53 protein-coding genes, 1 tRNA gene and 2 pseudogenes (1 of these 56 running past the window's edge) are annotated in these 57,671 nt (G+C 39.8%); 48 read left to right on the top strand and 8 right to left on the bottom strand.

Annotated features, from left to right (window positions below; genetic code table 11):
* The 15 genes from ldcB to ADI74_RS03020 form a co-directional block, all read left to right on the top strand.
* Positions 1–154: the 3' portion of an LD-carboxypeptidase LdcB/DacB gene (gene ldcB, locus ADI74_RS03090; RefSeq protein WP_049536948.1), read on the top strand. 602 nt of this gene lie to the left of the window's left edge; only the last 154 of its 756 coding nucleotides appear in the window; the start codon falls outside the window, past its left edge; its stop codon occupies positions 152–154.
* Between the two features lie 122 nt (positions 155–276).
* On the top strand, positions 277–702 hold the full coding sequence (rplK, locus tag ADI74_RS03085; protein ID WP_001085804.1) for a 50S ribosomal protein L11: 426 nt from the start codon (positions 277–279) through the stop codon (positions 700–702).
* A 96-nt stretch (positions 703–798) separates the two neighbouring features.
* A complete protein-coding gene (gene rplA / locus ADI74_RS03080; protein WP_001085672.1) occupies positions 799–1,488 on the top strand; it encodes a 50S ribosomal protein L1 in 690 nt (229 codons plus the stop codon).
* Positions 1,489–1,971: 483 nt separating this feature from the next.
* A complete protein-coding gene (locus tag ADI74_RS03075) occupies positions 1,972–2,730 on the top strand; it encodes a class I SAM-dependent methyltransferase (protein ID WP_049536947.1) in 759 nt (252 codons plus the stop codon).
* An 86-nt stretch (positions 2,731–2,816) separates the two neighbouring features.
* Positions 2,817–3,329 carry an adenine phosphoribosyltransferase gene (locus tag ADI74_RS03070; RefSeq protein WP_001049316.1) on the top strand — a complete coding sequence of 171 codons (513 nt, stop codon included), beginning with the start codon at positions 2,817–2,819 and terminating at the stop codon, positions 3,327–3,329.
* A gap of 181 nt (positions 3,330–3,510) precedes the next feature.
* Positions 3,511–4,455, top strand: coding sequence for a homoserine O-acetyltransferase MetA (gene metA, locus ADI74_RS03065; RefSeq protein WP_001122695.1), 945 nt, complete (start codon positions 3,511–3,513; stop codon positions 4,453–4,455).
* Positions 4,456–4,463: 8 nt separating this feature from the next.
* Complete coding sequence (locus ADI74_RS03060) at positions 4,464–5,141, top strand: DnaD domain-containing protein (protein ID WP_049505240.1); 678 nt, start codon at positions 4,464–4,466, stop codon at positions 5,139–5,141.
* Positions 5,142–5,237: 96 nt separating this feature from the next.
* Complete coding sequence (gene tpiA, locus ADI74_RS03055) at positions 5,238–5,996, top strand: triose-phosphate isomerase (protein WP_049490291.1); 759 nt, start codon at positions 5,238–5,240, stop codon at positions 5,994–5,996.
* A 192-nt stretch (positions 5,997–6,188) separates the two neighbouring features.
* On the top strand, positions 6,189–6,707 hold the full coding sequence (locus ADI74_RS03050) for a Dps family protein (RefSeq protein ID WP_049536946.1): 519 nt from the start codon (positions 6,189–6,191) through the stop codon (positions 6,705–6,707).
* 211 nt (positions 6,708–6,918) lie between these two features.
* Positions 6,919–7,257: a zinc ribbon domain-containing protein YjdM gene (locus tag ADI74_RS03045; RefSeq protein ID WP_001061580.1), complete on the top strand. Its 339-nt coding sequence runs from the start codon at positions 6,919–6,921 to the stop codon at positions 7,255–7,257.
* A 2-nt stretch (positions 7,258–7,259) separates the two neighbouring features.
* Positions 7,260–7,883 carry a Pr6Pr family membrane protein gene (locus ADI74_RS03040; protein ID WP_049536944.1) on the top strand — a complete coding sequence of 208 codons (624 nt, stop codon included), beginning with the start codon at positions 7,260–7,262 and terminating at the stop codon, positions 7,881–7,883.
* Between the two features lie 112 nt (positions 7,884–7,995).
* The gene (locus ADI74_RS03035; RefSeq protein ID WP_049536943.1) at positions 7,996–9,147 is read left to right on the top strand and encodes an MFS transporter; all 1,152 of its coding nucleotides are present in this window, start codon (positions 7,996–7,998) and stop codon (positions 9,145–9,147) included.
* A 97-nt stretch (positions 9,148–9,244) separates the two neighbouring features.
* A complete protein-coding gene (gene truA / locus ADI74_RS03030; protein ID WP_049536942.1) occupies positions 9,245–9,994 on the top strand; it encodes a tRNA pseudouridine(38-40) synthase TruA in 750 nt (249 codons plus the stop codon).
* A complete protein-coding gene (locus ADI74_RS03025) occupies positions 9,984–10,757 on the top strand; it encodes a bifunctional hydroxymethylpyrimidine kinase/phosphomethylpyrimidine kinase (RefSeq protein ID WP_049536941.1) in 774 nt (257 codons plus the stop codon). The genes truA and ADI74_RS03025 overlap by 11 nt, the downstream gene beginning before the upstream one ends.
* The gene (locus ADI74_RS03020) at positions 10,735–11,196 is read left to right on the top strand and encodes an ECF transporter S component (protein ID WP_049536939.1); all 462 of its coding nucleotides are present in this window, start codon (positions 10,735–10,737) and stop codon (positions 11,194–11,196) included. Before ADI74_RS03025 ends, ADI74_RS03020 begins: the two co-directional genes overlap by 23 nt.
* A gap of 40 nt (positions 11,197–11,236) precedes the next feature.
* Here the strand turns inward: ADI74_RS03020 and ADI74_RS03015 are convergent, their stop codons facing one another.
* From ADI74_RS03015 to ADI74_RS03000, 4 genes are all read right to left on the bottom strand, one after another.
* Positions 11,237–12,319 (bottom strand): M24 family metallopeptidase, encoded by a 1,083-nt coding sequence (locus ADI74_RS03015; RefSeq protein WP_049536937.1) that lies wholly within the window; start codon positions 12,317–12,319, stop codon positions 11,237–11,239.
* A gap of 127 nt (positions 12,320–12,446) precedes the next feature.
* Positions 12,447–13,229, bottom strand: coding sequence for a lipid II isoglutaminyl synthase subunit GatD (gene gatD / locus ADI74_RS03010; protein ID WP_049536935.1), 783 nt, complete (start codon positions 13,227–13,229; stop codon positions 12,447–12,449).
* Positions 13,229–14,572, bottom strand: coding sequence for a lipid II isoglutaminyl synthase subunit MurT (gene murT, locus ADI74_RS03005; protein ID WP_049536934.1), 1,344 nt, complete (start codon positions 14,570–14,572; stop codon positions 13,229–13,231). Before murT ends, gatD begins: the two co-directional genes overlap by 1 nt.
* A 98-nt stretch (positions 14,573–14,670) precedes the next feature.
* On the bottom strand, positions 14,671–15,987 hold the full coding sequence (locus ADI74_RS03000) for an FAD-containing oxidoreductase (protein ID WP_049536933.1): 1,317 nt from the start codon (positions 15,985–15,987) through the stop codon (positions 14,671–14,673).
* A gap of 338 nt (positions 15,988–16,325) precedes the next feature.
* Here ADI74_RS03000 and ADI74_RS02995 point away from each other — a divergent pair, with 338 nt between their 5' ends.
* The 19 genes and pseudogenes from ADI74_RS02995 to ADI74_RS02905 all read left to right on the top strand — a co-directional run bounded on the left by ADI74_RS02995 (position 16,326) and on the right by ADI74_RS02905 (position 41,712).
* Positions 16,326–17,882, top strand: a complete 1,557-nt coding sequence (locus ADI74_RS02995) for a DEAD/DEAH box helicase (protein WP_049536932.1) — start codon at positions 16,326–16,328, stop codon at positions 17,880–17,882.
* Between the two features lie 282 nt (positions 17,883–18,164).
* Positions 18,165–18,953, top strand: coding sequence for a GTP-sensing pleiotropic transcriptional regulator CodY (gene codY / locus ADI74_RS02990; protein ID WP_049536930.1), 789 nt, complete (start codon positions 18,165–18,167; stop codon positions 18,951–18,953).
* Positions 18,953–19,528, top strand: coding sequence for a cysteine hydrolase family protein (locus tag ADI74_RS02985; protein WP_049536927.1), 576 nt, complete (start codon positions 18,953–18,955; stop codon positions 19,526–19,528). The genes codY and ADI74_RS02985 overlap by 1 nt, the downstream gene beginning before the upstream one ends.
* An 80-nt stretch (positions 19,529–19,608) precedes the next feature.
* Positions 19,609–19,694, top strand: a tRNA-Leu gene (locus tag ADI74_RS02980).
* A gap of 394 nt (positions 19,695–20,088) precedes the next feature.
* Positions 20,089–21,366 (top strand): ABC transporter permease, encoded by a 1,278-nt coding sequence (locus tag ADI74_RS02975; protein WP_049536925.1) that lies wholly within the window; start codon positions 20,089–20,091, stop codon positions 21,364–21,366.
* A 12-nt stretch (positions 21,367–21,378) separates the two neighbouring features.
* Entirely contained in the window at positions 21,379–22,026 is a 648-nt protein-coding gene (gene vex2, locus ADI74_RS02970; protein ID WP_000173736.1) for an ABC transporter ATP-binding subunit Vex2, read from the top strand.
* 50 nt (positions 22,027–22,076) lie between these two features.
* Positions 22,077–23,456: an ABC transporter permease subunit Vex3 gene (gene vex3, locus ADI74_RS02965; protein ID WP_000902989.1), complete on the top strand. Its 1,380-nt coding sequence runs from the start codon at positions 22,077–22,079 to the stop codon at positions 23,454–23,456.
* Positions 23,457–23,597: 141 nt separating this feature from the next.
* Positions 23,598–24,254 (top strand): response regulator transcription factor VncR, encoded by a 657-nt coding sequence (gene vncR, locus ADI74_RS02960; RefSeq protein WP_049536923.1) that lies wholly within the window; start codon positions 23,598–23,600, stop codon positions 24,252–24,254.
* Positions 24,251–25,579: a sensor histidine kinase VncS gene (gene vncS, locus ADI74_RS02955; RefSeq protein ID WP_049536922.1), complete on the top strand. Its 1,329-nt coding sequence runs from the start codon at positions 24,251–24,253 to the stop codon at positions 25,577–25,579. The genes vncR and vncS overlap by 4 nt, the downstream gene beginning before the upstream one ends.
* A 139-nt stretch (positions 25,580–25,718) precedes the next feature.
* Entirely contained in the window at positions 25,719–26,600 is an 882-nt protein-coding gene (locus tag ADI74_RS02950; RefSeq protein ID WP_001019005.1) for a class II fructose-bisphosphate aldolase, read from the top strand.
* 165 nt (positions 26,601–26,765) lie between these two features.
* Positions 26,766–27,158 (top strand): hypothetical protein, encoded by a 393-nt coding sequence (locus ADI74_RS02945; RefSeq protein WP_049536921.1) that lies wholly within the window; start codon positions 26,766–26,768, stop codon positions 27,156–27,158.
* 234 nt (positions 27,159–27,392) lie between these two features.
* A pseudogene (locus tag ADI74_RS02940) lies at positions 27,393–29,090 on the top strand (AAA family ATPase).
* Entirely contained in the window at positions 29,087–30,136 is a 1,050-nt protein-coding gene (mcrC, locus tag ADI74_RS02935) for a 5-methylcytosine-specific restriction endonuclease system specificity protein McrC (protein ID WP_049536920.1), read from the top strand. The pseudogene ADI74_RS02940 and the gene mcrC overlap by 4 nt, the downstream one beginning before the upstream one ends.
* 230 nt (positions 30,137–30,366) lie before the next feature.
* Positions 30,367–31,359 (top strand): ABC transporter ATP-binding protein, encoded by a 993-nt coding sequence (locus ADI74_RS02930; protein ID WP_049536919.1) that lies wholly within the window; start codon positions 30,367–30,369, stop codon positions 31,357–31,359.
* A gap of 1 nt (position 31,360) precedes the next feature.
* Positions 31,361–32,179, top strand: a complete 819-nt coding sequence (locus tag ADI74_RS02925) for an ABC transporter permease (protein ID WP_049536918.1) — start codon at positions 31,361–31,363, stop codon at positions 32,177–32,179.
* 1 nt (position 32,180) lies between these two features.
* Positions 32,181–32,966: an ABC transporter permease gene (locus ADI74_RS02920; protein ID WP_000760737.1), complete on the top strand. Its 786-nt coding sequence runs from the start codon at positions 32,181–32,183 to the stop codon at positions 32,964–32,966.
* Positions 32,967–33,395: 429 nt separating this feature from the next.
* Positions 33,396–39,884 carry a S8 family peptidase gene (locus ADI74_RS02915; protein ID WP_049536917.1) on the top strand — a complete coding sequence of 2,163 codons (6,489 nt, stop codon included), beginning with the start codon at positions 33,396–33,398 and terminating at the stop codon, positions 39,882–39,884.
* Between the two features lie 414 nt (positions 39,885–40,298).
* Complete coding sequence (locus ADI74_RS02910) at positions 40,299–41,168, top strand: DUF6287 domain-containing protein (RefSeq protein WP_049536916.1); 870 nt, start codon at positions 40,299–40,301, stop codon at positions 41,166–41,168.
* A gap of 226 nt (positions 41,169–41,394) precedes the next feature.
* On the top strand, positions 41,395–41,712 hold the full coding sequence (locus tag ADI74_RS02905) for a hypothetical protein (protein WP_049536914.1): 318 nt from the start codon (positions 41,395–41,397) through the stop codon (positions 41,710–41,712).
* Between the two features lie 29 nt (positions 41,713–41,741).
* Here ADI74_RS02905 and ADI74_RS02900 read toward each other — a convergent pair.
* Positions 41,742–43,540, bottom strand: a pseudogene (locus ADI74_RS02900) (N-acetylmuramoyl-L-alanine amidase).
* Between the two features lie 57 nt (positions 43,541–43,597).
* Positions 43,598–44,506 (bottom strand): LysR family transcriptional regulator, encoded by a 909-nt coding sequence (locus ADI74_RS02895; RefSeq protein WP_049536913.1) that lies wholly within the window; start codon positions 44,504–44,506, stop codon positions 43,598–43,600.
* Positions 44,507–44,547: 41 nt separating this feature from the next.
* On the opposite strand from ADI74_RS02895, the gene ADI74_RS02890 reads away from it, so the two are divergent.
* From ADI74_RS02890 to ADI74_RS02880, 3 genes are all read left to right on the top strand, one after another.
* Entirely contained in the window at positions 44,548–44,841 is a 294-nt protein-coding gene (locus ADI74_RS02890) for a YqgQ family protein (RefSeq protein ID WP_049536911.1), read from the top strand.
* The gene (locus ADI74_RS02885) at positions 44,838–45,218 is read left to right on the top strand and encodes a rhodanese-like domain-containing protein (protein ID WP_049536909.1); all 381 of its coding nucleotides are present in this window, start codon (positions 44,838–44,840) and stop codon (positions 45,216–45,218) included. The genes ADI74_RS02890 and ADI74_RS02885 overlap by 4 nt, the downstream gene beginning before the upstream one ends.
* 86 nt (positions 45,219–45,304) lie before the next feature.
* Complete coding sequence (locus ADI74_RS02880) at positions 45,305–45,544, top strand: hypothetical protein (RefSeq protein WP_049536908.1); 240 nt, start codon at positions 45,305–45,307, stop codon at positions 45,542–45,544.
* A 40-nt stretch (positions 45,545–45,584) separates the two neighbouring features.
* On the opposite strand, the gene ADI74_RS02875 is transcribed toward ADI74_RS02880, so the two are convergent.
* Positions 45,585–46,310 carry a pseudouridine synthase gene (locus ADI74_RS02875; protein WP_049536907.1) on the bottom strand — a complete coding sequence of 242 codons (726 nt, stop codon included), beginning with the start codon at positions 46,308–46,310 and terminating at the stop codon, positions 45,585–45,587.
* A 160-nt stretch (positions 46,311–46,470) separates the two neighbouring features.
* On the opposite strand from ADI74_RS02875, the gene typA reads away from it, so the two are divergent.
* The 7 genes from typA (at position 46,471) to pyrE (ending at position 53,876) form a co-directional block, all read left to right on the top strand.
* Positions 46,471–48,312, top strand: coding sequence for a translational GTPase TypA (gene typA, locus ADI74_RS02870; protein ID WP_049536906.1), 1,842 nt, complete (start codon positions 46,471–46,473; stop codon positions 48,310–48,312).
* 19 nt (positions 48,313–48,331) lie between these two features.
* Positions 48,332–48,586 (top strand): DUF3165 family protein, encoded by a 255-nt coding sequence (locus ADI74_RS02865; RefSeq protein ID WP_049536905.1) that lies wholly within the window; start codon positions 48,332–48,334, stop codon positions 48,584–48,586.
* 117 nt (positions 48,587–48,703) lie between these two features.
* On the top strand, positions 48,704–50,056 hold the full coding sequence (gene murD / locus ADI74_RS02860; RefSeq protein ID WP_049536904.1) for a UDP-N-acetylmuramoyl-L-alanine--D-glutamate ligase: 1,353 nt from the start codon (positions 48,704–48,706) through the stop codon (positions 50,054–50,056).
* Between the two features lies 1 nt (position 50,057).
* Positions 50,058–51,116: a UDP-N-acetylglucosamine--N-acetylmuramyl-(pentapeptide) pyrophosphoryl-undecaprenol N-acetylglucosamine transferase gene (locus tag ADI74_RS02855; RefSeq protein WP_049536903.1), complete on the top strand. Its 1,059-nt coding sequence runs from the start codon at positions 50,058–50,060 to the stop codon at positions 51,114–51,116.
* Between the two features lie 9 nt (positions 51,117–51,125).
* On the top strand, positions 51,126–52,280 hold the full coding sequence (locus ADI74_RS02850; RefSeq protein ID WP_049536902.1) for a cell division protein FtsQ/DivIB: 1,155 nt from the start codon (positions 51,126–51,128) through the stop codon (positions 52,278–52,280).
* A 228-nt stretch (positions 52,281–52,508) separates the two neighbouring features.
* Entirely contained in the window at positions 52,509–53,204 is a 696-nt protein-coding gene (pyrF, locus tag ADI74_RS02845) for an orotidine-5'-phosphate decarboxylase (protein ID WP_049536901.1), read from the top strand.
* Between the two features lie 39 nt (positions 53,205–53,243).
* A complete protein-coding gene (gene pyrE, locus ADI74_RS02840; RefSeq protein ID WP_004261667.1) occupies positions 53,244–53,876 on the top strand; it encodes an orotate phosphoribosyltransferase in 633 nt (210 codons plus the stop codon).
* Positions 53,877–53,926: 50 nt separating this feature from the next.
* Here pyrE and ADI74_RS02835 read toward each other — a convergent pair whose 3' ends face one another.
* Entirely contained in the window at positions 53,927–54,550 is a 624-nt protein-coding gene (locus ADI74_RS02835) for a cysteine hydrolase (protein ID WP_033605931.1), read from the bottom strand.
* A gap of 252 nt (positions 54,551–54,802) precedes the next feature.
* Here ADI74_RS02835 and ADI74_RS02830 point away from each other — a divergent pair, with 252 nt between their 5' ends.
* The 4 genes from ADI74_RS02830 (at position 54,803) to lctO (ending at position 57,474) form a co-directional block, all read left to right on the top strand.
* Positions 54,803–55,363, top strand: a complete 561-nt coding sequence (locus ADI74_RS02830; RefSeq protein ID WP_033605930.1) for a TetR/AcrR family transcriptional regulator — start codon at positions 54,803–54,805, stop codon at positions 55,361–55,363.
* A gap of 173 nt (positions 55,364–55,536) precedes the next feature.
* Complete coding sequence (locus tag ADI74_RS11410) at positions 55,537–55,851, top strand: hypothetical protein (protein WP_002880183.1); 315 nt, start codon at positions 55,537–55,539, stop codon at positions 55,849–55,851.
* 20 nt (positions 55,852–55,871) lie between these two features.
* Complete coding sequence (locus ADI74_RS11405; RefSeq protein ID WP_162838149.1) at positions 55,872–56,177, top strand: hypothetical protein; 306 nt, start codon at positions 55,872–55,874, stop codon at positions 56,175–56,177.
* A gap of 160 nt (positions 56,178–56,337) precedes the next feature.
* On the top strand, positions 56,338–57,474 hold the full coding sequence (gene lctO / locus ADI74_RS02815) for an L-lactate oxidase (RefSeq protein ID WP_000120723.1): 1,137 nt from the start codon (positions 56,338–56,340) through the stop codon (positions 57,472–57,474).
* The last annotated feature ends 197 nt before the right edge of the window (positions 57,475–57,671 follow it).

The following is a 57,671-nucleotide window of genomic DNA, read 5'->3' as shown; positions in this document are numbered from 1 at the left end:
TGTTCGCTATCTCAAAGGCAAGGAAAAAGAGACTGGCTACATGGCAGAAGAATGGCATCTCCGCTACGTTGGAAAAGAAGCCAAAGAAATTGCTGCAAGTGGCCTCAGCTTGGAAGAATACTATGGCTTTGAAGGCGGAGATTACGTCGATTAAAAATGAAAGTTTTCTCTTGCATTTTTGGATAAATAGTGTATAATGGAAAGGTATGTGTAAAGCATACTTGTGGGAGGTAAAAATCTCTAGTTACCGCCAAAACCACAAAGGAGGATTTAAAAATGGCTAAAAAAGTCGAAAAACTTGTAAAATTGCAAATCCCTGCTGGTAAAGCTACACCAGCTCCACCAGTTGGACCTGCTCTTGGTCAAGCTGGTATCAACATCATGGGATTCACAAAAGAGTTCAACGCTCGTACAGCTGATCAAGCTGGAATGATCATTCCAGTTGTTATCTCAGTATACGAAGACAAATCATTTACTTTCATCACTAAAACACCACCAGCTGCTGTTCTTTTGAAAAAAGCTGCAGGTGTTGAAAAAGGATCAGGTACACCTAACAAAACTAAAGTTGCTTCAGTTACTCGTGCGCAAGTACAAGAAATTGCAGAAACTAAAATGCCAGATTTGAACGCTGCAAACCTTGAGTCTGCAATGCGTATGATCGAAGGTACTGCTCGTTCTATGGGATTCAACGTTGTTGACTAATCAATAACATCCCAAGATAACCCGCAAGACTTCATCATTTCGAGAAGTGACGTGGGAGATGAAAATCGATTGAACCACTTACAAGGAGAATAGAAAATGGCTAAAAAAAGCAAACAACTTCGTGCTGCTCTTGAGAAAATCGACAGCACAAAAGCTTACAGCGTAGAAGAAGCTGTAGCTCTTGCAAAAGAAACTAACTTTGCAAAATTTGATGCAACTGTAGAAGTTGCTTACAACTTGAACATTGACGTTAAAAAAGCTGACCAACAAATCCGTGGAGCAATGGTATTGCCAAACGGTACTGGTAAAACAGCTCGCGTTCTTGTATTTGCACGTGGTGCAAAAGCTGAAGAAGCAAAAGCTGCTGGTGCAGACTTCGTTGGTGAAGACGACCTTGTTGCTAAAATCAATGACGGTTGGTTGGACTTCGACGTAGTTATCGCAACACCTGATATGATGGCTCTTGTTGGACGTCTTGGACGTGTCCTTGGACCACGTAACTTGATGCCAAACCCTAAAACTGGTACTGTAACAATGGATGTTGCTAAAGCAGTTGAAGAGTCTAAAGGTGGTAAAATCACTTACCGTGCAGACCGTGCAGGTATCGTACAAGCTATCATCGGTAAAGTTTCATTTGAAGCTGACAAGTTGGTTGAAAACTTCAAAGCATTCAACGAAACAATCCAAAAAGCGAAACCAGCTACTGCTAAAGGAACTTACGTAACAAGCTTGACAATCACAACTACTCAAGGTGTTGGTATCAAGGTTGACGTGAACTCACTTTAATCAATAAATATATAAAAAACGAGTGCGAAAGTGCTCGTTTTTTAGGTACGACGGGCATTCGTTCATCTGTGGTGTAAGTCCTCTGTGGCTACCATATACTAGTAAACCCAAAAGTGATTCCCAAGCCTGACTATTGTGAGTAGCTGATCGAACGGCATTAGGATAGACTGTTTAAGTCTGACGTTGGAAATAAGAATCGGCAGAGAAAGAGATAGAGAAATCTTGGCTATACGAATAGCCACGTGATAGTAAAGCGTACTTAGCGGATAAGGAGGCCAGCAACTCTAAAGTACAAATATGTAGTTGTAACCTATATGAGTAAACTACGTGAGCAATTGAATTCGAACTAGAGAGGTGATTAATAGATTTATGCTATAGTCATGGCAGTTTGTATGCTTTTGATTCTAGTTTATCAAATAATAGATTAGAATTGTCAGACAATATAATTTTATGTTATAATGAAGAAAAAATAGAGGTGTTCAAATGTCAGAAGCAGGTCATAAGTTTTTAGCAAAACTGGGGAAAAGACGCTTACGTCCAGGTGGAAAACGTGCTACAGATTGGTTAATTGCGGAAGGAGGATTTTCAAAAGAAAAGAGAATACTAGAAGTTGCGTGCAATAGGGGAACTACAGCAATTGAGTTGGCACAGCGTTTTGGTTGTAAGATAACTGCTGTTGATATGGATGGACAAGCCTTAGAAGTGGCTAAAAAATCTGCTGAAATGGCAGGTGTTGATCATTTGATCAGATTTGAAAGAGCAAATGCAATGAAACTTCCTTATGAAGATGCTAGTTTTGATATTGTTATAAATGAAGCTATGCTGACTATGCAAGCCGATCAAGCTAAGAAAAAATGTGTAATGGAGTATCTAAGGGTTTTAAAACCTGAAGGTCTTCTTTTGACACATGATGTGCTTCTTAAGGAAGCTAAAGAGTCTGTCAGACAGGAATTGTCACAAGCAATTCATGTAAATGTGGGTCCTTTAACTCAAGATGGTTGGGAACAGGTGATGATAGAATCAGGTTACCATGATGTGAAAATATTGACTGGTGAAATGACATTAATGAAATTATCAGGTATGATTTATGACGAAGGTTGGCTAGGAACTTTGAAAATTTGCGTAAATGCTTGTAAAAAGGAGAATAGAAAGCAGTTTTTAACTATGTATAAAATGTTTGCTAAGAATAAACAGAAATTGGGCTTTATTGCTATGGCTAGTTATAAATCGTCAAATCGTTAGATAATTATTGAAGTTAACTTTTCCTTTTTTCTTTCTTAAAAAATATGGTATAATAGAGAGTAAAAAACTTTGAAAGAAAGAAAAAGATGAATTTAAAAGATTATATCGCAACGATTGAAAATTATCCTAAGGAAGGCATCACCTTCCGTGATATCAGCCCATTGATGGCAGATGGCAATGCTTATAGCTATGCTGTTCGTGAAATCGTTCAGTATGCAACTGACAAGAAAATCGACATGATCGTGGGACCAGAAGCCCGAGGTTTTATCGTTGGCTGTCCCGTTGCCTTTGAGTTGGGGATTGGATTTGCTCCTGTACGTAAACCAGGAAAATTGCCACGTGAAGTCATTTCAGCTGACTATGAAAAAGAGTACGGTATTGATACCTTGACCATGCACGCTGATGCCATCAAACCAGGTCAACGCGTTCTCATCGTAGATGATCTCTTGGCAACAGGTGGAACTGTCAAGGCAACAATTGAGATGATCGAAAGACTTGGTGGAGTTGTGGCAGGTTGTGCTTTCTTGATTGAGTTGGATGAGCTTAAAGGCCGTGAAAAAATCGGAGATTACGATTACAAGGTACTTATGCATTATTAATGAAAAACAGTCCTTGGGGCTGTTTTGTCTTCATCTGCTATATAAATTAACTATAGCTAGTTAGAGAAAAACTATAATTGAAAACTATATCTTCTTGCAGTATAATAAAAGGACTAAGTGTTTGAGATTTGACTTCAAACACATTCAATTATTTCTAAAAGAGTACAGTTAGGAGAAGGTTATGCCGATTAGAATTGATAAAAAATTGCCAGCTGTTGAGATTTTACGGACAGAGAATATCTTTGTCATGGATGATCAACGTGCGGCCCACCAAGATATCCGTCCCTTGAAAATTTTGATTTTAAACCTAATGCCCAAAAAAGTGGTCACAGAGACCCAGTTGTTACGGCATTTAGCAAATACTCCTTTGCAATTGGACATAGACTTTCTCTATATGGAGAGCCACCGTTCCAAGACGACTCGTGCAGAGCATATGGAGACTTTTTATAAAACTTTTCCTGAAGTCAAGGACGAGTATTTTGATGGGATGATTATCACAGGGGCTCCGATTGAGCATTTACCATTTGAGGAAGTGGACTATTGGGAGGAATTCAGTCAGGTGCTTGAGTGGTCCAAGACCCATGTCTATTCGACCCTTCATATCTGCTGGGGTGCCCAAGCAGGTCTTTATGCTCGCTATGGAGTTGATAAACACCAGATGGAGCAGAAATTGTCAGGCATTTACCCGCAGGATACCTTGAAAGAGGGCCATCTTCTCTTTCGTGGTTTTGATGATAGCTATGTAGCTCCCCATTCTCGTTATACAGAAATCTATAAGGAAGAGATATTAGGAAAAACCAATCTGGAAATCCTCTCTGAGGGAGAACAAGTCGGCGTTTCTATTTTAGCCAGTCGGGATCTTCGTGAGATTTATAGTTTTGGTCATTTAGAATATGACCGTGATACTCTAGCAAAAGAGTATTTTCGTGATTGTGAGGCAGGACTTGATCCTCACATTCCGGAAAATTACTTCAAAAATGATGATGTGAATGAGACACCGTGTCTCTGTTGGTCTTCATCAGCTGCCCTCTTTTTCAGTAACTGGGTTAACTATGCCGTTTATCAGGAAACTCCTTTTGACTGGAAAAAGGTAGAGGACGATGCAGCTTCATTTGGATATTTATAAGAGGAATTATGACATATTTTGACGCTTTTAAATCAGGGAACTTGGTTTTGCCAAGTGCCCTGCTCTTGCATTTTAAGGAACTCTTTCCTTCCAGCGAAGATTTTCTCGTCTGGCAATTTTTCTATCTACAAAACACCACAGCCTTAGGAGATGTTTCGCCTAGCCAGATTGCTGAAATCATTGGGAAAGAAGTGGCAGATGTCAACCAATCCATTTCGAATTTGACTGAAAATGGTTTGCTACAATATCGGACCATTGAACTAAATGGGGAAATTGAGCTCATTTTTGATGCTAGTTTGGCTTTTGAACGCTTGGATAGCTTGTTGGATAGCCAAACTCCAGCTACAACTGCTCCAAACCCGCAGAATCAGTTGAAGGATCTGGTTGAAACTTTTCAGCAGGAATTGGGACGCTTATTAACACCATTTGAAATCGAAGATCTTTCTAAGACTGTCAAAGAAGACGGAGTTAAGGCGGATTTAATCAAGGAAGCTCTCCGAGAGGCCGTTCTCAATGGCAAGCCAAACTGGAAATATATTCAAGCCATCCTTCGGAATTGGCGGCATGAAGGCATTCAATCTGTTGCCCAAGTAGAGGCCAAACGAGCAGAGCGAGAAGCGAATAATCCCAAACAAGTTCAAGCTTCAGCTGATTTTCTCGATGCTATGAATTTGTGGCAAGATTAGTCGCTTGAAAAATCTTGAAAATTAGAGTAAGGTTTGCAAGCTCTTTATAAATATGATAAAATAATAGAAAATAAAATGAAAAAAGAGGTATGTGAAATGTCACGTAAACCATTTATCGCTGGTAACTGGAAAATGAACAAAAATCCAGAAGAAGCAAAAGCATTCGTTGAAGCCGTTGCCTCAAAACTTCCTTCATCAGACCTTGTTGAAGCTGGTATCGCAGTTCCTGCACTTGACTTGACAACTGTTCTTGCTGCTGCTAAAGGAACTAACCTTAAAGTTGCTGCTCAAAACTGCTACTTTGAAAATGCAGGTGCTTTCACTGGTGAAACAAGCCCACAAGTTTTGAAAGAAATCGGTACAGACTACGTTGTTATCGGTCACTCAGAACGTCGTGACTACTTCCATGAAACTGACGAAGATATCAACAAAAAAGCAAAAGCAATCTTTGCAAACGGTATGCTTCCAATCATCTGTTGTGGTGAGTCACTTGAAACTTACGAAGCTGGTAAAGCAGCTGAATTCGTAGGTGCTCAAGTATCTGCTGCTTTGGCTGGATTGACTGCTGAGCAAGTTGCTGCATCCGTTATCGCTTATGAGCCAATCTGGGCTATCGGTACTGGTAAATCAGCTTCACAAGACGATGCACAAAAAATGTGTAAAGTTGTTCGTGACGTTGTAGCTGCTGACTTTGGTCAAGAAGTTGCTGACAAAGTTCGTGTTCAATACGGTGGTTCAGTTAAACCTGAAAACGTTGCTTCATACATGGCTTGCCCAGACGTGGACGGAGCCCTTGTTGGTGGAGCATCACTTGAAGCTGAAAGCTTCTTGGCATTGCTTGACTTTGTAAAATAATCTAGGTTATTCCAGACAGTCTTTTAAGACTGTCTTTTTTTAAAAAAAATTCTGTATATTTTTCTTAAATTATCAGTCTATTGCAACTTTTCTCAGATAGTACATTTTCCTTGATATCATTTTCTGGTAGTAGTATACTTGTATTATAGCTACTGTGAAGTAGTTATAAAAAAATGAAAAGAGGTAAGAAATATGGTTGAATTGAAAAAAGAAGCAGTAAAAGACGTTACAACATTATCTAAAGTAGCGCCAGTGGCATTGGCAAAAACAAAGGAAGTATTGAACCAAGCAGTAGCGGATTTGTATGTGGCACACATTGCCCTTCACCAAGTTCACTGGTATATGCGTGGTCGGGGCTTCCTCGTGTGGCATCCAAAAATGGATGAATACATGGACAGTCTTGATGGCTATCTTGACGAAATCAGCGAACGTTTGATCACCCTTGGTGGCAAACCTTACTCAACTTTGACAGAATTCCTTCAACACAGTGAAATCGAAGAAGAAGAAGGAGAATTCCGTAATGTTGAAGAAAGCTTGGAACGTGTTCTAGCAATTTATCGCTACCTCATCACTCTTTTCCAAAAAGCTTTGGATGTAACTGACGAAGAAGGTGATGATGTTACCAACGATATCTTTGTTGGGGCTAAGGCCGAACTTGAGAAAACAGTTTGGATGATTGCAGCAGAACTTGGACAAGCTCCTGGTCTGTAAGATATAGTTGCTACCCCTTTTATCATGAGGTGCTTGATAAGTACCCATGAACAATCATCTTTTAAAAGTCATGTAACTGTAAAAAGGTGCATGACTTTTTTGTTTGCTAGCCCTTAGGAATCATTGTCAAATCTAGGATTTTACGGTATAATAGTTGCTGTTCGAGAAATTTTGATTTTCAAAGAATAGTGAAATGTTATAAGGAGAACCCATGAACAACTTACCAAATTGCCCAAAATGTCATTCAGAATATGTCTACGAAGACGGAAGCCTCTTGGTCTGCCCAGAGTGTGCCTATGAATGGAATCCTGCTGAAGTTGCAGAAGTAGAAGAAGGTGTTGTTGCTATCGATGCTAATGGAAATAAATTGGCTGACGGCGATACTGTAACCCTCATCAAGGATTTGAAAGTAAAAGGAGCACCTAAGGATTTGAAACAAGGGACTCGTGTCAAAAATATCCGTATCGTAGAAGGTGACCATAACATTGATTGTAAGATTGATGGTTTTGGTGCTATGAAACTCAAATCAGAATTTGTTAAGAAAATCTAGCCATGAAAATGAACCTGAAATTTATCTTTTATAGCCGTGTGCTCTTGTTCTTAGCGGCTTTCACAGGAGTTTACCTAGAGATTACCAAGCGAGGTGGTTTTGGTATGCTCCTCTACTACACAGTGCTATCCAATCTCTTAGTAACAGTTTTTACAGCTTACTTGCTTTATGTGATGAGCCGTTCAGGTGAAAATTGGCAAAGTCCGACCTTGCTTCGTCTCAAGGGTGGCGTTACCATGAGTATCATGATTACCTGTGTGATTTACCATTTTATGCTTGCTCCGATTGCGACAGACTTTTACCGTGTGGAAAATTTCCTTTGCCACTATATCGTTCCACTCTGGTTTTTAGCCGACACCCTCTTCTTTGATAAACAGGGGCAATACAAGATCTGGGATCCAGTCTTGTGGACCATCTTGCCCTTGGTTTATATGATTTTTGCCTTGTTTAACGGCCTGGTCTTAAAACTCAATATTCCGAATTCCAAGGACAATCCCTTCCCTTATTTCTTTTTAAATGTGAACAAGGGTTGGGACGTGGTTATCAAATGGTGTTTGATCATTTTTGCGGCGTATATGGTTGCAGGCTTCATCTTCTATCTGATCAAGCAAATCAAGCGAAAATAGTCTTCCTATTAGGAAAGTTAGGACGGAGTCTCTAGTTCAATCGGGCTCCTTCTTTTCTTGCCATCTTCCTTTTAAAAGGATCAACAGTGAGAAATATATAGAAAGAAAATCCATGAAACAATATTTAGAACGGGCTAGTATTTTGGCCCTCTCCCTCGTTTTGATTACCTCCTTTTCCATCTCAAGTGCTCTGCCAGCCATGTTTGACTACTATCAGGGCTATCCCAAGGAACAAATCGAGCTTCTCGTTAGCCTCCCTTCTTTTGGGATTATGATTATGCTAGTCTTAAATGGGGTTTTGGAACGTTTGTTGCCTGAACGTCTTCAGATTAGTCTGGGCCTTGTCATCCTCTCTATCGGTGGAACAGCTCCCTTCTGGTATCAGGATTATAACTTTGTCTTTGCTATGCGGATTTTATTTGGTTTGGGTGTGGGGATGATTAATGCCAAGGCCATTTCCATTATCAGTGAACGCTATCACGGAAAGACACGGATCCAGATGCTAGGTCTCCGCGGATCAGCAGAGGTGGTTGGTGCTTCGATTTTAACTCTAATGGTAGGTCAACTCCTTTCCTTTGGATGGACAGCGACCTTTTTAGCTTATAGTGCTGGATTTTTAGTGTTGATCCTTTATCTGCTATTTGTCCCTTATGGAAAAGAAAAGAAAGAGACTAAGAAAAACGAGGTGGAAAGCGCTCGTCTGACAGGACAGATGAAAGGCTTGATTTTCCTTTTGGCTGTTGAAGCAGCAGTCGTTGTTTGCACCAACACAGCTATCACCATTCGTATTCCTAGTCTGATGGTAGAAAGAGGTCTAGGGGATGCCCAGTTATCGAGCTTGGTTTTAAGTATCATGCAGTTGATTGGTATCTTGGCAGGTGTGAGTTTTTCTTTCTTTATCTCTCTGTTTAAAGAAAGGTTGCTCCTTTGGTCAGGTATCACCTTTGGATTGGGGCAGATTGTGATTGCCTTGTCTCCGTCATTGGGTGTGATGGTAGTTGGAAGTGTTGTGGCAGGTTTTTCTTACAGTGTGGCCTTAACCACTGTCTTTCAGCTTCTTTCTGAAAGAATCCCAGCAAAGCTCCTTAATCAGGCAACATCTTTTGCAGTGCTAGGATGTAGCTTTGGTGCCTTTACCACACCTTTCATTCTGGGGGCGATTGGCTTGGTAGCTCAAAACGGTATGTTGGTCTTCACCATTTTAGGATGTTGGTTGATTGTCACTTCTATCTTTGTTATGTACGCACTTCAAAAGAGAGCTTAGGATTAATTTCCTAAGTTTTTCTTTTTGGAATTTGTACCCAGACAATTATTGGTTTTTAAACTTGTTTACACTTTTATTTCCTGATAAAATAGAAGTTATGACAAGATATAAAGCAACTATTTCTTATGATGGTTTTGCCTTTGCCGGTTTTCAGCGCCAGCCTCATGCGCGGAGCGTTCAAGAGGAAATCGAAAAAACCTTAACGAGACTGAATAAGGGGCAAGCCATCACTGTTCACGGTGCTGGTAGGACTGATAGTGGGGTTCATGCTCTTGGTCAGGTCATTCATTTTGATCTGCCCTATCAGATGGATGAGGAAAAACTTCGTTTTGCCCTGGATACCCAATCTCCTGAAGATATCGATGTAATCTCGATGGAACTTGTGGCGGATGATTTTCATTGCCGTTATGCAAAACATAGCAAGTCCTATGAGTTTATCGTGGATAGAGGGCGCCCCAAAAATCCGATGCGCCGTCACTATGCTACTCACTTTCCCTATCCCCTCGATGTGGAACGCATGCAGATGGCAATCAAAAAGCTAGAGGGAACCCACGATTTCACTGGTTTTACAGCCTCTGGGACTAGTGTGGAGGACAAGGTTCGCACTATCACAGAAGCGAGTTTAACAGTCGATGAAACAGGGCAGTTTTTAACCTTTACCTTTTCAGGAAATGGTTTCTTGTATAAGCAGATTCGCAATATGGTGGGGACGCTGCTCAAAATCGGAAATAATCGCATGCCAGTTGAGCAGATTGACTTGATTTTGGAGAAGAAAGATAGGCAACTTGCTGGTCCCACTGCGGCACCAAATGGCTTGTATTTGAAGGAGATTCGATATGAAGAATAATCGTATTTTAGCACTTTCTGGGAATGATATTTTTAGTGGTGGTGGTCTGTCAGCTGATTTGGCTACCTATACCTTGAACGGTCTGCATGGCTTTGTAGCAGTGACTTGTTTGACGGCCTTGACCGAAAAGGGCTTTGAAGTCTTTCCAACTGACGATGCCATTTTTCAACATGAATTAGATAGCTTGCGTGATGTGGAGTTTGCGGGGATTAAGATTGGCCTTCTTCCTACTGTCAGTGTGGCTGAGAAGGCCTTGGACTTTATCAAGCAGCGGCCAGGAGTGCCTGTGGTATTGGATCCCGTCTTGGTCTGCAAGGAGACCCATGATGTAGCAGTCAGCCAACTCTGTCAAGAGTTGATTCGTTTTTTTTCTCATGTTAGCGTGATTACGCCAAATCTTCCTGAAGCAGAATTGCTAGCAGGTCAGGAGATTAAAACCTTGGAAGACATGAAAAGAGCAGCACAAAAATTGCATGACTTAGGAGCGTCAGCGGTCGTTATCAAGGGAGGCAATCGTCTCAGTCAGGACAAGGCAGTAGATGTCTTTTATGACGGACAAAGTTTTACTGTCCTAGAAAATCCCGTCATCCAAGGCCAAAATGCTGGTGCAGGTTGTACCTTTGCCTCAAGCATTGCCAGTCACTTGGTTAAAGGGGATGAACTTTTACCAGCAGTAGAGAGTTCTAAAGCTTTCGTTTACCGTGCTATTGCACAAGCAGATCAATATGGAGTAAGACAATATGAAGCAAACCAAAACAACTAAAATCGCCCTTGTATCCCTCTTAACCGCCCTTTCTGTGGTTCTAGGTTATTACTTGAAAATAGCAACTCCAACAGGAATGCTGACTCTCTTGGATGCCGGTATTTTCTTTACCGCCTTTTACTTTGGCAGTAAAGAGGGGGCTGTCGTTGGAGGTCTAGCAGGTTTCTTGATTGACCTCTTATCAGGCTACCCTCAGTGGATGTTCTTTAGCTTGATCAACCATGGCTTGCAGGGATTTTTCGCAGGATTCAAAGGGAGATCTCAGTGGTTAGGACTTATCTTGGCAACGATTGTCATGGTAGGGGGCTATGCCTTGGGTTCAACTTTGATGAATGGCTGGGCGGCAGCCCTACCAGAAATCCTACCAAACTTCCTGCAAAATATCGTGGGTATGGTTGTAGGGTTTGTAGTCTTTCAGAGCGTCAAGAAGATAAAATAAAAAAGTCAGCTTCAATAGCTGACTTTTTGCTTGTCTAGATTTAATTAAAATAAAGCAAATCTTTGCTGGTGCTTGTAAAGAGGTCAAATCCATCCTTGGTGACAACACCACAGTCTTCAATACGAACACCGACTTTAGCAGGGATATAGATACCTGGTTCAACTGAGAAGCACATGCCTTCTTCGATGACCATGTCGTTTCCTTCCATGATAGATGGGAATTCGTGAACATCCATACCGATACCGTGACCGAGACGGTGGTTGAAGTACTCACCATAACCAGCTTTTTCGATGACTTCACGGGCAGCGCGGTCTACTTCATGAGCAGTCACACCAGGTTTGATAAAATCAAGAGCAGCTTGTTGGGCTTCAAGGGTCAAGTTGTAAATATCTTTCTTGAATTGGTCTGGTTTGCCAACAGCGACTGTACGAGTCATATCTGATGCGTAGCCATTGACCATAACACCGAGGTCAAAGAGGAGAAGGGCGTCTTTTTCGACCTTGTTTGCACCAGGAATTCCGTGTGGATTTGCAGCATTGTCACCAGTCAAGACCATGGTATCAAAACTCATTTCATAGCCTTTACGTTTTAAGGCGAAGTCGATTTGGGCGATGATATCTGTCTCTGTTTTATCAAGAGAGATATTGTCAAAACCAACTTTTACAGCTTTATCAGCATAGAGACCTGCAACCATCATTTTTTGCACTTCATCAGCTGATTTGATGAGGCGCATGCGTTGGATACGAGGAGTGAGGTTTTCAAACTCAGCAGTTTCAAAAACTGTTTTCAAACCATGGTATTTGGTCAAGATGAGATTGTCAAACTCAACTGCTACACGTTTGAAATCAAGATGTGGCAAGGCATTTTGGATTTTCTTCCATGGGTTTTCAGAGTCCACATAGCCCACAACTGGGAAGGAAACAGTGCTGGTTGCACGCTCTACTTCAAGGGCTGGAACGAAGAGAAGCGGTTCCTGATTTGCTAGGACAAAGAGGAACATTTGGCGTTCATGAGGATCACTGTAAAAGCCAGTGAGGTAATTGATAGTGACGGGGTCAGATACGACAGCGACGTCTAGTTTTTCTGATTCAAGATATGTTACGATTTGTTGTAATTTAGACATATGCTACCTTCTTTCTACCCCTCTATTTTGGCAAAAAAAGAGAGAAAATGCAAGAGAGAAGGGTAAAAGAACAAGCAAAAAAAACTCCGAAAAGATAGTGGAGTTCTTTGATATAGCTTTCATTTCTTTAAGAAAAGTCTGCCTTGCTTTTCACGTCGCTGTATTCTTCAGCGATTTCTTGGCTGAGGATGTCCTCATAGGCAGGGAGTTGGATATCTTGACCGTATTTCTTCTTGAGGGCAGTAGTGACTAGGCGATAAGCTAGATTGGCATTGCGAGAGAGGATAGGTCCGTGGAAGTAGGAACCAAAGACATTCTTATAGTGGACCCCTTCGCCGACCTTTTCTTCGTTGTTTCCATTTCCATAGACAACCAATCCCAGTGGTTTTTGGTCATCTGAGAGGAAGGTACGACCCTGGTGATTTTCAAATCCATAGTAGGTTTCATCGAAATCTTCGTTGTGAATCTTGATGTCACCGATAAAGCGGTTATTGGTCTGGTTGAGGGTATAATGGCCCATGACACCGAGCCCTTCGATGCGTTTCCCTGAAGCTTCAACATAATATTGCCCCAATAGTTGGAAACCACCGCAGATAGCGAGAACTACTCCGTCGTTTTGGATGTAGTTGTCAATGCTCTCTTTTTTAGCAGGCAGATCGCTAGCGATGATACTTTGTTCAAAGTCTTGACCTCCACCGAAAAAGGCGATGTCGTAGTGATTTTCATCAAAGTCATCATGGAGAGAAACGATATCAACTGTCACATGTGCCCCCAGTTTTTCAGCAACATACTTGAGCATGAGGATATTGCCGTTGTCCCCGTAGGTATTCATGAGGTTCCCATAGAGGTGGGCGATGTTGAGCTGATAAGGGTAGTTGCCAGCTTTTGAGGAAAGTGAAGTATAAACCATCAGTTCATCTCCTTTCTAACAATCTGACGACTAGCCAGCAGTTCGCGGAATTCTAGCATAGCAGTATAGGTAGCCAGGATATAGGCATGCTTGCAGTCTTGGTTCTCAATGGTTTTGAGAACTTGCTCCAGATTGCTTGTCTCAGTGATTTTATCAGCTGGGTAGCCTGTCACTCGTAGACGGCGTGCGATTTCAGAATGACGAACACCACCAGCATTGATTTCAGGGATATCCATATCAGTGATTTGTTCAAAGTCCGCATCCCAGATCCAGCTAGTGTCTATTCCGTCTGCATAGTTGGCGTTGAGGAGGACAGATAGGCTAAATGGATAAGGAGCTAGTTTGATCATCTCGATAGCTTGAGTTGCACCGACTGGATTCTTAATCAAGACGAGAGTACATTCCTTGTCGCCGATATGGAAGGTTTCCTGGCGTCCAAAGACAGCACGGCTCTTGTCAAATCCTTGCTTGATGAGTTGTGAATCAGCCCCGAGGAAACGGGCGATAGCAACCGCAGCAAGGGCATTGTAGATATTATAGAGTCCACCGATTTGGATGCCGTATTCTTGTCCGTCAATGACAAAGCGGGAGCGATTGTTGGTCAACTCAACCAATTCTGTCAGACGGTAGTCCAAGTCAGGACGTTTGCAACCACAATTTTCACAGATATAGGCACCCAAGTTGGCATAGGTATTGTGCTCGTATTTGAGGATGCCGTGGCAGTCAGGACAGAGGATTCCTTCAGTATTGTAGTGAGCCAGTTGGGCTGGCCCTTTTTCCAAGTCAAAACCAAAATAGTGTACAGGATTTGGAATAGCTGGCTTATAGAAAAGTGGACTGTCACCATTAAGGAGAACAGTGGCCGTAGGCACCTTACGGATGGCATCCAAAATCATGTTATAAGTCGTGTAAATTTCACCATAGCGGTCCATCTGGTCACGGAAAATATTAGTGATGACAAAAAGGCTAGGATGGATGTAGTCACAGATACGAGATAGACTGGCCTCGTCAATTTCTAGAACGGCAATGTTTTTCCCAGTTTTAGAGGATTTGGCCGTCAAGAAGGTTGTCGTAATCCCTGTTATCATGTTGGCGCCACTAGGATTGGTCAGAACCTGACCATAGATCTCTTTTAAAATGCCGACAGTGAGGGCAGTTGTTAAGGTTTTTCCATTAGTTCCAGTGACCACGACAATCTCGTAGTTCTTAGCTAGATTTTGTAAAATATCTTTATCAAATTGAAGGGCAAGTTTTCCTGGGAGCGTACTTCCACGGCCAAGACGGCTCAAAATGAAGTGAGAAGAACGCCCAGCTAGAAGGCCCAAAGTAGTTTTTAGTTTCATGTTTCTATTATATCATAAAAGAAAGAAAAGACAGATTTGAGATTTCGCAGAAACAAAAACAGCCCAAAGAGGGCTGTGAGATACGAAGAAGTCTCAACTTAAATCGCAAACAAGTCATTCAAGTTCTCAGCCAAGGTTGGGTGAGTGAAGATTTGTTTTGTGAAGTAAGTGTAAGGAATCTTGTTGTCCATTGCAACAGTGATGATGTTGATGATTTCTTGAGAACCTTCTGAGAAGATGCTTGCTCCGAGAATTTCTTTTGTTTCAGTATTGACAATAGCTTTGAAGGCTCCGCGAAGGTCTCCGTTTACGTGACCACGAGTCATGGCAGCAACAGGGATTTCCTTCACTGCGTATGGAAGTCTCAAATCAGCTGCTTGGCTTTCCGTCAAGCCAACTTGAGAAAGAGCTGGTGTGATGAACATGGTGTTTGGTACATTGAGACGGTCTTCAAGTGTGTAGCTGCCATCTCCAGCAAGGTAGCTGTAGACAACACGGAAGTCATCAAGTGAAATGTAGGTGAATTGAAGTCCACCATTGACGTCTCCAACTGCAAAGACACCAGGAACGTTTGTTTGGCAGTGTTTGTCGACCTTGATAGCACCACGCTCCGTTAGTTCAATATCTGTATTTTCAAGTTGAAGTGGTTCTACATTCGGTTTACGTCCAGTTGCGTAGAGAAGGGCATCGAAACGGTAAGTTTCCTTTTCAGTTACGACGAGGACTTGATCACCGTCGTTTTTGATTTCAGTAGTATGGATGTTTTGAAGCAATTCAATACCGTCTTCTTCCATGTATTGTTTAGCAAGAGCTGCGATGGAAGGTTCTGCACGAGGAAGGAATGTATCCAAGGCATCTAGGACTGTGACTTTGCTACCAAGTTTGTTGTAGAGTCCAGCAAATTCAAGACCAATGTTTCCACCACCAAGGACTCCAAGTTTTTCAGGCAATTTGTCCAAGTTTTGGATACCTGTTGAGTCAAAGACATTTTTACTTGTAGCAAGTCCAGGAATTGGCAAGACGTTTGAAACAGCGCCAGTGTTGATGACGATTGTTTCAGCAGTCATTTCTTGTTTTTCGTCACCAGCCTGGATCACGATCACCTTATTTGACACGAAATGTGCCTCTGCATCAATGACATCAACGCCATTATCGGCCAACATTTTATAATTTTTAGCGTTAAGACGACCAGTCACCGCACCACGCTCTTTCATGGTATCGTCAAATGACCAGCCCTTTTCAGCCGCTACAATCATAGTCTTGGTTGGGATACAAGCAATATTAATGCAAGTACCACCATACATCGCTTTACTGCGCTCGATGACAGCAACTTTTTTTCCAGCCGCATTCATCTTAGCAGCCAAAGTCTTACCGGCTTTACCAAATCCAATGACAATTAAATCGTATGTTAACATTTTTAAATCCTCCTATTTGATTTAATTCTAGCACAAGAAAAAAACTTTTGCACAAATCTGCTACGGGAAAAAATATTGGACTAAAATAGTCTAACGAAAGCTTTCGGGAATCAAGTTCAAAAAATAGAAAAATCGTTTACATGATTTTCCTTAAAGATTCTACTATCTTTTGCCTCGCTCTTGTGTTATACTAGATAGGTTGCAAAGAAACTCGTACTTTTCTTTCGTGGAAAAGAAGCAACACGGTATCTCGTTTTTAAAAAGATACATCATGAAAAGAAAAGTATATACTAAGCGCTATAGGATGGCTTCGCACCATCTTTAGAAAGAAGAAAAACGTGAAATTTAATGAATTTAACTTGTCTGCTGATTTGCTAGCAGAGATTGAAAAAGCTGGATTTGTAGAAGCAAGTCCCATCCAAGAACAGACCATTCCATTGGCTTTTGAGGGAAAAGACGTTATCGGTCAAGCCCAGACTGGTACAGGGAAAACCGCGGCCTTTGGCTTGCCAACCCTTGAAAAAATCCGTACGGAAGAAGCGACTATTCAAGCCTTGGTCATCGCTCCAACTCGTGAACTCGCTGTTCAAAGTCAAGAAGAACTCTTCCGCTTTGGTCGTAGCAAGGGGGTGAAAGTTCGCTCAGTTTACGGTGGTTCAAGCATTGAAAAACAAATTAAAGCCCTTAAATCGGGTGCCCATATCGTTGTAGGAACACCAGGTCGCCTCTTGGACTTGATCAAACGCAAGGCCTTGAAATTGCACGATATTGAAACCCTCATCCTTGATGAAGCAGACGAAATGCTCAACATGGGCTTCCTAGAAGACATCGAAGCTATTATCTCTCGTGTTCCTGAAAGTCGTCAAACCTTACTCTTTTCAGCAACGATGCCAGATGCTATCAAACGTATCGGTGTTCAGTTTATGAAAGAGCCTGAGCATGTGAAGATTGCTGCCAAGGAATTGACAACAGAGCTGGTTGATCAGTACTATATCCGTGTCAAGGAACAAGAGAAATTTGATACTATGACACGTCTCATGGATGTGGAACAACTAGAACTTGCTATCGTATTTGGTCGTACCAAACGCCGTGTAGATGAATTGACTCGTGGACTTAAAATTCGTGGCTTCCGTGCTGAAGGGATTCATGGTGATTTGGACCAAAATAAACGTCTTCGTGTCCTTCGTGATTTTAAAAATGGGAATCTTGATGTTCTAGTTGCGACTGACGTGGCAGCACGTGGTTTGGATATCTCAGGTGTGACCCATGTCTACAACTACGATATTCCACAAGATCCTGAAAGTTATGTTCACCGTATCGGTCGTACAGGTCGTGCTGGTAAGTCAGGTCAGTCTATTACTTTCGTAGCGCCAAATGAAATGGGCTATCTCCAAATCATCGAAAACTTGACTAAGAAACGCATGAAAGGCTTGAAACCAGCGACAGCAGAAGAAGCCTTCCAAGCTAAGAAACAAGTAGCTCTCAAAAAAATCGAACGAGATTTCGCAGACGAGGCCATTCGTGGAAACTTTGAGAAATTTGCTAAAGATGCTCGTAAGTTAGCTGCCGAATTTAGTCCAGAAGAATTGGCTATGTATATCTTGAGTCTGACAGTCCAAGATCCAGACAGCCTTCCTGAAGTGGAGATTGCGCGTGAAAAACCACTGCCGTTCAAACCGTCAGGAAATGGACGTTCTGGAGGTAATCGTGGACGCGACAATCGTCGAGGAGATAACCGTCGTGGTGGTCGCCGTGATGATTTCAAAAAAGGCAACCGCGGAAACGATCGTTTTGATAAAGATAGACGTTACCGTAATAAAGACAATAAAAAACCTCACAATACCTCAAGCGAAAAGAAGACTGGCTTTGTTATTCGTAACAAGGGAGACAAATAGGAAAAAGCGATTCACAGTGTGGATCGCTTTTATATATAAGGAGACCAAGGGTAAAAGAAGATGGTTGATAGTAAAGGATAGGTGAAACGGAAAGGGATTTATCATGTCATCTTCTTATAATGTTATAATAACAAAATTTATTTTTGCTGTCAACACAAAAATCCTATTTTTCTAAAATATTTTTGCTGTTCAAAATTGCAATTAAATAAGCAATTTTCAGATAATTATTGAAATAAAGACTTTTCTATGTTATAATGGAAGCGATTATATGCGAGGTAAAAAATGGCACATTTATTAGAAAAAACAAGAAAAATTACATCAATTTTAAAACGCTCTGAAGAGCAAATGCAGGATGAACTTCCCTACAATGCGATTACACGCCAGTTAGCAGATATTATTGATTGTAACGCTTGTATTGTGAATAGTAAGGGACGTCTCTTGGGCTATTTCATGCGTTACAAGACAAATACAGATCGAGTAGAGCAGTTTTTCCAAACTAAGATTTTCCCAGAGGACTATGTGCAAGGGGCAAATATGATTTACGATACAGAAGCTAATCTTACTGTAGATCATGATTTGAGTATCTTCCCAGTCGAAAGTCGCTCTGATTTTCCAGATGGCTTGACGACTATTGCTCCGATTCATGTATCAGGGATTCGTCTAGGCTCCTTGATTATTTGGCGCAATGATAAGAAATTTGAAGATGAGGATTTGATTCTTGTTGAGATTGCAAGCACGGTGGTAGGGATTCAACTCTTGAACTTCCAACGTGAAGAAGATGAGAAAAATATTCGCCGTCGTACTGCTGTAACCATGGCAGTTAATACCCTTTCCTATTCAGAACTTCGTGCCGTTTCAGCAATTCTAGCTGAGTTGGATGGAAATGAAGGACAATTAACTGCATCTGTCATTGCAGATCGTATCGGTATCACGCGCTCAGTAATCGTCAATGCTCTCCGTAAGCTAGAGTCGGCAGGAATTATTGAAAGCCGTTCACTAGGAATGAAGGGAACCTATCTCAAGGTATTGATTTCAGATATCTTTGAGGAAGTGAAAAAGAGGGACTACTAATGGCAAAGGCTTTAATCTCGATCGACTATACAGAGGATTTCGTAGCAGACCATGGAAAGCTAACTGCTGGAGCACCTGCTCAAGCAATATCAGAGGCAATCAATCAGGTAACCAGACTGGCTTTTGATCGAGGAGACTACGTCTTCTTCACTATTGATGCTCATGAGGAGAAGGATACCTTCCATCCGGAAAGTAAACTATTTCCACCCCACAACATCATTGGGACTAGTGGCCGTAACCTCTATGGCCCCCTAGCTGATTTCTATGCTGAGCATGAGTCGGATAGTCGCGTCTTTTGGATGGATAAGCGGCACTATTCAGCATTTTCAGGAACGGACCTCGATATTCGCCTGCGAGAACGTCGGGTTACTACAGTTATCTTGACAGGGGTTCTGACCGATATTTGTGTCCTTCATACGGCTATTGATGCCTACAATTTAGGTTATGATATTGAAGTTGTCAAACCTGCGGTTGCCTCTATCTGGCCAGAAAATCATCAGTTTGCTCTTGGACATTTTAAGAACACTCTGGGAGCTAAATTGCTAGATGAAAATCTGTCTGAAATTAAAGAATGATTCCCTTGGAAAAATGAAAAAAATCTGAAAAAAGTGTTGACAAAGATTTTGAAAGTTGATATACTAGTAAAGTAATCGACGCGGGGATGGCGGAATTGGCAGACGCGCAGGACTAAGGATCCTGTGACCGCTTTAGGTCGTGAGGGTTCAAGTCCCTCTCTCCGCATAAGGTAAGAGTTAGCTTTGGCTAGCTCTTTTTGTTTTTTCAAAGAAGACTACAGACCACGTTTCGTATATCGAAAAATATTGGCATCAAGAACAGTCATTGTATCATAACATTTAAACTGAGTTTTCCATTTCATCCTATCAAGAATTTCCTCAAACACAAGTCAGGAAATTAAAAGTCGAAGAAATTGAAAAATACTTAGCTGAAAGATGATGCCCATCATATATAGAATGGAGTGGATTTTTGATTAGTAAGTTATTTGTTTATATAAGAAAAAAAGTTAGTGGTCGCTAGCTTTCTTCATTTTTTCAAAAAATAAATCAAAATTTTTTTTGATTTCATAAACATTTCATATTTGGATTTTATAATAGACTTACAAATATGGAGGTGACAAATGAATCCAATCCAAAGAGCTTGGGCTTATGTCAGCAGAAAACGACTGAGAAGTTTTATTTTATTTCTGATTTTATTTGTTCTTTTAGCAGGAATTTCAGCCTGTTTGACTCTGATGAAGTCCAACAAAACAGTAGAAAGCAATCTTTACAAATCACTCAATACCTCTTTTTCTATCAAAAAGATAGAAAATGGACAGACCTTCAAGTTATCGGACCTAGCATCAGTTAGCAAGATTAAGGGACTGGAAAATGTCTCTCCTGAACTTGAGACGGTAGCAAAACTGAAAGACAAGGAAGCGGTGAGTGGCGAGCAGAGCGTAGAACGTGATGATTTGTCAGCCGCGGACAAGAACTTGGTTAGCTTAACGGCTCTTGAAGATTCATCCAAGGATGTCACCTTTACCAGTTCGGCTTTCAATCTAAAAGAAGGGCGACATCTTCAAAAAGGAGATTCTAAGAAAATCCTTATTCACGAAGAGTTGGCTAAGAAGAACGGTCTTTCGCTTCATGACAAGATTCGCTTGGATGCTGGTCAATCCGAAGCTGGGAAAGGGCAAACAGTTGAGTTTGAAATTGTCGGCATCTTTTCTGGTAAAAAACAAGAGAAATTTACAGGCTTGTCTTCTGACTTCAGTGAAAACCAAGTCTTTACAGACTATGAAAGTAGCCAAACCCTTTTGGGAAATAGTGAACCTCAAGTTAGTGCAGCGCGCTTCTATGTAGAAAATCCTAAGGAAATGGACGGACTCATGAAGCAGGTGGAAAACTTGGCTTTGGAAAATCAAGGCTATCAAGTCGAAAAGGAAAACAAGGCCTTTGAACAGATCAAAGACTCAGTTGCAACCTTCCAAACCTTCCTAACTATCTTCCTTTATGGGATGTTGATAGCTGGAGCTGGAGCCTTAATTTTGGTCTTGTCTCTCTGGTTGAGAGAAAGGGTCTACGAAGTAGGGATTTTACTGGCACTTGGAAAAGGCAAGAGCTCAATCTTCCTACAGTTCTGTTTAGAGGTGGTGTTGGTATCTCTTGGAGCTTTGCTTCCATCCTTTATTGCTGGGAAAGCCATTACATCCTATCTGCTACAAACTGTACTAGCAAGTGGAGATCAGGCAACCTTACAAGACACACTAGCTAAAGCAAGCAGTCTATCAACCAGTCTCCTATCCTTTGCAGAATCCTATGTCTTTCTGCTCTTGATTGGTTGCTTGTCCGTAGCTCTTTGTTTCCTATTCTTATTTAGAAAATCACCTAAGGAAATTTTATCATCTATTAGTTAAGAAGGAGAAATCATGACTTTATTACAATTGCAAGATGTTACCTACCGTTATAAGAACACTGCTGAGGCAGTTTTATATCAGATCAAGTATAATTTTGAACCCGGAAAGTTTTATAGTATCATTGGTGAGTCAGGAGCAGGAAAATCCACTCTCTTGTCCCTGCTTGCTGGTCTAGATAGTCCTGTTGAAGGTTCTATCCTTTTCCAAGGAGAGGACATTCGGAATAAGGGATATTCTTACCATCGCATGCACCATATTTCTCTAGTCTTTCAAAATTATAACTTGATAGATTATCTTTCTCCACTGGAAAATATCCGCTTGGTCAACAAAAAAGCCAGCAAGGATACTCTTCTTGAACTTGGTTTGGATGAAAGTCAGATCAAGCGGAACGTTCTCCAGTTATCAGGTGGTCAACAGCAACGTGTTGCTATTGCTCGCAGTTTGGTATCAGAAGCTCCAGTTATTCTAGCTGATGAGCCAACAGGAAATCTGGACCCTAAAACTGCTGGAGATATTATCGAACTGCTCAAGTCACTTGCTGAGAAAACAGGTAAATGTGTGATCGTCGTTACGCACAGTAAAGAAGTGGCGCAAGCGTCAGATATTACACTTGAATTGAAGAATAAGAAACTGACTGAAACTCGCAATACTACTAAATAATATGAGCTTGTTTTGACAGAATTATGAAATCAAATCTAGAAAGGGAACCTATGTTACACAACGCATTTGCTTATGTTACAAGGAAGTTTTTCAAATCGATTGTTATCTTCCTGATTATTCTCCTCATGGCGAGCTTGAGTTTGGTCGGCTTGTCGATCAAGGGAGCTACTGCCAAGGCTTCTCAGGAGACCTTTAAAAATATCACCAACAGCTTCTCCATGCAAATCAATCGTCGCGTCAATCAAGGAACGCCTCGTGGTGCTGGGAATATCAAGGGTGAGGATATCAAAAAGATCACTGAAAACAAGGCCATCGAGTCTTATGTTAAACGCATCAACGCTATCGGAGATTTGACTGGATACGACCTGATTGAAACGCCAGAAACCAAGAAAAATCTCACTGCAGACCGTGCCAAACGGTTTGGCAGCAGTTTGATGATTACAGGTGTCAATGACTCCTCTAAAGAAGATAAGTTTGTCTCTGGATCATATAAGCTGGTCGAAGGAGAGCACTTAACCAACGACGACAAGGACAAGATTCTCATGCACAAGGACTTGGCAGCCAAACACGGCTGGAAAGTAGGGGACAAGGTTAAACTGGATTCCAATGTCTACGATGCAGACAATGAAAAAGGTGCCAAGGAAACAGTCGAAGTGACAATCAAGGGACTCTTTGATGGTCACAATAAGTCAGCAGTAACCTACTCACAAGAACTCTACGAAAATACAGCTATCACAGACATCCATACGGCTGCTAAACTATATGGTTATACAGAAGACACAGCTATTTATGGGGACGCAACCTTCTTTGTAACAGCAGACAAGAACTTGGATGACGTCATGAAAGAGTTGAATGGTATCAGTGGTATCAACTGGAAGAGCTACACACTTGTGAAGAGCTCCTCTAACTACCCAGCTTTAGAGCAATCCATTTCTGGTATGTACAAGATGGCCAACCTCCTCTTCTGGGGTAGCTTGAGTTTCTCAGTTCTTCTCCTTGCTCTCTTGCTCAGCCTTTGGATCAATGCCCGTCGCAAGGAAGTGGGAATTCTCCTCTCTATCGGTCTCAAGCAGGCAAGTATCTTGGGGCAATTTATCACAGAATCAATCTTGATTGCTATCCCTGCTCTCGTTTCTGCTTACTTCCTAGCCAACTATACAGCTCGTGCAATCGGAAACACTGTCCTAGCCAATGTTACTTCAGGTGTTGCCAAGCAAGCCAGCAAGGCAGCTCAAGCTTCTAACCTTGGTGGTGGTGCAGAAGTAGATGGCTTTAGCAAGACCTTGTCGAGCTTAGACATTTCCATTCAGACATCAGACTTTATCATCGTCTTTGTTCTTGCTTTAGTTCTAGTCGTTCTCGTTATGGCGCTTGCTTCAAGCAATCTCCTTAGAAAACAACCAAAAGAACTCTTGCTCGATAGCGAATAAAAAACTTGCTACCTATTCTCCCCTAAATGGGGTATAATATAGGTAGCATTTTTATCTATTTTGCCTTGATAGGAAGAGGTCTTATCAAGGCAAAATAGAAAGATTAACAAGAAATTTAAAGGAATGTGAAACGTTTTTTCTATGAAAATTTTGATTGTAGAGGATGAAGAGATGATCCGTGAGGGGATCAGTGACTATTTGACGGATTGTGGTTATGAAACCATTGAGGCAGCAGACGGTCAGGAAGCTCTGGAAAAATTTTCCAGCTATGAAGTTGCTCTAGTACTGCTGGATATCCAGATGCCCAAGCTTAATGGCCTCGAAGTCCTAGCTGAGATTCGTAAAAGCAGTCAGGTTCCTGTCTTGATGCTAACCGCTTTTCAGGATGAAGAATACAAGATGAGTGCCTTTGCTTCGCTAGCAGATGGCTATCTGGAAAAACCCTTCTCCCTCTCCCTTTTAAAAGTGAGAGTAGATGCGATTTTCAAGCGCTACTACGATACGGGACGAATCTTCTCCTATAAGGATACCAAGGTGGATTTTGAGAGCTACAGTGCAAGCCTAGCAGGTCAAGAAGTAGCCATTAATGCCAAGGAGTTGGAAATTCTGGACTATCTGGTAAAAAATGAAGGCCGGGCCTTGACTCGTTCTCAGATAATTGATGCCGTCTGGAAGGTGACAGATGAGGTTCCCTTTGACCGTGTCATTGATGTCTATATCAAGGAATTACGGAAAAAGCTAGACTTGGATTGTATCCTCACTGTGCGCAATGTTGGTTATAAATTGGAGCGAAAATGAAACGAACAGGTTTGTTTACAAAGATATTTATCTATACCTTCTCCATTTTTAGTGTTCTGGTGATTTGTCTTCATTTAGCTATTTATTTTCTCTTTCCGTCAACTTATCTGAGTCATCGTCAGGAAACCATTGGCCAGAAAGCGACAGCCATTTCCCAGTCCCTGGACGGAAAGGATAGGCAAAGTATCGAGCAAGTCTTAGACTTGTATTCCCAGACCAGTGAGATCAAGGGGGCTGTTAAGGGTGAGATGACTGAGGACAAGTTAGAAGTTAAGGATAATTTTCCACTAGATACAGCTCGTCAGACAACTTCACTCTTCATTGAAGAACGCGAGGTAAAAACGCAAGATGGTGGAACTATGACTCTTCAGTTTCTAGCTTCTATGGATTTGCAAAAGGAAGCAGAGCAGATTAGTCTCCAATTTCTCCCCTATACCTTACTGGCATCCTTTCTGATTTCCCTCTTGGTGGCCTACATCTATGCTCGGACCATTGTTGCCCCGATTTTGGAAATCAAGCGGGTGACCCGTCGGATGATGGATTTGGATGCCCAAGTGCGATTGCGCGTGGATTCTAAGGATGAGATAGGTGATCTCAAGGAACAAATCAATAGCCTCTACCAGCACCTTTTGACAGTTATTGCGGACTTGCATGAGAAGAATGAAGCTATTCTCCAGCTTGAAAAGATGAAGGTCGAATTTCTACGAGGGGCTTCTCATGAATTGAAAACTCCTCTGGCTAGTTTGAAAATCCTAATCGAAAATATGAAAGAAAATATCGGTCGTTATAAGGATAGAGACCACTATCTTGGAGTTGCCTTGGGGATTGTGGATGACCTCAGTCACCATGTTCTCCAGATATTGTCTCTTTCTTCTGTGCAGGAATTGCGAGACGAGAAAGAAGAGGTTGACCTCCTTCAGATGACGCAAAGTCTAGTTAAGGATTATGCTTTGCTAGCCAAGGAGAGAGAACTTCAGGTAGACATTAGCCTAACCCATCAGCAGGCTTACATAAACCCATCTGTCATGAAACTGATTCTATCGAATCTCATCAGCAATGCTATCAAGCACTCCACTCCAGGTGGCTTGGTTCGCATAGGGGAGAGAGAAGGGGAACTCTTTATTGAGAATAGCTGTAGTCCTGAAGAACAAGAAAAGCTGGTCCAGTCTTTTTCTGAAAATGCTAGTCGCAAGGCCAAGGGTTCAGGGATGGGACTCTTTGTGGTCAAAAGTTTATTAGAACATGAGAAATTACCTTATCATTTTGAGATGCAGGGCGATCGCTTGACCTTCTTTATACGTTATCCCAAAGTCACTCAGAGCTAAGGAGAAAAAAGGGTTTATATTGATTAGATTGGAAGAAATTCAATCTAAAGTATGGGAAAAACTAGCTTTTTTTGTCAAAAAGTGATAAAATGAACAATGTAAATGGGATGTCCCAAAAAATATATAGGAGGCCTGACAAATGGCAATCGTTTCAGCAGAAAAATTTGTCCAAGCAGCTCGTGACAACGGTTATGCAGTTGGTGGATTTAACACAAACAACCTTGAGTGGACTCAAGCTATCTTGCGTGCAGCAGAAGCTAAAAAAGCTCCAGTTTTGATCCAAACTTCAATGGGTGCTGCTAAATACATGGGTGGTTACAAAGTTGCTCGCAACTTGATCGCTAACCTTGTTGAGTCAATGGGTATCACTGTACCAGTAGCTATCCACCTTGACCACGGTCACTACGAAGATGCACTTGAGTGTATTCAAGTTGGTTATACTTCAGTTATGTTTGACGGTTCACACCTTCCAGTTGAAGAAAACCTTGAAAAAGCTCGTAAAGTTGTAGAATTTGCTCACGCAAATGGTGTATCAGTAGAAGCTGAAGTTGGAACTATCGGTGGTGAAGAAGACGGAATCATCGGTGATGGTGAATTGGCTCCAATCGAAGATGCTAAAGCAATGGTTGCAACTGGTATCGACTTCTTGGCAGCTGGTATCGGTAACATCCACGGTCCATACCCTGCAAACTGGAAAGGTCTTCACCTTGACCACTTGCAAAAATTGACTGAAGCTGTACCAGGATTCCCAATCGTATTGCACGGTGGATCAGGTATTCCTGATGACCAAATCCAAGCAGCTATCAAACTTGGTGTTGCGAAAGTTAACGTTAACACTGAATGCCAAATCGCATTCGCTAACGCAACTCGTAAATTTGCTCGTGACTACGAAGCAAACGAAGCAGAATACGACAAGAAGAAACTCTTCGACCCACGTAAATTCTTGGCTGACGGTGTAAAAGCTATCCAAGCATCAGTTGAAGAACGTATCGACGTATTCGGTTCAGAAGGTAAAGCTTAATCTAGCTGAACAATACAAATCAGAAACCTGCCCATGAGGGTGGGTTTTTTGTGTGGTGGAAATAAATTATTTTTCAAGTTTAGGAGGTGGAATTTAATTTGATTCTAAGAAATTTTTTAATTTATGATAAAATAATATCAGGCTTTCAAAGAGAGGAGGAGAGTCATGAGTTCAGCAGATTTTATCTTTTTAGATGGTTATGAAAATGCAGAATTTGATATCCAAGCATTTTGTGCTTCGCTGAGAGATAGGTATTCAGGTGTGATTATAAGGGAAGAAAACGATCATGAAAAAGCCTATCGTCTTTTATGGGATTACCAAAGTCCCGAGGTCTCAGTTGAGGGTGCTTTGAATCGAAAAAATGATGTCTTCGTTATAAACTACTTTGATTCAAAAAATCGGTTACAAGATTATGCCGCCTATATCCTCTGGCTTCGGGAATGGTTTCCATCAGATCAGAAGGTTCTCTTTTGTGATGAGGACTACACGAAGATATTTCCTCTTCCTCACGACATATCTACAAAGGAGATTGAAATGAAACTTCATAATGAAGGATAAAAAAGTGAATCGAATAGATTCATTATTGAATTTCAAAGTATCAGAAGGAATCATTTGAGGCGACAAAGGTCACCTTTTTGTGTACTGTTGAAGTTGATTAAAGATAGTGAAATTTTTATCGTATATGTATAGCAATGTTGCATCGTATTGGAAAGGTTTTCGTGCTATAATATTAATTAACAATAAAATTTAGTACATCAAAAATTACTAGAGATGTGGGATGTGAGGTTTAAGATGAGACAAGCAGGACAATTTGATTGGGTAGATTTTTATAAAGAATTTGCGTTTAAACTTGTGAGCTATAAAGAGAAAAGGGCAGAGCTCATTCAAAAGGTTAAGGCAATTTATCAAATGACGGGCATTTCAATGCCAACCTTGGATAAGGACAACAATATCATGGATATTGACCCTTTTACAATTTTTGGTCTATTCAATAAAGGGTTGAAAGATGAAAATCGGATTAAAATTTTGACTGCTATTGCAGAATTATTTGAATTGTCTCATGATGTTCCAACTTCATTCGACAGTATTCCTGTTCTTAACACACAGAATGCAACCTACTATCTTTTTTATGCAGATAGAGGGGTTAGTGATATTGATGATTTGTGGGAGCTTTTTGTAACTGCATTGGCCTATTCTGAAAATTCAACATCTGAAAATAAGGATCATTTCTCACGTTATTTTGATAAAGTCATCAATAGAAAAAACAATGGCAATGCTAAAATTACGATGGGATTATATTGGATTGCCCCAAATTCGTTTCTGAATCTAGATAGTCGAAATAGATGGTATATTTACGAATCCGGGAAATTACCTCTAGAATTAGTCTATAAACTCCCAAGAATCCATTCGAAAATTTCAGCATCAGACTATTTTTCTATTGTTGACTCACTTAAAAACTATTTAGATAGTCCACAATCTGAATTGAAAAACTTCAAGGAATTGTCTTTTGAAGCTTGGAAGTATTCTGAACAGGTGAATAAAGAAGAACAAGCGAAAAAAGAAGTTAGTGAGAGTTCAGCACCTACATAAAATCTAGCATCGGAAGACACAAAAGAATTTGAAAAAGGAGATACTAGCTACGCTAGAGAAGATTTTCTAAAAGAAGTTTTTGTATCAGCAGAGGATTATGATCGATTGGCAACGATTCTTCGCCTTAAGAAGAACATCATATTGGAGGGGGCTCCGGGTGTTGGAAAAACATTTATTGCTGATCGACTAGCTTACTCACTGATGGGTGAAAAAGCGATCGATAGGGTAAAGATGGTTCAGTTTCACCAAAGTTACTCTTACGAAGACTTTATTATGGGATTTAGACCTTCTGCCAGTGGTTTTGAACTAAGAAAAGGTCCCTTCTATCAATTTTGTAAACAGGCTGAGGGCGATGAAAGCAATGATTATTTCTTTATCATTGACGAAATTAATCGAGGAAATTTGAGCAAAATATTTGGTGAATTGTTTATGCTTATCGAAATGGATAAGCGAGGAAGAGATCTACAGCTTCTTTATTCGGATGAACAATTCTCAATTCCGGAGAACTTATACATTATTGGTATGATGAATACTGCCGATCGTAGCTTAGCCATGCTAGATTTTGCCTTGAGACGAAGATTTGCATTTTTTGAGTTGAAATCAGGATTTGATTCGGATGGCTTCAAAGAATATCAATCACACTTGAAGAATGAAAAATTTGATGCATTAATAAATACTGTGAAGCATCTAAATGAAATCATCGCTTCTGATGAAAGTTTAGGAGAGGGTTTTTGCATAGGCCATAGTTATTTTTGTAATCTAATACCGAATAGTATCGACCAACAAGTTCTTTCGAGTATTGTAGAGTATGAACTGATACCTCTTTTAAAGGAGTATTGGTTTGATGAACCTAGCTTAGTTAGAGAATGGAGTAGCAATCTAAGGAGTGCGATTAAGTGATACCGATAAAGAATGTTTATTACATGCTGACTTATACATTTAAGGTTCTTAGGGGGCAGGGGTATCAGAAACTTGCTACAGAGGAATTCTGTCATACGGCTGATTTGATGAGTGCTATCTTGGCTAAAGGAATTGCCATACAGCTTAAGAGGGGCTTGGGAAAGGAATATCTTTCCAAAATGGAAGAACTCTCTACATTAAGGGGAAAAATTGAGATTACAGAGTCAATCAAAAATCAAAGTACTCTTGGGAAGAAAATATTTTGTACTTATGAAGAGTTTTCAGTAAATAATAGGATGAACCGTATTATAAAATCAACGGTCAATCTTCTGTTGAAAGCAGATATTTCCAAGGATAGGAAGAAAGAATTGCGGAAATTGATGGTTTTTTTCCGTGATGTTGAACCGATTGATTTGGAAACTGTTAACTGGAATCTGCAATACAATAGAAACAATCAATCTTATAGAATGATGATTGCCATTTGCTATTTAGTGGTAAAAGGTTTATTGCAAACGACATCAGATGGTAACATGAAGATGATGAGTTTCTTAGATGAACAACGAATGAACCGATTGTACGAAAAATTTATCCTTGAGTATTATAAAAAACATTATCCAGAATTAAATGCGAATGCAGCACAGATACCGTGGGCGTTAGACGATGGTATCGGTGAGATGCTCCCTATCATGCAAAGTGATATTCAGCTTCAAAAAGAGAATTCTATCTTGATTATTGATGCTAAATACTATAAAAGTACAACACAGATGAATTTTAGAAAGTATTCTCTTCACTCAAATAATCTGTATCAGATTTTTACCTATGTCAAAAATAGAGAATATCAAAGTCAAAAAAATGGTAGCAAAGTATCGGGCATGTTGCTGTACGCAAAGACAGATGAAGTGCTTCAACCAGACAATGTTTATCAAATGCACGGCAACCAAATCAGTGTTCGGACTTTGGACTTAAATCTTCCCTTTAAAGAAATAGGGGATCAATTGGATACCATTGTTGTATTACATTTTGGAAATGTAAAAAAGTTCCGATGAAGCAGCGGAGAGTGAATCTAGTCGTTTTCAAGATATTCGATCACTGGGATATTCTATGCTTTCTTTCCTATCCCACAAAAAACACTTGTTTTCCCTTCTTAATTACTTTATAATAGAGTGTTACTGAGGCCTTCTAATGTGATAAAGAAGGCAGATTTTAGGAGATGAGAAATTGGCTTTTTGTATTTAGAGGACACGGTTTGTTGATTTTTTACTAAGGGGAGATAGATATGGCAATGATAGAAGTGGAACATCTTCAGAAAAATTTTGTGAAGACTGTTAAAGAACCGGGATTGAAGGGGGCTTTGCGCTCCTTTATTCATCCTGAAAAGCAGACCTTTGAAGCGGTCAAGGATTTGACTTTCGAAGTACCAAAGGGCCAAATTTTAGGCTTTATTGGAGCTAATGGTGCTGGGAAGTCGACAACTATTAAGATGCTGACAGGGATTTTAAAACCGACATCTGGTTTTTGTCGGATTAACGGCAAGATTCCGCAAGATAATCGCCAAGATTATGTTAAGGATATCGGGGTTGTCTTTGGACAACGTACCCAGCTATGGTGGGATTTGGCTCTGCAAGAGACCTATACGGTCTTGAAAGAGATTTACGATGTGCCAGATTCGCTTTTTCAGAAGCGCATGGATTTTTTGAATGAAGTCTTGGACTTGAAGGAATTTATCAAGGACCCCGTGCGAACTCTTTCACTGGGACAACGGATGCGGGCGGACATTGCGGCTTCCTTGCTTCACAATCCCAAGGTTCTCTTTTTAGATGAGCCGACTATTGGTCTGGATGTTTCTGTCAAGGATAACATTCGTCGAGCCATTACCCAGATTAATCAGGAGGAAGAAACAACCATCCTCTTGACCACTCATGACTTGAGTGATATTGAGCAACTTTGTGATCGGATTTTCATGATTGACAAGGGGCAGGAGATTTTTGATGGAACGGTGAGTCAACTCAAGGAAACCTTTGGCAAGATGAAGACTCTTTCCTTTGAATTGGTGCCAGGGCAAAGTCATCTCCTTTCTCACTATGAAGGCTTTCCTGATATGACTATTGATAGACAAGGGAATAGCCTTAATATTGAATTTGATAGTTCCTGCTACCAGTCAGCTGATATTATCAAGCAAACCTTGTCTGATTTTGAGATCCGCGATTTGAAGATGATGGATACGGATATTGAGGATATTATCCGTCGCTTCTACCGAAAGGAGCTCTAAGATGGTCAAATTGTGGAGACGTTATAAACCCTTTATCAATGCAGGGGTTCAGGAGTTGATTACCTATCGAGTCAACTTTATTCTCTATCGGATTGGCGATGTCATGGGGGCTTTTGTGGCTTTCTATCTCTGGAAGGCAGTCTTTGACTCCTCGCAGGAGTCCTTGATTCAGGGCTTCAGTATAGCGGATATTACCCTCTACATCATCATGAGTTTTGTGACCAATCTTTTGACTAGGTCTGATAGTTCCTTTATGATTGGAGAGGAGGTCAAGGATGGCTCCATTATCATGCGCTTGTTGAGACCGGTGCATTTTGCGGCCTCTTACCTCTTTACGGAGCTTGGTTCTAAGTGGTTGATTTTTATCTCTGTTGGACTGCCATTTTTAAGTGTCATTGTGTTGATGAAAATTTTATCAGGGCAAGGGATTGTAGAAGTGCTAGGCTTAACGGTCCTTTATCTCTTTAGCTTGACGCTGGCCTATCTGATTAACTTTTTCTTTAATATCTGCTTTGGATTTTCAGCCTTTGTGTTTAAAAATCTATGGGGTTCCAATCTACTCAAGACTTCCATAGTGGCCTTTATGTCTGGGAGTTTGATTCCCTTGGCTTTCTTTCCCAAAGTGGTTTCAGATGTCCTCTCCTTCTTGCCTTTTTCATCCTTGATCTACACGCCAGTCATGATCATTGTTGGGAAATATGATGCCAGTAAGATTCTTCAGGCCATCTTGCTACAGTTTTTCTGGCTCTTAGTGATGGTGGGCTTGTCTCAGTTGATTTGGAAACGAGTCCAGTCATTTATCACTATTCAAGGAGGTTAGTATGAAAAAATATCAACGCATGCATCTGATTTTTATCAGACAATACATCAAGCAAATCATGGAGTACAAGGTTGATTTTGTGGTTGGTGTCCTTGGAGTTTTTCTGACTCAAGGCCTGAACCTCTTGTTTCTCAATGTCATCTTTCAACACATTCCATCCTTAGAAGGCTGGACCTTCCAAGAGATTGCCTTTATCTATGGATTTTCCTTAATTCCCAAGGGACTGGACCATCTCTTTTTTGATAATCTTTGGGCACTGGGACAACGCTTAGTCCGAAAGGGAGAGTTTGACAAGTATCTAACTCGTCCTATCAATCCTCTCTTCCATATCCTAGTCGAGACCTTTCAGATTGATGCCTTGGGTGAACTATTGGTCGGTGGCATTTTACTAGGGACAACAGTATCAAGTATTGCTTGGACTCTTCCCAAATTCTTGCTTTTCCTAGTCTGCATTCCTTTTGCGACCTTGATTTATACTTCCTTGAAAATCGCGACTGCCAGTATCGCCTTTTGGACCAAGCAGTCAGGCGCCATGATTTACATTTTCTATATGTTTAATGATTTTGCCAAGTATCCGATTTCTATTTACAATTCGCTTCTTCGTTGGTTGATTAGCTTTATCGTGCCTTTCGCCTTTACGGCCTACTATCCTGCCAGCTATTTCTTGCAGGACAAAGACGGGCTCTTTAACATCGGTGGTTTGATGTTGATTTCCCTTGTCTTCTTTGTCATTTCTTTGAAACTATGGGACAAGGGCTTAGATGCCTACGAAAGTGCGGGTTCTTAAGAGATAAAATAGAATGAGAGTTAAAAATTAAATATGTTACAAACAACCGTTGAAAATTATTGCGGTTGTTTTTGCATGTTTATTAAGGCATAAATTCTGTCCATACCCCTTTTTGCGATTTTGGTAGTTATTCCAGTTAATTGCTACTATTTTTGATGGTGTGAATGTGCTGATAATGTATCCCAGTTAACTACGAAAGTTTTGGGTTTATATTTTTTAATGTACATTAAAAAATAAATTAATGCGTGTTAATTTTTCTTGACTTAAAATTTTTTAATTGATATACTATTTTTCAGAGAGCTAACAATTATATATAAATGTACTACTCTATCCCACTAGATAATACTTAAAAAAACTTTTTATAACAAAGGCTAGCAAGGTTAAAGTTTTCTATCTATTGGGTTTAAAATAAAAAATGAAGGAATTATAATGAAAAAAAGTACGGTATTGTCATTAACTACTGCTGCAGTTATTTTAGCAGCATATGCCCCCAATGAGGTAATTTTAGCAGATGCACCTAGTTCTGAAGATGCTTTAAGAATTTCTGATAAAGAAAAAGTAGTAGCAGATGCACCTAGTTCTGAAGATGCTTTAAAAATTTCTGGTAAAGAAAAAGTAGTAGCAGATAAAGAAACAGAAAACAATGAACAATCTGAAGATATTCATAATGTTATAGAAACTTCAAAGGATATTGAGGAGAAGAAGACAACAGTTATTGAGGAAAAAGAGGTTGTTAGTAGAAAGTCTGAGATAGACAAAAAAACTAGTAACGAAGGAGCAAGTATCAAAGAAGACTCCAAGCAACCCAAAGGAGATGATGCGGACTCATTTGTAAATAAAGATACAGAAAATCCGAAAAAAGAAGATAAACTTGTCTATATTGCTGAATTTAAAGATAAAGAATCTGGAGAAAAAGCAATCAAGGAACTATCCAATCTTAAGGATACAAAAGTTTTATATACCTATAATACGATTTTTAATGGCGCTGCCATTGAAACAACTCCAGATAATTTGGACAAAATTAAACAAATAGAAGGTGTTTCGTCGGTTGAACGATCACAAAAAGTCCAACCAATGATGAATCATGCCAGAAAGGAAATTGGAGTTGAGGAAGCTATTGATTACCTAAAGTCTATTAATGCTCCATTTGGGAAAAATTTTGATGGTAGAGGTATGGTCATTTCAAATATCGATACTGGAACAGATTATAGGCATAAGGCTATGAGGATCGATGATGATGCCAAAGACTCGATGAAATTTAAAAAAGAAAACTTAAAAGGCACTGATAAAAATTATTGGTTGAGTGATAAAATCCCTCATGCGTTCAATTATTATAATGGTGGTAAAATCACTGTAGAAAAATATGATGATGGAAGGGATTATTTTGACCCACATGGGATGCATATTGCAGGGATTCTTGCTGGAAATGATACTGAAAAAGACATCAAGAACTTTAATGGCATAGATGGAATTGCGCCTAATGCACAAATTTTCTCTTATAAAATGTACTCTGACGCAGGATCTGGGTTTGCGGGTGATGAAACAATGTTTCATGCTATTGAAGATTCGATCAAACACAATGTCGATGTTGTTTCGGTATCATCTGGTTTTACAGGAACAGGTCTTGTAGGCGAGAAATATTGGGAGGCTATTAGAGCATTAAGAAAAGCAGGAATCCCAATGGTTGTTGCTACAGGTAACTTTGCGACTTCTGCTTCAAGTTCTTCTTGGGATTTAGTAGCCAATAATAATCTGAAAATGACAGATACTGGAAATGTAACACGAACTGCCGCACATGAAGATGCGATAGCGGTCGCTTCTGCTAAAAATCAAACCATTGAGTTTGATAAGGTTAACATTGGAGGACAAAGTTTTAAATACAGAAATATAGGAGCTTTTTTCGATAAAAATAAAATCCTAACAAATGAGGATGGGTCAAAAACTCCAAATAAATTAAAATTTGTATATATAGGCAAAGGTCAAGACCAAGATTTGATAGGATTGGATCTTAAGGGCAAAATTGCAGTAATGGATAGAATTTATACCAAGGATTTAAAAGATGCTTTTAAAAGAGCTATGGATAAAGGCGCACGTGCCATTATGGTTGTAAATACTGTAAATTACTACAATAGAGATAATTGGACAGACCTTCCAGCTATGGGATATGAAGCGGATGAAGGGACTAAAAGTCAAGTATTTTCAATTTCAGGAGATGATGGTGTAAAATTATGGAACATGATTAACCCTGATAAAAAAACTGAAGTCAAAAGAAATAATAAGGAAGATTTTAAAGATAACTTAGAACAATACTATCCAATTGATATGGAAAGCTATAATTCTAATAAACCGAATGTAGGTGATGAAAAAGAAATTGACTTTAATTTTGCAGCTGACACAGACAAAGAACTTTATAAAGAAGATATTATAGTTCCAGCAGGGTCTACATCTTGGGGGCCAAGAACAGATTTGCTTTTAAAACCGGATGTTTCAGCACCTGGTAAAAATATTAAATCTACTCTAAATGTTATTAATGGTAAATCTACTTATGGTTATATGTCAGGAACTAGCATGGCAACTCCAATCGTAGCAGCTTCTACTGTTTTGATTCGACCAAAATTAAAGGAATTGCTTGAAAGACCTGTCTTGAAAAATCTTAAGGGAGATGACAAAATAGACCTTACAAGTCTAACAAAAATAGCCCTACAAAATACTGCAAGACCTATGATGGATGCAACCTCTTGGAAAGAAAAGAGTCAATACTTTGCATCACCTAGACAGCAGGGAGCAGGGCTAATTAATGTTGCCAATGCTTTGAGAAATGAAGTTGTAGCGACTTTCAAAAATACAGATTCTAAAGGTTTGGTAAATTCATATGGTTCCATTTCTCTTAAAGAAATAAAAGGTGATAAAAAATACTTTACAATCAAGCTTCACAATACCTCAAATAGACCTTTAACCTTTAAAGTTTCTGCATCAACTGTAACTACAGATGCTCTAACTGATAGGCTAAAACTCGATGAAACATATAAAGATGAAAAATCTCCTGACGGGAAGCAAATTGTTCCAGAAATTCACCCAGAAAAAGTCAAAGGAGCAAATATCACATTTGAGCATGACACTTTCACTATAGGTCCAAATTCCAGCTTTGATTTAAATGCGGTTATAAATGTTGGGGAAGCAAAAAATAAAAATAAATTTGTAGAATCATTTATTCATTTTGAGTCAGTGGAAGAAATGGAAGCTCTAAACTCAAACGGTAGGAAAATAAACTTCCAACCTTCTTTGTCGATGCCTCTAATGGGATTTGCTGGGAATTGGAACCACGAACCAATCCTTGATAAATGGGCCTGGGAAGAAGGATCAAAATCAAAAGCGATGGAAGGTTATGATGATGATGGTAAACCAAAAATTCCAGGTACCTTAAATAAGGGGATTGGTGGAGAACATGGTATAGATAAATTTAATCCAGCAGGAGTTATACAAAACAGAAAAGATAAAAATACAACATCCCTAGATCAAAATCCAGAATTATTTGCTTTCAATAACGAAGGAATCAACGCACCGTCATCAAGTGGTTCTAATATTGCTAAAATTTATCCTTTAGATTCAAATGGAAATACTCAAGATGCTCAACTTGAGAGAGGATTAACTCCTTCTCCACTTGTATTAAGAAGTGCAGAAGAAGGGGTGATTTCAATAGTAAATACGAATAAAGAAGGAGAAAATCAAAGAGACTTAAAAGTCATTTCGAGAGAACACTTTATTAAAGGAATTTTAAACTCTAAAAGAAATGATGCAAAGGGAATCAAATCATCTAAACTAAAAGTTTGGGGTGACTTGAAATGGGATGGACTCATTTATAACCCTAGAGGTAGAGAAGAAAATGCCCCAGAAAGTAATGACAAAAAAGATCCTGCTACTAAGATACGAGGACAATTTGAACCGATTGCGGAAGGCCAATATTTCTATAAATTTAAATATAGATTAACCAAGGATTACCCATGGCAGGTTTCCTATATTCCTGTAAAAATTGATAACACACCTCCAAAGATTGTTTCAATTGATTTTTCAAACCCTGAAAAAATTAAGTTGATTACAAAGGATACTTATCACAAGGTCAAAGAGCAATACAAGAATGAAACGCTATTTGCGAGAGATCAAAAAGAACATCCTGAAAAATTTGACGAGATTACCAACGAAGTTTGGTATGCTGGGGCCGCTCTTGTTAATGAAGATGGAGAGGTTGAAAAAAATCTTGAGGTCACTTATGCAGGTGAGGGTCAAGGACGAAATAGAAAACTTGACAAAGACGGGAATACCATTTATGAAATTAAAGGTGCAGGAGATTTAAGAGGCAAAATCATTGAAGTGATTGCATTAGACGGTTCTAGCAATTTCACAAAGATTCATAGAATTAAATTTGCTGATCATGCTGATGAAAAGGGGATGATTTCCTATTATCTAGTAGATCCTGATCAAGATTCATCTAAATACCAAAAGCTTGGCGAGATTCCCGAATCTAAATTTAAAAATTTAGAAAATAGAAAAGAGGATAGTCTTAAAAAAGATACAACTGAAGTAGAACATCATCAAGAAAATGAAGAGTCTATCGAAGAAAAATCTAGCTTGACTATTCATAAAACAATTTCAACAATTAGAGACTTTGAAAGCAAAGATTTAAAGAAACTCATTAAAAAGAAATTTAGAGAAGTTGATGACTTTACAAGTGAAACTGGTAAGAGAATAGAGGAATACGATTATAAATACGATGATAAGGGAAATATCATTGCTTATGACGATGGTAGTGCCTTAGAATATGAAACTGAAAAACTTGATGAAATCAAATCAAAAATTTATGGCATTCTAAACCCATCTAAAGATGGACACTTTGAAATTCTTGGAAAGATCAGTAATGTTTCTAAAAATGCCAAGGTATACTATGGAAATAACTATAAATCTATAGAAATCAAAACGACCAAGTATGATTCACATTCAAAAACGATGACATTTGATTTATACGCTAATATTAATGATATTGTGGATGGATTAGCTTTTGCAGGAGATATGAGGTTTTTTGTCAAAGATGATGATCAGATAAAAGCTGAAACTAAAATTAGAATGCCTGAAAAAAATAAGGAAACTAAAACAGAATATCCCTATGCATCAAGTTATGGGAATGTAATAGAATTAGGAGAAGGAGATCTTTCAAAAAATAAACCAAACAATTTAACGGACATGGAATCTGGTAAAATCTATTCTGATTCAGAAAAACAACAATATCTATTAAAGGATAACATCATTCTAAGAAAAGGCTATGCACTAAAAGTGACTACCTATAATCCTGGAAAAACGGATATGTTAGAAGGGAATGGAGTTTATAGCCAGGAAGATATAGCAAAAATCCAAAAGGCCAATCCTAATCTAAGAGTCTTATCAGAAACAACAATTTATGCTGATAGTAGAAATGTTGAAGATGGAAGAAGTACTCAATCAGTATTAATGTCGGCTTTGGACGGCTTTAACATTGTAAGATATCAAGTGTTTACCTTTAAAATGAATGATAAAGGGGAGGCAATCGATAAAGATGGCAATCTTGTGACAGATCCTTCTAAACTTGTATTATTTGGTAAGGATGGTAAAGAGTACACAGGAGAGGATAAGTCCAATGTAGAAGCTATAAAAGAAGATGGCTCTACGTTATTTATTGATGCAAAACCAGTAAATCTTTCAATGGACAAGAACTACTTTAATCCATCTAAAACTAATAAAATTTATGTACGAAATCCAGAATTTTATTTAAGAGGTAAGATTTCTGATAAGGGTGGTTTTAACTGGGAGTTGAGAGTTAATGAATCGGTTGTAGATAATTATTTAATCTACGGAGATTTACACATTGATAACACTAGAGATTTTAACATTAAGCTTAATGTTAAAGACGGTGACATCATGGACTGGGGGATGAAAGACTATAAAGCAAACGGATTCCCAGATAAGGTAACAGACATGGATGGAAATGTTTATCTTCAAACTGGCTATAGTGATTTGAATGCGAAAGCGGTTGGAGTACATTATCAATTTTTATATGATAATGTCAAACCAGAAGTAAACATTGATCCTAAGGGAAATACTAGTATCGAATATGCTAATGGAAAATCTGTAGTCTTTAACATCAATGATAAAAGAAATAATGGATTCGATGGTGAGATTCAAGAACAACATATTTATGTAAATGGAAAAGAATACAAATCATTTGATGATATTAAACAACTAACAGATAAGACACTAAACATTAAGATTGTTGTAAAAGATTTCGCAAGAAATACAACCGTAAAAGAATTCATTTTAAACAAAGATACGGGAGAGGTAAGCGAATTAAAACCTCATAGGGTAACTGTGACAATTCAAAATGGAAAAGAAATGAGTTCAACGATAGTGTCGGAAGAAGATTTTATGTTACCTGTCTATAAGGGTGAATTAGAAAAAGGATACCAATTTGATGGTTGGGAAATTTCTGATTTCGAAGGGAAAAAAGACGCCGGCTATGTTATTAATCTATCAAAAGATACCTTTATAAAACCTGTATTCAAGAAAATAGAGGAGAAAAAGGAGGAGGAAAATAAACCTACTTTTGATGTATCGAAAAAGAAAGAAAAAACACAATCTGATTCAACTAATGATGTCAACAGTATTGTTTCTGATGAAAATGATAAAAACTTTGAAATTAACAAGAACGTTTATCTAAATGAACAAGGGAACTTAACTAATAAAAATACTAACATCAATAGTAAATCAACTAGTAACAATCCTAATGAGTTGCCAAAAACTGGAACAGCAAGCGGAGCCCAGACACTATTAGCTGCCGGAATCATGTTTATAGTAGGAGCTTTTCTTGGATTGAAGAAAAAAAATCAAGATTAAGACAAAAGCCATAGAAAAAATGGTTTATGTACTGAGATTAGATAGTGAGGTGATGACATAGTTTTGTGAAAATATTGATTTATAAATATATTATTTAGATTTCTATAAAAATGGGAGATTTGAAAGAGATATATGTAAAAGCCTTGTCTTAGGACAGGCTTTTTCTAATGGAGATGGGTTCTGTTTCAAATCCATTTCTTTGGCTTATAAAAATATAAATACAAACGGTTGTTTATATTTTGTGGTATAATGTATTGTAATAAATACTTGTTTTGATACCAATCTAGAGATGTTTTGATAGTTAATTATTCTAGAAATTTTTGCTTAGATTTTCTAAAAATTATAAAAATCCGTGGATAATAACGAATGAAGTCTCGCAAGCTTGGCTGAATATAAATCAAAAAGGAGAAAATTATGAATAAGAAAGAACGAGAAAAACAATTTGAAGAGGTCAATGGACGTAAGCGGTCTGAATCAAAGTCGGCTCCGAATAAAAATATAAAAATCTATATTGGCCTAGCACTCGCTGCTTCAGTCACTCTCATCTTGGTAAGTATTTTCTCGCATTCTTTGATTGGAAAGAAAGAGTCAAATCAAGCATCGTCTGCCGTTTCAACTACAGAGTCAACAAGTCAATCGTCTACAAGCCAAGGGAAAACAGATGAGACTGATAAGGATAAACAAGAGGAAATCCAAAAACTCAAGGATCAACTGACTGCTTTAGATACCAAAATTACGGAAGCAGAAGCACTTGTTAGCAAGCTAAAGAATGAAGCTGCCGTTCCAAAACTAGATATTGAAGCAATCAAGAACAATGATTTGTCTAGTTTAGAAGGCACTTGGCGTAGTCAATCTGGTAATGAATACATTATTAATGATTCTGGAGAAGTAGATGCGACTTGGTTTACAAATGATCAAAAGTACGAATCTGTAGTTGGATTAAAGGTATCAAAAGGTCAAGATAGTCGTAATCCTGAGACAGCTTCTATCAGTGCGTGGGTAAAAGATTCTGTTGCTGGAGGATTTGTAGTAGTGGCTGTGCCAAGTGGAGTTGTTATGCAACCTGCTGATGATGGAAAGATTACGGATAAAAGCAATCATGCTGAAGAAAGACTACTTTCTGGGCAAGAGTATGGATCGATGTTAATGAAACCAGAAGATGTTTACTATCGTGTGAAACCAGATACCAGTAAACTTGAGGAAGCAGAAAAGAACTTAGCCCAACTACAAGCAGATCGAGAAGCAATCAAATCTTCTCTAGAGTCAAAGGAAAAGAAAAACTAGATGGTATTTGTTCAAAAATACTGTTACAATCGGCAGAATCAAGAAGCACATTAGGGCTTCTTTTTCTTTTATCACTACTATTCAACCACTTAGACAGAGATATTGACCAGATAGGCAAAAGGGCTTGTTCTTGAAAAAATCCTCTGCTATAATGATTCATGTAAGGGACGTAAGGGGTCAGTATCAGACAACTCAAGTCAATAAAAAAAGAAAATGGAGACAAAAAATGAAAAAATTATTGGGACTTGTATTCTTAGTAGCTGCAGCGCTAGTATTGTATTTCGGCTCTGTTGGATGGGCAAGTTTGGATGTCAACCTCTGGTCACTCATTCCGGTAGGATTGTTCCTCTATTTTACGCTAGAAAACTTTTTGAAAAAAGACTACAAGTCTAGTCTGATGTGCTTGATCATTGCCTTTGTCATTGTAAATGCTATTTTTGATCTCTTACCAATTTCAAGTGGTTTGGTAATTGCTGCCGGTGTGCTAGCATGTGTAGGACTTGGCTACCTCTTTCCTGATAAGGATAAACAAGAAGACAAATAAAAAGTCTCGAGATTTCTCGAGACTTTTTATTATTTACCAGCGTAATATTTTTGGATCCCTTTCACAATACCTGCGACCAGTTTATCTTGGTAGTGGCTATCTCTGATTTGTTGGTTTTCGGTGAAATTATCCATATAACCAAGCTCTAGGAGGACAGCTGGTTTGGCTGTTTCGCGTAGGACAGCAAAGCTGCTCTCCAACAGACCAGCATCCTTAGCTCCTGTTTCTGCTAGAAGAGAGGAGTGGATGGCAGCGGCGAGGCGTTTGCTTTCACTCATACGATCAGGGTGATTGTGCCAGTATTGATTAATCTTACTTGGATAATCAGGTTCATCTCTATAGGAGTAGGTTTGAATACCGCTCGCTTTTGAGTAGGTATTACCAGTAGCGTTGAAGTGAATACTGATAAAAATATCAGAGTTGGTCTTATTAACCATACGAGAACGTTCGGTAACAAAATCAACGTCAATATCACTATCACGAGAGGTGAGGACCTTGTAGCCCAGTTCTTCTAACTTAGCACGAAGTTTACGGTAAATCTGCATATTGAGATCTTTTTCAGCGACATTGTAGTAAAAAGCACCGGAATCTCGACCACCATGCCCAGGATCTAGGAAGATGGTATTGCTATATTGGCCTTTTGTAAATCCGCCTTCAGTTGAAACTTCAGAAATCCATTGGCCGTATTTTTGGAACAAGTGCTCCTTGCCGTCTATCTTGTAAGTTCCTGAAACATAATGTCCACTATCGTCCAGATAGTAACGAGCCTTGTAATAGTCGTCGTAAATCCACTCATTCTTGGCCATATAACCGCCAGACTTGAGGTAGTATGCCCCAATCCACTCTTGATTTGCATAACGGCCATCCGCTTTTAGATAGAACCAGCTATTGTAGGATTTATCAAAAATCCACTCTTTTTCCGCCATGGCCCCGCTGGCCTTGAGGTAGTAGCTTTCTTTCCATTTATTGGAAAGCATGACTCCATTTTGTTCAAAAGCATACCAAGAACCATTGATTTTCTCCCATTTGTCTTGGCTATATTTCCCATATTCATTAGCGTAATACCAATTTTCATTGATTTTCACCCAAGAGTTCTCTGCCATGGCCCCGCTACTGTCAAGCAGGTAGGCACCAATGGTTGTCTGGCTGAGCATCACGCCGTTTTTATCAAAGTAGTACCAAGAACCGTTGATTTTCTCCCACTTGTCTTGCGAGATTCTGCTAGATGGTGTGACATAGTACCAATTTTGGTCAACCTTCACCCAGCCATTGTTAGCCATAGCCCCACTTTTAGTAAGGAGATAACCATCAACGATTGTCTGACTGAGCATGACGCCATCTTTGTCGAAGTAGTACCAAACTCCTCCGATTTTTCCCATTTTTGCTGGATGATTTTTCCAGACTCACTGGTGTAGTACCATTTCCCTTCAAGAGCCACCCAACTATTTTCTACCATGACCCCGTCTTTATTGAGAACATAGCCGTCAAAGATAGTATCGCTGAGTCGATTTCCCTCTTGGTCAAAATAGAACCACTTATCTTGAATTTTTTTCCATCTTAGGACAGGCTGATTATTTTCATAGAAACGCCACTGCTTGTTTTCTTCCTGCCATCCTTCTTTTTTAGGGGCTTCTTCTTTTGTCTTGTCTTTTGGAAGTGATGCAACCTCCTCTTCAGTTTTAGTTGAAAGATCTTTCTTATCTTCCTTAGAGTTGCTTTGTTCGGTGGTAGCAGGAGGATTAGCGTTGCTTTCCTCTGCGTAGATAGGTGCTTGGGTCAATCCTGCCATTGAAAGGACAACAGCACTTGCCAATATAAACTTTTTCAACGATATTCTCCAATCATTATTTTCTAAGAAATATTATAAAATATGTCTGATGGTTTATCAACTATCAAACTGAACTTCTTCTAGTAGATACTCGATAAAGCGTTCGCCCATCTTAGACAGGCTGGTTTTTTCATGCTGGATATAGACCAGCTCAATGGGATCGTTTATGTCCAGTGGAATGGAAACGATATTGTCTCCGTTGAGGTTGCTGTTTAAAATCCCTGTTGCAATCGTGTATCCGTCCAAACCAATCAAGAGATTAAAGAGAGTGGCACGGTCGCTGACCACGATAGATTTTTTGTGGTATTCCTGCGAGAGAATCTCTTCAGAGAAGTAGAAGGAGTTGTGCGTCCCTTGGTCATAGCTGAGGTAAGGGAAGTTCTCCAAGTCTTCTAGTTTAACCTTATCTTTCTTTGCTAGAGGGTTGGTCTTGCTGACAAAGATATGGGGCTGGGCTGTAAAGAGATGGTGGGCCAAGAGGTGGTTGTCATCCAGCATTTTTGTTAAAACATCACGGTTATAACTATTCAAAAAGAGGACACCGACTTCACTACGGAAGTTCTTGACATCGTCGATAATCTCCCAAGTCCGAGTTTCACGAAGGAAAAGTTCGTATTTTTCCATATCACTTTTCTTGAGCAGAGAGACAAAGGCATTGACTACAAAAGCATAGTGTTGAGAGGAAACGCTAAAGAGCTCGCGGTGGGCGACAGGGTTTTTATAGCGTTCCTCCAGAAGCTGGGTTTGCTCGACAACTTGACGGGCATAGGAAAGAAACTCCATCCCATCACGGGTCAAGGTAATGCCCTTGGGATTACGAATAAAAATTTCAATACCCATTTCATTTTCCAAGTCTCGAACGGCATTGGAGAGACTGGGTTGGGTGATAAAGAGTTGCTTGGCTGCTTCATTCATAGAGCCAGTTTCGACGATTTTGATAATATAGTGTAATTGTTGAATTCTCATGCTTTTATTGTACCACACTTGGTGAAGAATGAGCAAAGAAGATGAAGGGAAGAGAGGAAAGACCCAAACTGGTATTGAAAAAAAGTCTAAAATCTGTTAGAATGAAAGCTATGAAAACATTCTATGATGTGCAGCAATTTCTCAAACAATTTGGCATTATTGTCTATGTGGGGAAGCGCTTGTATGATATTGAACTGATGAAGCTCGAACTTTCTCGGATCTATGATGCAGGTCTGATGGACAAGCTAGACTATCTAGAGGCGGAAGCTGTTCTTCGTAGAGAGCACAAGATAGAATTAGACTACATAGAGAAAAATGGAGAGAAGAACTTATGACAATTTGGATTTTGTGGGGAATCGTACTAGCGATGGCAGCATGGATGGGCTATAACTACCTTCGTATTCGTCGTGCGGCTAAGATTGTAGACAATGCAGAGTTTGAAGCCTTGATTCGGAAAGGACAGTTGATCGATGTCCGTGAACCAGCAGAATTTCACAGAAAACACATTCTTGGTGCGCGCAATATTCCTTCAAATCAATTGAAGTCAAGCCTTGCAGCCCTTCGTAAGGATAAACCTGTCCTTCTCTACGAAAACCAACGTGGACAAGGAGTGACCAATGCAGCCCTCTATCTGAAAAAGCAAGGTTTTTCTGAGATTTATATCCTTTCTTATGGATTGGATTCTTGGAACGGGAAAGTCAAGACTAGCTAACATTCTGTAAAAATCTGTCGAATGATAGATAAAGCTAGCATTTTATGGTATCATCATTTATATTAATTTTAAGGAGGTTTTATAATATGAATTCACAACAAAAGAAAAAAGCCCCACTTGTTTTAGGTATCCTATCTATTGTGCTCGGTTTGCTATTTCCAATTGTAGGCCTGATTTTGGGTATCATAGGATTGGTCTTGGCTATTTCATATCAAAAAGAATCTCAATTAGCCTATAAAACAGAAAAAATTCTGAATATCGTAGGACTTGTGGTTTCTGTACTTAACTGGATTGTAAACGTCGCAGTATTTTTTATTTTAAGATAAGCAATAAACAAAAAGCTTTAAACATAAAGCTTTTTTTGTTTTATCGACTCATCTCTAAATAGATTTTAATAATTTCTAATTCCTCTGGATTCAAGGAACAGTATTGTCCTTCTGCTAGTTCTGGGTCTAATGTAAAGTCACCGAACTGAACTCGTTTGAGAGAGGTCACCTTTACACCAACTGAGAGAAACATTTTCTTGACTTGATGAAACTTCCCTTCAGAGATGGTGATGGAGGCATGGCTCTCTGTTGGGCTTGCGGATAGAATTTCTAGTTTGGCAGGTTTGCAGAGTGTTCCATCTAAAAAGACAATCCCATCTTTGAACTTTTGGATATGATCGGATGAGAGCGGTCCATTAACCTTAACTTGGTAAGTTTTATTCACATGATATTGAGGATGGAGGAGTTGAAAACCAAGAGGTCCATTATCTGTCACAAGGAGCAGTCCTGTCGTATCGCGGTCTAGCCTACCTATCGCATAGAGTTGGTCTGACTGAATGTCAGGTGGAAGGAGGTCCATGACGGTTGGTAGGTCCTTATCCTTGCTAGCTGTAACGACTCCGTTTGGCTTATGAAGCATGAGGTAGGTGTGCTCGTATCCTTGAATCTGCCGTCCTTGAAAAACTAGTTTCTGCAATCCAGTGTCGACATTTTGAGCGAGGGAGCTGGCTGGACAATCGTCCACTATGATTTCTTTTTTCAAAAGTGCCTGTTTCATAGCCTTGCGACTGACCTTTTCTTGGGCTAATAATCTATCTAAACGCATACCAGCTTATCTTATCATAAGTCTCTGACTTTGAAAAGAGTTGCCTTGACTAGAAAAGCGGAGTGAAAACATTTACACTTGCTTGAGTTATGTTATTTACTTGAAAATATGGTATAATTGCTCAGTTAGAAAATAAATTTTAAATATTATAGAGGAAATCATGACAAAATTAAGAGAAAATATCCGTAACGTAGCCATTATTGCCCACGTTGACCACGGGAAAACAACCCTCGTTGATGAATTATTGAAACAATCAGAAACGCTTGATGCACGTACTGAATTGGCAGAGCGTGCTATGGACTCAAACGATATCGAAAAAGAGCGTGGAATTACCATCCTTGCTAAAAATACAGCCGTTGCCTACAACGGAACTCGTATCAATATCATGGACACACCAGGACACGCGGACTTCGGTGGAGAAGTTGAGCGTATCATGAAAATGGTTGATGGTGTTGTCTTGGTCGTAGATGCCTACGAAGGAACAATGCCACAGACTCGTTTCGTATTGAAAAAAGCCTTGGAACAAGATCTTGTCCCAATCGTGGTTGTTAACAAAATCGACAAACCATCAGCTCGTCCAGCAGAAGTAGTAGACGAAGTATTGGAGCTCTTCATTGAGCTTGGTGCAGATGACGACCAGCTTGACTTCCCAGTGGTGTATGCTTCAGCTATCAATGGAACATCTTCCTTGTCTGATGATCCTGCTGACCAAGAAGCAACAATGGCACCAATCTTTGACACGATTATCGAACACATCCCAGCTCCAGTAGACAACTCAGATGAGCCTTTGCAGTTCCAAGTGTCACTTTTGGACTATAATGACTTCGTTGGGCGTATCGGTATCGGTCGTGTTTTCCGTGGTACTGTTAAGGTTGGGGACCAGGTTACCCTTTCTAAATTGGATGGTACAACCAAGAACTTCCGTGTTACAAAACTCTTCGGTTTCTTTGGTTTGGAACGTCGTGAAATTCAAGAAGCCAAAGCAGGTGATTTGATTGCCATTTCCGGTATGGAAGACATCTTTGTCGGTGAAACCATTACTCCGACAGACGCAGTTGAAGCTCTTCCAATCCTACACATCGATGAACCAACGCTTCAAATGACTTTCTTGGTAAACAACTCACCATTTGCAGGTCGTGAAGGAAAATGGGTAACTTCTCGTAAGGTGGAAGAACGCTTGCAAGCAGAATTGCAAACAGACGTTTCTCTTCGTGTTGAACCAACAGACTCACCAGATAAATGGACTGTTTCAGGACGTGGAGAATTACACTTGTCAATCCTGATCGAAACCATGCGCCGTGAGGGTTATGAACTTCAAGTGTCTCGTCCAGAAGTTATCATTAAAGAAATCGATGGTGTTAAATGTGAGCCATTTGAACGTGTGCAAATCGATACTCCAGAAGAATACCAAGGATCTGTTATCCAAAGCCTTTCTGAACGTAAGGGTGAAATGTTGGATATGATTTCAACTGGTAATGGTCAAACTCGCTTGGTCTTCCTAGTCCCAGCGCGTGGTTTGATCGGATACTCAACTGAGTTCTTGTCAATGACTCGTGGTTACGGTATCATGAATCATACCTTTGACCAATACTTGCCATTGATTCCGGGTGAAATTGGTGGACGTCACCGTGGTGCCCTGGTTTCCATCGATGCTGGTAAGGCTACAACATACTCAATCATGTCGATCGAAGAACGTGGAACCATCTTTGTCAACCCAGGTACTGAGGTTTACGAAGGAATGATCATCGGTGAAAACTCTCGTGAAAACGACTTGACAGTTAATATCACCAAGGCCAAACAAATGACCAACGTCCGTTCAGCTACTAAGGACCAAACAGCGGTTATCAAGACACCTCGTATCTTGACCCTTGAAGAGTCTCTTGAATTCTTGAATGACGATGAGTACATGGAAGTAACGCCTGAGTCAATCCGTTTGCGTAAGCAAATTCTCAATAAGGCAGAGCGCGAGAAAGCCAATAAAAAGAAAAAATCAGCTGAATAAGAGCTAGAAAGAGATAAAGATGGTCTATTTAATCATAGGGATACTCTTATTACTACTCTATGTATTTGCGACACCTCAAAGTATCAAAGGAACAGTCAACATCGTTATCTTGGTCTTTGTAGTTGTTGCACTCTTGATTTTGCTGTTCTTGTCCGTCCTGCAGATTTTCCAATTACCGACAGAATTTTTTGTCACAATCGCCATGCTGGCCCTAGCCTACTTTAGCTTGAGAGACATTACGCTCATGTCTGTAAAAAAGAGCAAAAGAAGATAAATAGAAAGAGAGCTACGGCTCTCTTTTTCGATGTTATAATGAGGGCTAGAGCATTTTCGTTTAGTAATATTTCCATAAAAATGGTAAAATAGTAGGAGTAGAAATGGAGTTTGAGACATGAAAGTAATCGATCAATTTAAAAATAAGAAAGTACTTGTTTTAGGTTTGGCTAAGTCTGGTGAGTCTGTGGCCCGTTTGTTGGACAAGCTAGGAGCTATTGTGACAGTAAATGACGGCAAGCCTTTTGAGGAAAATCCTGCTGCTCAAAGCTTGCTGGAAGAGGGAATCAAGGTTGTCACTGGTGGGCATCCTTTGGAACTCTTGGATGAAGATTTCGCTCTGATGGTGAAAAATCCAGGTATCCCGTATAGCAATCCCATGATTGAAAAGGCATTGGCAAAGGGGATTCCAGTCCTGACTGAGGTGGAATTGGCTTATTTAATCTCAGAAGCGCCAATTATCGGTATCACTGGTTCAAATGGGAAAACAACCACAACGACGATGATTGGGGAAGTTTTAACTGCTGCCGGCCAACATGGTCTTTTGTCAGGAAATATCGGCTATCCTGCTAGTCAAGTGGCTCAAACAGCGACAGACAAGGACACGCTCGTCATGGAACTTTCTTCTTTCCAACTGATGGGTGTCCAAGAATTCCATCCTGAGATTGCGGTTATTACCAACCTCATGCCAACTCATATCGACTATCATGGTTCTTTTGAGGAGTATGTGGCAGCTAAGTGGAATATCCAGAACAAGATGACAGCAGCTGATTTCCTTGTCTTGAACTTTAACCAAGACTTGGCAAAAGAATTGGCTACCAAAACACAAACTACTGTTGTACCATTTTCAACACAGGAAAAGGTTGATGGAGCTTATTTGGAAGATGGTCAACTCTACTTCCGTGGAGAAGTGGTCATGGCAGCTAGTGAAATCGGTGTTCCAGGTAGCCACAATGTAGAAAATGCACTTGCGACTATTGCTGTAGCCAAGCTCCGTGGTGTGGATAACCAAACCATCAAGGAAACTCTTTCAGCCTTTGGTGGTGTCAAACACCGTCTCCAATTTGTGGATGAAATTCAGGGTGTCAAATTCTATAACGATAGCAAATCAACCAATATCTTAGCGACTCAAAAAGCCTTGTCAGGATTTGACAACAGTAAGGTTATCTTAATTGCAGGTGGTTTGGACCGTGGAAATGAGTTTGACGAATTGGTGCCAGATATCACAGGCCTCAAGCAGATGGTTATCCTCGGTCAATCTGCAGAACGTGTCAAACGGGCAGCGGATAAGGCTGGTGTGGCTTATGTAGATGCGACAGATATTGCTGATGCGACCCACAAGGCCTATGAGCTAGCGACTCAAGGAGATGTGGTTCTTCTCAGCCCTGCCAATGCTAGCTGGGATATGTATGCTAACTTTGAAGTACGTGGCGACCTCTTTATCGACACAGTAGCGGAGTTAAAGGAATAATATGAAAAAAATTGTCTTTACAGGTGGGGGGACGGTTGGACATGTCACCCTCAATCTTTTGTTAATGCCTAAGTTCATCGAAGACGGCTGGGAAGTTCATTATATCGGTGATAAACACGGAATCGAACACCAAGAAATCCTCAAGTCAGGTTTGAATGTGACCTTCCATTCTATTGCAACTGGGAAGTTGCGTCGCTATTTCTCTTGGCAAAATATGCTGGATGTCTTCAAAGTTGGTTGGGGAATTGTCCAATCCCTCTTTATTATGTTACGACTTCGTCCACAGGCTCTTTTTTCTAAGGGAGGATTTGTCTCAGTACCGCCAGTTATCGCAGCGCGTGTGTCTGGAGTACCTGTCTTTATCCACGAATCTGACCTATCTATGGGTTTAGCCAATAAAATTGCCTACAAATTTGCAACCAAGATGTACTCAACCTTTGAGCAGGCTGCTGGTCTCGCAAAAGTTGAGCATGTGGGAGCAGTGACCAAAGTTTCAGACCAAAAAACTTCAGAGCCAGATGAATTGGTGGATATCCAAACCCACTTTAATCCAAAATTGCCAACTGTATTGTTTGTTGGTGGTTCTGCAGGAGCTCGTGTCTTTAACCAATTGGTGACAGAACATAAAAAAGAGCTGACAGAGCGCTACAACATTATCAATCTCACTGGAGATTCTAGCCTCAATGAATTGAGTCAAAATCTCTTTCGTGTTGACTATGTGACGGATCTCTATCAACCCTTGATGGAGATGGCAGATGTGGTGGTGACGCGTGGCGGTGCCAATACGATTTTTGAGCTCTTAGCCATGGCGAAACTCCATCTCATCGTACCATTGGGTCGTGAAGCAAGTCGAGGAGACCAGATTGAAAATGCAGCCTACTTTGTTAAGAAAGGCTATGCAGAAGAACTTCAAGAAAGTGACTTGACCTTGGAAAGCTTGGAGGCGAAACTCAGTCACTTGCTTAGTCACAAGGATCAGTACCAAGCTAGCATGAAAGCTTCGACTGAATTGAAATCTCTTGCAGATTTTTACGATCTACTAAGAAAAGACCTATCATAAGGAATATCAATGTCAAAGGATAAGAACAAAGAATCAAACCAGAAGCAAGAATTGTCTGAATGGCAGAAACGAAACCAGGAATACCTGAAGAAGAAGGCTGAGGAAGAAGCTGCCCTAGCTGAGGAGAAGGAAAAGGAAAAACAAGCTCGAATGGGGAAAAACTCTAAGTCGTTAGAGGAAAGTAAGAAGTTATCAAGTGATTCCGACCAGAACGAAACTGTTCCAGACGAAGAATCATCCGAAAAAGAAGAAAAATCTAAAAAGGGTGATCCTAAAGTCAAAGAAGAAAAAGAGAAGAAAAAAGAAAAACCAGAGAAACCAGCCAAACCAGCCAAGCTTAAAATTGCGCCTGTTCATATTTGGCGAGCTGTGAGTATCTTGGTACCCAGTGTCCTAGTCCTCCTTTTTTCAGTCTATCTGTTGACTCCACTTTCGACCATCAAAAATATCGAGGTTAAGGGAAATAGGAACACCCAGGCGGATGACATCAAACAGGCTTCTGGAATTCAAGATAGCGACTATACCTTAGCTCTATTGTTGGATAAGGAAACATACGCTGAGCGAATCAAGTCCAATCATTGGATAGAATCGGCGAAGATTAACTATCAATTTCCGACTAACTTTACGATTGAGGTTAAGGAGTTTGATATTGTCGGTTATTATGTGTCTGGTGAAGAGTATTATCCAATTCTTTCTAGTGGTGCGGTTGAGTCAACTCCTGTAAATCGCTTAAACTTGCCTGAGACTTATCTGACAGTTACCTTTAATGATGAGCAGCAGGTGAAAGAGCTGGTCACAGGATTATCTACTATCAGTGAGGATATCAAGAGTCAAATCCAGAAAATCGAATTAGCTCCGAGCAAGGCAACAGCAGATCTTTTAAAAATTACTATGCTGGACACAGATGAGATTTTGGTTCCCTTGTCAGAATTGAGCAAGAAATTGCCTTATTACAGCAAAATCAAGCCACAATTGACAGAACCGAGTGTAGTCGATATGGAGGCTGGAGCATACAGCTATACCATAGCGGATAAATTGATAGAAGAGGCTGAGGAAAAAGCCAAACAAGAGGCCAAGGAAGCTGAGAAGAAAAAACAGGAAGAAGAAAAGAAAAAACAAGAAGAACAGGGAAGTCAAACGAGCCAGCAATCACAGAGTCGTTAGACTAACTTTTCCTCTTGATTTTGAATGGTATAGAAGTCCAGTTTCGAGTTTTTGCTTGACAAGTCCTACTATAAATAATAGAATAGAAAAAAACCTTTAAAGCAGTCCAGAGAGGCAGCTAAGGTTAGACGGTGAAAGGGTGGACTCTACCCATTTTTCGTGGAACCTTGCTGTTGGCAGGTTCCTTTTTTCATGCTCTCTAGCTTACAAAGGTAAAAGGAGAAAAGTATGCGTGAACATCGTCCAGTTATTGCTCTTGATTTTCCTAGTTTTGAGGCAGTCAAGGAATTTTTATCTCTTTTCCCGGCAGAAGAAAGTCTTTATCTAAAAGTAGGGATGGAGCTTTATTATGCGGAAGGTCCAGAAGTTGTCCGTTATTTGAAGTCATTGGGGCATAGTGTCTTTTTGGACCTCAAGCTACATGACATTCCCAATACAGTCAAATCTGCCATGAAGGTCCTATCTCAGCTTGGTGTGGACATGACAAATGTTCATGCTGCTGGTGGTGTGGAGATGATGAAGGCTGCGCGTGAAGGTTTGGGGACACAAGCCAAATTGATCGCTGTGACCCAGCTTACATCAACGTCGGAAAGCCAGATGCAGGATTTTCAAAATATCCAAACCAGCCTGCAAGAGTCTGTGATTCACTATGCCAAGAAGACAGCTGAAGCGGACTTGGACGGTGTCGTTTGCTCGGCTCAGGAAGTCAAGCTTATCAAAGAAGCAACAAGCAAAGATTTTATCTGTTTGACACCGGGAATTCGTCCAGTGGGAGCCACAGTTGGAGACCAAAAACGTGTCATGACACCTGCTGACGCCTATCAAATCGGTAGTGACTATATCGTAGTGGGACGTCCTATTACCCAAGCTGAGGATCCTGCTGCAGCTTATCATGCTATCAAGGATGAATGGAACCAAGACTGAAATGAAAGAAATAGATTATAAAAACAAAAGGAGAATACTATGACACTTGCTAAAGATATCGCTAGCCACCTCTTGAAAATCCAAGCCGTTTACCTCAAACCAGAAGAACCTTTCACTTGGGCATCAGGTATCAAGTCACCGATTTATACTGACAACCGTGTGACACTAGCCTATCCAGAAACTCGTACTCTCATTGAAAATGGTTTTGTAGATGCTATCAAAGAAGCCTTTCCGGAGGTTGAAGTGATTGCAGGAACTGCGACAGCAGGGATTCCACACGGAGCTATTATTGCTGACAAGATGAACTTGCCATTTGCCTACATCCGTAGCAAACCAAAAGACCACGGAGCTGGTAATCAAATCGAAGGCCGCGTAGCTCAGGGTCAAAAAATGGTAGTGGTTGAAGACCTTATTTCAACAGGTGGTTCTGTTCTTGAAGCAGTAGCAGCTGCTAAACGAGAAGGAGCAGATGTGCTTGGAGTTGTAGCGATTTTCAGTTACCAATTGCCAAAAGCAGATAAGAACTTCTCAGACGCAGGTGTCAAACTTGTGACGCTTTCTAACTACAGTGAACTCATTCACCTAGCCCAAGAAGAAGGATATATCACACCAGAAGGACTCGACCTTCTAAAACGCTTTAAAGAAGACCAAGAAAATTGGCAAAACGCTTAAAACATAGAAAATCAGGTAGTCGCTAGGATTACCTGATTTTGTTTTTAATACTAAAGTTGAGCGATAACTTCCTCAGTTGTCAAAACTTGGTTGGCAATGTAGCCATAGTTTGTCAGGGCAGCTTGGTAGGCTTCTTCACCTGGAGCACCGACAGCATCGTTAACAACAATGACATTGTAGCCTAATTCTATGAGTTCACGCATATGTGAATCCACGCAGAGATTAGCATTCATACCAGCCAAGATGACGGTGTCGATACCATTTTTGCGGAGTTGAAGGTTAAGGTCGTTGCTTTCTGGGCCAAAGATTTTATGTCCGTTGACAACAATAGTATCTTCATCCAAAAATGGTTTAATCTCTTCAATCATATCTGCTCCAGAGCCTTCTGGAATTGCTGAATACTGGCTATCACGCCAAAACATTTCGTTTTCAATCATCATCGTTTCACCAGCAGCTTTAAATTGCCACTTGTGATCGTGTGGATAGAAGTAGTGCGGTGAGATAAAACGCTTGTAGCCACGCTCTTGAGCAAGAGCGAAAAGCTTTGTCAGATTTTCAATAGTATTAACTTTTTCAAGAACGTCTTTAGTTGCTCCGAATCCTTTACCAGTATGTTTTAGGAATTCAACTTGTGGGTCTGTGATAACAAATGCGACATTTTTCTGATTGAACATGAGGTTCCTCCTAATATGATTTGATTAACAGCCAATAGGAATTTAGACTGTTAGTTTGATGATTTTCCAAATGGTAGTTTTAGTTATATACTGACCATTCGGTACAATTATAATAACATCTAAAATTGAATTTGTAAATTAATTTGCTCAGAACAAAAATTTTAATGATAAAACAGTGGCAAAAGGAGGTGGTTTCAATTGTTTGGTTTCAGGCTCTGAATCTGCTATAATAGGAAAAAGAGAGGTGAGCAGATGAGTGTTAAAGAGCGTATTTTACAAAGTGCTGAGAAATTGATTTATCAGAAGGGTTATGTGGCCACCTCCATCAGTGACATCATGGAGGCAGCTGATGTTGGCAAGGGGCAGCTTTATTATTATTTCAAATCTAAGAAGGAAATTGGTTTGACGGTCATTCAAGATATTTTAGCAAATTGGCGAAAAGAGCTTTTTGAAGATATTTTTGAAGCAGACAAGTCTGACAGTGACAAGTTTTCGGATATGATTGACTGGGTTTGTCAATTTCATGAAAGTCAGACGGTCTTTTATGGTTGCCCAATTGGTAATCTGATTGTGGAATTGTCCACAGAAGATGAGAACTTCCGCTTTCCTCTCAATGATTTTATGACCCAGTGGACAGAGAAGTTAGCCAGCCTCTTGCAAGACCTGCATGCTGACTGGTCAGAAGAGCGGGCGCAGTTGCAGGCCCGTCAAGTCATCTCCAGTATTCAAGGAAGCATTGTCATTCTCAAAGTCAGCCAAGACATCCAAGTTTTGGAAAATAATATGACGGATTTGAAAAAGAATTATTGTTAATTTTTAGCCGAAGAATTAAAAGTATGTTAATTTATGGATTGTGGTTAAGAGGTAAGAATGACAACAGATATTAAAACTGAAATTGGTCATAGAGTAAGACAGGAACATGAACGTCACAAATTGACGAGAGAAGAGGTCTGTGGACAGAAGCTGACTTAATAATCAAACAGCTGATGCGTACTGAGCTTGGGCAATCCTTGCCAACAATTACTAAGTTACAATATTTATCTAAGCGATTAGAAGTTCCGATAGATACTTTTCTTGAAAATAAAGAACTAGCTCTTCCTGAGGAAGAGTTGCTGAGTCTAGACTTGATTGAAAGAATATTAGACTTGATAAGGACAGGGACAGGTAGTTTCGCTGAAGATATTTTTGATGATTATTTTAAGCAAGTAACACTAAAGCAAGTTTACACATTCAATGATTTACTATTAATTGATTATTTTGCTATGCAATGTCAAGACTTGATTTATAGAAGAGAGCATTAGATGATTTTCGGATTAAGTTGTTGAAACAGCAATTAGTTAGTGATGAAATGTATAATGTAGAGCTACTATCAGTTCTTTGTGCCATAGCGGGTGTTTATGTTGTTCATAGTGACTATAAGCATATGATATCTCTAGTAAAAAAGATGAATGAAATTTTATCAGTAACAATGTTGCAAGTCTATAAATCTGGAATTTCAGTATTTGAAGCTAAGTGCTATCTTTATTTTGAAAATGATAAAAATAAAGCAAAGGAACTTTATCACTCAGCAACTATACTAGCTGAACAATTTGATGATAAAGTATTAGAAAATGAAAAGATTATTTGAATTTCCATAACTTAAGAAAGTTCATCATTTTTAATTATCTCTGTAAAATGATTGAAAGCATGAAATTTCCAAACAAAATATTTGAAAAATTTTGAAAAAAGAGTTAGAATATTTTTTGTAATATACAAAGTAAACGCTTACTTATCAAGGAGGACATTTTATGTCATACAAAACAAGCAATGCAGAAGGTCATGTAGATTTCATCAATACCTATGATTTGGAGCCAATGGCGCAACAAGTTATTCCTAAAGCAGCATTTGGCTATATCGCTAGTGGGGCGGAGGATACTTTCACTTTGCGTGAGAATATTCGTGCCTTTAACCACAAACTCATCGTTCCTCATACACTTTGCAATGTAGAAAATCCAAGTACAGAGATTGAATTTGCAGGCGAAAAATTGTCTTCACCAATCATTATGGCGCCTGTTGCGGCTCATAAATTGGCAAATGAACAGGGTGAAGTGGCGACTGCGCGTGGTGTGCATGAGTTTGGTTCTCTCTATACAACCAGCTCTTACTCTACTGTCGACCTTCCAGAAATTACGGAAGCCCTTCAAGGGACACCTCATTGGTTCCAGTTTTACTTTAGTAAAGATGATGGTATCAATCGCCACATCATGGACCGTGTGAAGGCTGAAGGTTATAAAGCGATTGTCTTGACGGCTGATGCTACGGTAGGGGGCAATCGTGAGGTCGATAAGCGTAATGGTTTTGTCTTCCCAGTTGGCATGCCGATTGTTGAAGAATACCTGCCAGAAGGTGCTGGTAAATCAATGGACTTTGTTTACAAATCAGCTAAACAGCGCCTATCTCCACGAGATGTAGAATTTATCGCTGAATACTCAGGACTTCCTGTTTATGTCAAGGGGCCACAATGCCGTGAGGACGTTGAACGTTCGCTTGCTGCTGGAGCTTCTGGTATCTGGGTAACCAACCATGGTGGCCGTCAAATCGACGGTGGGCCAGCTGCCTTTGACTCACTTCAAGAAGTAGCAGAAGCAGTTGACAAACGCGTACCAATTGTCTTTGACTCTGGTATTCGTCGTGGCCAACACGTCTTTAAAGCCTTGGCTTCAGGAGCAGACTTGGTAGCTATTGGCCGCCCGGTTATCTATGGCTTGGCTCTCGGCGGTAGTGTTGGTGTGCGTCAAGTCTTTGAACACTTGAATGCAGAATTGAAGACAGTTATGCAGTTATCTGGAACTCAGACTATTGAAGATGTCAAACACTTCAAACTCCGTCACAACCCATACAATCCAACCTTCCCAGTTGACCCTCGTGACTTAAAATTGTATTGATAAAATAGCTTGCCTCCACTTGATGTGGAGGTTTTTCTTCGTCTATAGGAAGAATAAATCACCATTGAAATCTATATAAATATATTTTTCAGTCAAATATCTTGCTAGGGCTTTCATTTTTTGCTATACTGGTGCAGTAATTAAATAATAAAGACATTTGGGGTGCTTTAGGCTGAGATGATACCCATTGAACCTGA

The sequence above is a fragment of the Streptococcus pseudopneumoniae genome (assembly GCF_001074565.1).
GTDB classification, from domain to species: Bacteria; Bacillota; Bacilli; order Lactobacillales; family Streptococcaceae; genus Streptococcus; species Streptococcus pseudopneumoniae_J.
The sequence above is the reverse complement of the archived record's forward strand: the minus strand, read 5'-3'. Positions and strand labels throughout refer to the sequence as shown.

Excerpts from the sequence above, each read along its gene's own strand:
- ADI74_RS03050 (WP_049536946.1), top strand. The coding sequence starts at position 6,189 with ATGGTTGAATTGAAAAAAGAAGCAGTAAAAGACGTTACAACATTATCT.
- ADI74_RS02885 (WP_049536909.1), top strand. The coding sequence starts at position 44,838 with ATGACAATTTGGATTTTGTGGGGAATCGTACTAGCGATGGCAGCATGG.
- ADI74_RS03035 (WP_049536943.1), top strand. The coding sequence starts at position 7,996 with ATGAAACAATATTTAGAACGGGCTAGTATTTTGGCCCTCTCCCTCGTT.
- pyrE (WP_004261667.1), top strand. The coding sequence starts at position 53,244 with ATGACACTTGCTAAAGATATCGCTAGCCACCTCTTGAAAATCCAAGCC.
- ADI74_RS03025 (WP_049536941.1), top strand. The coding sequence starts at position 9,984 with ATGAAGAATAATCGTATTTTAGCACTTTCTGGGAATGATATTTTTAGT.
- vncR (WP_049536923.1), top strand. The coding sequence starts at position 23,598 with ATGAAAATTTTGATTGTAGAGGATGAAGAGATGATCCGTGAGGGGATC.
- ADI74_RS02835 (WP_033605931.1), bottom strand. The coding sequence starts at position 54,550 with ATGTTCAATCAGAAAAATGTCGCATTTGTTATCACAGACCCACAAGTT.
- ADI74_RS03000 (WP_049536933.1), bottom strand. The coding sequence starts at position 15,987 with ATGTTAACATACGATTTAATTGTCATTGGATTTGGTAAAGCCGGTAAG.
- ADI74_RS03040 (WP_049536944.1), top strand. The coding sequence starts at position 7,260 with ATGAAAATGAACCTGAAATTTATCTTTTATAGCCGTGTGCTCTTGTTC.
- ADI74_RS02895 (WP_049536913.1), bottom strand. The coding sequence starts at position 44,506 with ATGAGAATTCAACAATTACACTATATTATCAAAATCGTCGAAACTGGC.
- typA (WP_049536906.1), top strand. The coding sequence starts at position 46,471 with ATGACAAAATTAAGAGAAAATATCCGTAACGTAGCCATTATTGCCCAC.
- gatD (WP_049536935.1), bottom strand. The coding sequence starts at position 13,229 with ATGGTTTATACTTCACTTTCCTCAAAAGCTGGCAACTACCCTTATCAG.
- ADI74_RS02890 (WP_049536911.1), top strand. The coding sequence starts at position 44,548 with ATGAAGGGAAGAGAGGAAAGACCCAAACTGGTATTGAAAAAAAGTCTA.
- ADI74_RS03015 (WP_049536937.1), bottom strand. The coding sequence starts at position 12,319 with ATGTCTAAATTACAACAAATCGTAACATATCTTGAATCAGAAAAACTA.
- rplA (WP_001085672.1), top strand. The coding sequence starts at position 799 with ATGGCTAAAAAAAGCAAACAACTTCGTGCTGCTCTTGAGAAAATCGAC.
- ADI74_RS02985 (WP_049536927.1), top strand. The coding sequence starts at position 18,953 with ATGGCAAAGGCTTTAATCTCGATCGACTATACAGAGGATTTCGTAGCA.
- ADI74_RS02945 (WP_049536921.1), top strand. The coding sequence starts at position 26,766 with ATGAGTTCAGCAGATTTTATCTTTTTAGATGGTTATGAAAATGCAGAA.
- rplK (WP_001085804.1), top strand. The coding sequence starts at position 277 with ATGGCTAAAAAAGTCGAAAAACTTGTAAAATTGCAAATCCCTGCTGGT.
- ADI74_RS02930 (WP_049536919.1), top strand. The coding sequence starts at position 30,367 with ATGGCAATGATAGAAGTGGAACATCTTCAGAAAAATTTTGTGAAGACT.
- metA (WP_001122695.1), top strand. The coding sequence starts at position 3,511 with ATGCCGATTAGAATTGATAAAAAATTGCCAGCTGTTGAGATTTTACGG.
- ADI74_RS03060 (WP_049505240.1), top strand. The coding sequence starts at position 4,464 with ATGACATATTTTGACGCTTTTAAATCAGGGAACTTGGTTTTGCCAAGT.
- ADI74_RS02830 (WP_033605930.1), top strand. The coding sequence starts at position 54,803 with ATGAGTGTTAAAGAGCGTATTTTACAAAGTGCTGAGAAATTGATTTAT.
- vncS (WP_049536922.1), top strand. The coding sequence starts at position 24,251 with ATGAAACGAACAGGTTTGTTTACAAAGATATTTATCTATACCTTCTCC.
- ADI74_RS03020 (WP_049536939.1), top strand. The coding sequence starts at position 10,735 with ATGAAGCAAACCAAAACAACTAAAATCGCCCTTGTATCCCTCTTAACC.
- ADI74_RS02925 (WP_049536918.1), top strand. The coding sequence starts at position 31,361 with ATGGTCAAATTGTGGAGACGTTATAAACCCTTTATCAATGCAGGGGTT.
- ADI74_RS02950 (WP_001019005.1), top strand. The coding sequence starts at position 25,719 with ATGGCAATCGTTTCAGCAGAAAAATTTGTCCAAGCAGCTCGTGACAAC.
- ADI74_RS02975 (WP_049536925.1), top strand. The coding sequence starts at position 20,089 with ATGAATCCAATCCAAAGAGCTTGGGCTTATGTCAGCAGAAAACGACTG.
- vex2 (WP_000173736.1), top strand. The coding sequence starts at position 21,379 with ATGACTTTATTACAATTGCAAGATGTTACCTACCGTTATAAGAACACT.
- ADI74_RS03045 (WP_001061580.1), top strand. The coding sequence starts at position 6,919 with ATGAACAACTTACCAAATTGCCCAAAATGTCATTCAGAATATGTCTAC.
- vex3 (WP_000902989.1), top strand. The coding sequence starts at position 22,077 with ATGTTACACAACGCATTTGCTTATGTTACAAGGAAGTTTTTCAAATCG.
- murT (WP_049536934.1), bottom strand. The coding sequence starts at position 14,572 with ATGAAACTAAAAACTACTTTGGGCCTTCTAGCTGGGCGTTCTTCTCAC.
- ADI74_RS02850 (WP_049536902.1), top strand. The coding sequence starts at position 51,126 with ATGTCAAAGGATAAGAACAAAGAATCAAACCAGAAGCAAGAATTGTCT.
- ADI74_RS02880 (WP_049536908.1), top strand. The coding sequence starts at position 45,305 with ATGAATTCACAACAAAAGAAAAAAGCCCCACTTGTTTTAGGTATCCTA.
- ADI74_RS02920 (WP_000760737.1), top strand. The coding sequence starts at position 32,181 with ATGAAAAAATATCAACGCATGCATCTGATTTTTATCAGACAATACATC.
- ADI74_RS02910 (WP_049536916.1), top strand. The coding sequence starts at position 40,299 with ATGAATAAGAAAGAACGAGAAAAACAATTTGAAGAGGTCAATGGACGT.
- ADI74_RS03070 (WP_001049316.1), top strand. The coding sequence starts at position 2,817 with ATGAATTTAAAAGATTATATCGCAACGATTGAAAATTATCCTAAGGAA.
- ADI74_RS11410 (WP_002880183.1), top strand. The coding sequence starts at position 55,537 with ATGCGTACTGAGCTTGGGCAATCCTTGCCAACAATTACTAAGTTACAA.
- truA (WP_049536942.1), top strand. The coding sequence starts at position 9,245 with ATGACAAGATATAAAGCAACTATTTCTTATGATGGTTTTGCCTTTGCC.
- ADI74_RS02865 (WP_049536905.1), top strand. The coding sequence starts at position 48,332 with ATGGTCTATTTAATCATAGGGATACTCTTATTACTACTCTATGTATTT.
- codY (WP_049536930.1), top strand. The coding sequence starts at position 18,165 with ATGGCACATTTATTAGAAAAAACAAGAAAAATTACATCAATTTTAAAA.
- murD (WP_049536904.1), top strand. The coding sequence starts at position 48,704 with ATGAAAGTAATCGATCAATTTAAAAATAAGAAAGTACTTGTTTTAGGT.
- pyrF (WP_049536901.1), top strand. The coding sequence starts at position 52,509 with ATGCGTGAACATCGTCCAGTTATTGCTCTTGATTTTCCTAGTTTTGAG.
- tpiA (WP_049490291.1), top strand. The coding sequence starts at position 5,238 with ATGTCACGTAAACCATTTATCGCTGGTAACTGGAAAATGAACAAAAAT.
- ADI74_RS02915 (WP_049536917.1), top strand. The coding sequence starts at position 33,396 with ATGAAAAAAAGTACGGTATTGTCATTAACTACTGCTGCAGTTATTTTA.
- ADI74_RS03075 (WP_049536947.1), top strand. The coding sequence starts at position 1,972 with ATGTCAGAAGCAGGTCATAAGTTTTTAGCAAAACTGGGGAAAAGACGC.
- ADI74_RS02905 (WP_049536914.1), top strand. The coding sequence starts at position 41,395 with ATGAAAAAATTATTGGGACTTGTATTCTTAGTAGCTGCAGCGCTAGTA.
- ADI74_RS02875 (WP_049536907.1), bottom strand. The coding sequence starts at position 46,310 with ATGCGTTTAGATAGATTATTAGCCCAAGAAAAGGTCAGTCGCAAGGCT.
- ADI74_RS02855 (WP_049536903.1), top strand. The coding sequence starts at position 50,058 with ATGAAAAAAATTGTCTTTACAGGTGGGGGGACGGTTGGACATGTCACC.
- lctO (WP_000120723.1), top strand. The coding sequence starts at position 56,338 with ATGTCATACAAAACAAGCAATGCAGAAGGTCATGTAGATTTCATCAAT.